This is a genomic window from Citrobacter amalonaticus (assembly GCF_018323885.1).
Taxonomy (GTDB): domain Bacteria; phylum Pseudomonadota; class Gammaproteobacteria; order Enterobacterales; family Enterobacteriaceae; genus Citrobacter_A; species Citrobacter_A amalonaticus.
Map to the genome: position 1 here is coordinate 4,203,261 of NZ_AP024585.1, position 57,671 is coordinate 4,260,931.

Sequence of the window (57,671 nt, forward strand, 5' to 3'; positions counted from 1 at the left end):
AATCATGATCCTGCTGTTTTCCAATGCTCTCGGTATCGTCACCTGGGGCATTGCAGCGGTGATGACCATGTCCTTTGGCACTGCGCTGTCGATCATGGGACTGTCTCTGGCGGTACGTTATGCCCGAAATCAGACACTCACATGGTTCGGTACAGGACATCCCGATCTGAAATGGCTTGCGCCTGCAGCGAAAATAGTCGGCGGTGTGGTGCTGATCCTGTTTGCCACAATTCTGTTCTTAACGGTGATCCCGATTAGCGCCAACGGCGATTATATTGCCGCAGGTTGCTGATCCGACCTGCGTAATAATGATCCGATAATGGGACACCTGCCCCAGTGAATTTCCCTGCCACCTTTGAATTACGCGTCCCAATAGGGATAATATCCACACGAACTGTGAACCCGGGACCACCATGAGACACTCCCTGCCTTGTCGCAAGCTACGTGAACGGCCGATGAAACTCGGTACGACGGTGATACTGATGGTCAGCGCCGTGTTGTTTTCTGTCTTGCTTGTCGTCCATCTGTTCTACTTCTCACAAATCAGCCACATGACGCGTGATGCGCTGGCAGACAAAGCGCTGGCCGTTGCCCGGACGCTGGCAGACTCGCCGGAGATCCGTGCGGGGTTGATGAAAAAACCCGAGGATAGCGGGATTCAGGCGATTGCCGAAGCGGTGCGCAAGCGAAACGATATGCTGTTCATTGTTGTCACCGACATGAAAAGCCTGCGTTATTCTCATCCGGAAGCCCAACGCATCGGGCAACCATTTAAGGGCGACGATATTTTGCTGGCGCTGGATGGCAAAGAGAATATCGCCATCAACCGGGGCTTTCTCGCCCAGGCGCTGCGCGTTTTCACCCCCATTTATGACGACAATCACCACCAGATTGGGGTGGTGGCGATCGGTCTGGAACTGAGTCGGGTGACCGAACAGATTAACGACAGTCGCGGCAGCATCCTCTGGTCCGTACTTTTTGGCGTGCTGGTTGGCCTGCTGGGAACATGGGTGCTGGTGAAAGTGCTCAAACGCATCCTGTTTGGCCTGGAACCGTATGAAATTTCTACCCTGTTTGAACAGCGCCAGGCGATGCTGCAATCAATCAAAGAGGGGGTCATCGCCGTTGACGACAAAGGCGAAGTGACGTTAATCAACGAGGCCGCCCAGGAGTTGCTGGATTACCGTAAGTCACAGGATGACCCCCAGTTTTCCACGCTCAGCCATGCATGGTCGCAGGTGGTGGATCTCAGCGAAGTGCTGCGCGACGGTACGTCGCACCGCGACGAAGAGATCAACATCAAAGATCGGTTGCTGCTCATTAATACCGTCCCGGTTCGCAGCGACGGCAAGATTATTGGCGCGATCTCCACCTTCAGGGACAAAACGGAAGTTCGCCAGTTGATGCAGCGACTGGATGGCATGGTGAACTATGCCGACTCACTCCGTGAACGATCCCACGAATTCATGAATAAATTACATGTGATTCTGGGATTGTTACATCTGAAGAGTTATAAGCAGCTTGAAGACTATATTATTAAGACGGCAAACAACTATCAGGAAGAGATCGGCTCACTGTTAGGCAAAATTAGATCGCCGGTCATTGCTGGCTTTTTACTTAGTAAGATTAATCGCACATCCGATTCAGGGCACAAACTGGTGATTAGCCATGACAGCCAGGTACCGGACAGCGGCAATGAAGATCAAATTGCGGTATTGATTACCGCGCTCGGAAATCTGATTGAAAACGCGATCGACGCGTTAGCACAGCAGTCAGGAGGTGAGATCAGCGTCTCCTTATACTATCGCAATGGTTGGCTACATTGTGAAGTCAGTGACGATGGTCCCGGCATTGAACCGCACCGCCTTGACGCTATTTTTGATAAAGGCGTCTCGTCTAAAGGAACTGAACGCGGCGTTGGTTTAGCGCTTGTTAAACAACAAGTTGAAAGTCTTGGTGGCAATATTTTTGTGGAATCCGAACCTGGCGTTTTCACACAATTTTTTGTACAAATACCCTGGGATGGGGAGAGGGCCAGCACATGATCAATGTCTTTATTATCGATGACGACGCCATGGTCGCGGAGTTAAACCGCCGCTATGTCGCACAGATCCCCGGTTTTCAGTGCTGCGGAACCGCCTCAACGCTGGAAAAAGCCAAAGAGGTTATTTTTAATAGCGATGTTCAGATTGACCTGATTCTGCTGGATATTTACATGCAGAAAGAGAACGGGCTGGACCTGCTACCGCTTCTGCATGCCGCTGGCTGCAAAAGCGATGTCATTGTCATCTCTTCTGCCGCCGATGCCATGACGATCAAGGATTCGTTGCACTACGGCGTTGTAGATTACTTAATCAAGCCGTTTCAGGCCTCACGCTTTGAGGAAGCCCTCACCAGCTGGCTGCAAAAGAAAAGGGACATGGATAAGCACCAGTATTATGAGCAGTCAGAGCTGGACCAACTGATTCACGGCAATGCGTCCAGTGAGCAGGACACCCGCCGCCTGCCGAAAGGGTTGACGCCGCAGACGCTGCGCACGCTGTGTCAGTGGATCGATGCACATCAGGATTATGAGTTTTCAACCGATGAACTGGCAAATGCGGTGAATATTTCTCGCGTCTCCTGCCGCAAATATCTTATCTGGCTGGTCAACTGTCATATTCTGGTTACCAGCATCCATTATGGCGTTACGGGCAGGCCGGTTTACCGTTACCGTATTCAGGCAGAACATTATTCTTTACTTAAGCAATATTGTCAGTAGAAGATAAATCTTAACCTTGCATTATTTCGTTATATATTGGTAACAATTATTACAATAATGAAAAAATAAAAAGGTTAAGGTTACTTCCTGCAAATTCAGAAATTGTGCCAGATCAAATATAATTGCATCATTCCACATTTTTCAATGCGTTATTATTATCCGACACGCCATTGTTTTTAATTTCAAAAACGCTAACAAAAGTTAATAAAGTATTATCCCCTGCGCAGAGTGTGTATTTTTAATCACAAAGGAGTAGTCTGGAAATAACCGGACGGATTAACAAAAACGATAAACGGTAGCAACGGAGCTCATGCTACATCTTAAGGATAAGCACACTCTGTGAGCAGATGATATGTTCATGTTTTTCATAAAGATACAAAAAATAGCCCGAACCTGCCTCTGCTCTTCTTTTTCAACACTGCCCATCGCCAGAGAGTCGTGCTCTCTGAAAACAGCCTGAAAAAAACGATAAGAGTTTTCCTGTCCTTAGGAATAACGTTATTCGATGTTTAAAAACTAATCGCACTTTCAGACGAAACGAATATTAGCCAGGCTCTGCGCCCATTACACAAAAAACAGAACATGGCTGTGATCCATTTATCAAAATTGACTGGTTTTATCGCGAGGGTAAATAAATGCTATTTAGTATACAACTTCTCATAATATTAATATGTTTGTTTTATGGTGCCAGAAAGGGCGGTATCGCGCTGGGTTTGTTAGGCGGTATCGGCCTGGTCATTCTGGTGTTCGTTTTCCACCTCCAGCCGGGTAAACCACCGGTTGACGTCATGCTGGTGATCATCGCCGTGGTCGCGGCCTCAGCAACGCTACAGGCCTCAGGCGGTCTGGATGTGATGTTGCAGATCGCAGAGAAACTGCTGCGCCGCAACCCGAAATATGTCTCTATCGTTGCCCCGTTTGTGACCTGTACCCTGACTATCCTGTGCGGTACCGGCCACGTGGTCTACACGATTCTGCCCATCATTTACGACGTGGCGATTAAAAATAACATCCGCCCGGAACGTCCGATGGCAGCCAGCTCCATCGGCGCACAAATGGGGATCATTGCAAGTCCGGTATCGGTGGCGGTGGTTTCTCTGGTTGCCATGCTGGGTAATGTGACGTTTGAAGGCAAACACCTCGAATTCCTCGACCTGCTGGCGATCACTATCCCGTCCACACTGATTGGTATTCTGGCTATCGGTATTTTCAGCTGGTTCCGTGGTAAAGATCTGGATAAAGATGAAGACTTCCAGAAATTCATCTCCGTACCGGAAAACCATCACTACGTGTATGGCGATACCGCTACGCTGCTGGACAAAAAACTGCCGAAAAGCAACTGGCTGGCGATGTGGATCTTCCTTGCCGCCATTGCTGTCGTCGCTATCCTGGGTGCCTTCTCTGAACTTCGCCCTTCATTCGGTGGCAAAGCGCTGTCGATGGTGCTGGTTATCCAGATGTTCATGCTGCTGACCGGCGCGTTGATTATTATTCTGACCAAAACCAATCCCGCTTCAATCTCTAAAAACGAAGTCTTCCGTTCAGGTATGATCGCGATTGTGGCGGTGTACGGTATCGCCTGGATGGCGGAAACCATGTTCGGCGCGCACATGACAGAAATCGAAGGTGTGCTGGGTAACATGGTGAAAGAGTATCCGTGGGCCTATGCGATTGTTCTGCTGCTGGTGTCAAAATTCGTTAACTCTCAGGCAGCGGCGCTGGCGGCTATCGTTCCGGTCGCGCTGGCGATTGGCGTTGACCCGGCCTACATCGTGGCGTCTGCCCCGGCGTGCTACGGCTACTACATTCTGCCGACCTATCCAAGCGATCTGGCCGCCATTCAGTTCGACCGTTCAGGAACCACCCGCATTGGTCGCTTCGTCATCAACCACAGCTTTATTCTCCCGGGTTTGATTGGCGTGAGCGTCTCCTGCGTCTTTGGCTGGATCTTTGCTGCCATGTACGGATTCCTGTAAAGGTCTCCCGCGTGCCGTCCGTCACCGGGCGGCACGTCACTTATGATATTAAAAGAAATCAATAGGCTGGAAGCACATGTCAAATAAAGCGTTCTTCTATCAGGCACCTTTCCCGATGGGGAAAGACGAAACAGAGTACTACCTGCTCACTTCCGATTATGTCAGCGTGAGTGAGTTTGAAGGTGAGTCCATACTGAAGGTTGAGCCGCAAGCCCTGACGCTGCTGGCGCAACAAGCCTTTCACGATGCCTCCTTCATGCTCCGCCCCGAACATCAGCAACAAGTCGCCTCCATTCTTCATGACCCCGAAGCCAGCGAAAACGATAAATACGTTGCCCTGCAATTCCTGAGAAACTCTGAAATCGCCGCCAAAGGCATTCTGCCGACCTGTCAGGATACCGGCACGGCCATTATCATGGGGAAAAAAGGCCAGCGTGTCTGGACTGGTGGCGGTGATGAAGCGGCGCTGTCAAAAGGGGTGTACAACACCTACATCGAAGACAATCTGCGCTATTCGCAAAACGCCGCGCTGGATATGTACAAAGAGGTGAATACCGGTACCAACCTGCCGGCACAGATCGACCTCTACACCGTCGATGGTGATGAGTATAAATTCCTGTGCGTAGCGAAAGGCGGCGGTTCCGCCAACAAAACTTACCTGTACCAGGAAACCAAAGCGCTGCTCACCCCGGGCAAGCTGAAAAACTTCCTCGTTGAGAAGATGCGGACGCTGGGAACAGCAGCCTGCCCGCCGTACCATATCGCCTTTGTGATTGGCGGTACTTCCGCAGAAAGCACGCTGAAAACCGTGAAGCTCGCCAGCACGCATTACTACGATGCGCTGCCGACCGAAGGCAACGAGCACGGTCAGGCGTTCCGTGATACACAACTGGAACAGGAACTGCTGGAAGAGGCACAAAAACTCGGTCTTGGCGCGCAGTTTGGCGGTAAATATTTCGCCCACGATATCCGCGTGATCCGCCTGCCACGTCACGGTGCCTCCTGTCCGGTCGGCATGGGCGTTTCCTGCTCGGCGGATCGTAACATCAAAGCCAAAATCAACCGCGAAGGGATTTGGATCGAAAAACTGGAGCACAACCCAGGCCAGTACATCCCGGAAGCGTTGCGTCAGGCCGGTGAAGGCGAAGTGGTGAAAGTTGACCTCAACCGCCCGATGAAAGAGATCCTGGCACAGCTTTCACAGTACCCGGTTTCCACCCGTCTGTCGCTGACCGGAACCATTATCGTCGGTCGTGATATTGCGCATGCGAAGCTGAAAGAACGTATCGACTCTGGCGAAGGGTTGCCGCAGTACATTAAAGATCACCCGATCTACTACGCCGGTCCGGCAAAAACACCGGCGGGCTATCCTTCAGGCTCATTAGGACCGACCACCGCAGGCCGCATGGACTCCTATGTTGATCTCCTGCAATCGCACGGCGGCAGCATGATCATGCTGGCAAAAGGCAATCGCAGCCAACAGGTGACCGATGCCTGCCATAAACACGGCGGCTTCTATCTGGGCAGCATTGGCGGCCCGGCAGCGGTCCTGGCGCAACAGAGTATCAAGCATCTGGAATGCGTTGAGTATCCGGAACTGGGTATGGAAGCGATCTGGAAAATTGAAGTGGAAGATTTCCCGGCGTTCATCCTGGTCGATGACAAAGGCAATGATTTCTTCCAGCAGATAGTGAACAAGCAGTGCGCTAACTGCACGAAATAACCTCTTCGGCCCGGCACCGGACTGCTCTCAACGTTTGAAGGCAGTCCGGTGATCCCCCCGGGCCACCTTTTCCCGTCATGGCTGGCATTGAATTTTCGACCACTTCGGTGAATAGTAGCCTTTTCCATCACTTGCGAAATCACCATGATCCGCACATTAAACCCCACCCTGCTGAATATCGGCGCACTGATCCTGACGCTTATCCTGATCTACACTGGCTTCTCGGCAGGTGAGAAAACCACCTGGCTGATGGAAGTTACGCCGGTCATTATTGTGATACCGCTGCTGCTGACAACCGCAAAGCGCTACCCGCTCACTCCTCTGCTTTATACCCTGATTTTTTTCCACGCCATCATCCTGATGGTGGGCGGTATGTACACCTATGCCAAAGTCCCTGTGGGCTTTGAAGTGCAGGAGTGGCTGGGCTTAAGCCGAAATCCGTATGATAAGCTCGGCCATTTCTTCCAGGGCCTGGTTCCGGCACTGGTGGCGCGCGAAATTCTGCTACGCACAAAGAGTGTTCGCAGCGGTAAGATGCTGGCATTTCTGGTTTGCTGCGTGGCGCTGGCGATTAGTGCCACCTATGAGTTAATTGAATGGTGGGCCGCGCTGGCGATGGGACAGGGCGCGGACGATTTCCTTGGCACGCAGGGCGACCCGTGGGATACCCAGTCAGACATGTTCTGCGCGTTGCTGGGTTCATTGACTACGGTAACGTTGCTGGCGGGAGTGCATAGCCGTCAGTTGCAGCGCTATGGATTAACGCCCCCCGACGCATAACGTATTTATCTGCCGGAGGCATACACAGGCTCCGGCGATATCACTATCAGCTCAAAAAATAATTCAGCTGTCGATAAACCATCGCCAAAAACGGCTGGCAAATCACTTTAATCCATTGTTTATAAACAATTATTGATGAATCCTCGTCGTTTCGCGCCCTCTTTACACCTTTTTTAGTCAGGATAATACTTGCCCGCATCACAGATTCCTCCACAACCGGGTAAGAGATGATGAAAGTATTAATTGTTGAAAGTGAATTTCTGCATCAGGACACCTGGGTTGGCAAGGCCGTGGAACGTCTGGCAGACGCCTTAAGTCGGCAAAATGTTGCCGTCATTAAGTCCACGTCTTTCGACGACGGCTACGCCATCCTGTCGGCAAACGAAGCCATTGATTGCCTGATGTTCAGCTATCAAATGGAACAGCCTGATGAACATCAAAATGTCAGAGAACTGATCGGTAAGCTTCATGAGCGCCAGCAAAATGTGCCGGTCTTTCTGTTAGGTGACAGAGAGAAAGCCACCGCCTCGCTGGACCGCGATATGCTGGAGCTTGTCGATGAGTTCGCCTGGATCCTCGAAGACACCGCTGACTTTATCGCGGGGCGCGCGGTCGCCGCCATGACCCGTTATCGTCAGCAACTGCTGCCGCCGCTGTTTAGTGCGCTGATGAAATATAGCGATATCCACGAATACTCCTGGGCTGCACCGGGCCACCAGGGCGGCGTTGGTTTTACCAAAACGCCTGCCGGCCGCTTCTATCATGATTATTACGGCGAAAACCTGTTCCGCAGCGACATGGGGATTGAACGTGCTTCGCTGGGTTCTCTGCTCGATCACACCGGGGCCTTTGGCGAAAGCGAAAAATATGCTGCACGGGTCTTTGGCGCAGACCGTTCCTGGTCCGTCGTGGTCGGGACATCCGGCTCCAACCGCACCATCATGCAGGCCTGTATGACCGATAACGATGTGGTGGTGCTGGACCGTAACTGCCATAAATCGATTGAACAGGGGTTGATCCTGACCGGGGCGAAACCGGTGTATATGGTGCCCAGCCGTAACCGCTACGGCATCATTGGCCCTATCTACCCACAGGAAATGCAGCCGGAAACCTTACAGAAAAAAATCAGCGAAAGCCCGCTGACCAAAGAGAAGACAGGACAAAAACCGTCTTATAGCGTGGTGACCAACTGTACCTACGACGGTGTCTGCTATAACGCGAAATCCGCACAGGCGTTACTGGCGCAAACTACCGACCGCATTCACTTCGACGAAGCCTGGTACGGCTACGCCCGCTTTAACCCGATTTACGCCGACCACTATGCGATGCGCGGTGAACCGAGCGATCACAGTGGTCCTACCGTTTTTGCCACCCACTCTACGCACAAACTGCTGAACGCCCTCTCTCAGGCGTCTTACATCCATGTGCGTGAAGGTCGCGGCGCGGTGAATTTTTCCCGCTTCAATCAGGCGTACATGATGCATGCCACCACCTCGCCGTTGTATGCCATCTGCGCATCCAACGATGTGGCGGTGTCCATGATGGACGGCAACAGCGGCCTGTCGCTGACTCAGGAAGTGATCGACGAAGCCATCGACTTCCGCCAGGCCATGGCGCGTCTGTATAAAGAGTTCAGCGCCGACGGCGACTGGTTCTTCAAGCCGTGGAACAAAGAAGTGGTCACCGATCCGCAGACCGGGAAAACATTCGATTTTGCTGACGCACCGGCGAAACTGCTGGCAACAGACCAGAACTGCTGGGTGATGCGTCCGGGCGAATCCTGGCACGGCTTTAAAGACTTACCCGATAACTGGAGCATGCTTGACCCGATCAAGGTCAGCATTCTCGCACCGGGGATGGGTGACGACGGCGAACTGGAAGAGACGGGGGTGCCTGCCGCGCTGGTCACCGCCTGGCTTGGACGTCACGGAATCGTGCCAACCCGCACCACCGATTTCCAGATCATGTTCCTGTTCTCGATGGGCATCACCCGTGGGAAATGGGGAACTCTGATCAACACCCTGTGCTCATTTAAACATCACTACGATGCCAACACCCCACTGGCGCAGGTCATGCCGGAACTGGTCGACGAACACCCTGAAACCTACGCCAATATGGGCATTCACGACCTGGGCGATCGGATGTTCGCCTGGCTGCGGGAAAACAACCCAGGCGCGAAACTCAACGCCGCCTATTCCGGCCTGCCGGTTGCCGCAATGACGCCGCGTGAAGCCTATAACGCTATCGTTAACGACAACATCGAAATGGTGGCCATTGATAAACTGCCGGGTCGCATTGCAGCAAACTCGGTGATCCCTTATCCGCCGGGAATTCCGATGCTGCTTTCCGGCGAGAACTTCGGTGATGAAAACAGTCCGCAGGTGGGCTATCTCCGCGCCCTGCAATCCTGGGATCACCACTTCCCTGGTTTCGAACATGAAACCGAAGGCACTGAAATCATTGATGGCGTCTATCACGTAATGTGCGTGAAAGCGTAAATCAATTCCGACGACTGCGTCATGACATGGCCACCCTGACGCAGCCTGGTTTAGGCCGTAGGGTTATGACGAGCGTTTCCTGAGTATTGCTGAGAAAAACTACCATTGTCATACCTTTTTGCGCGGGTGCTCCCCGCGCTTTTTTTTATCCCTTATGCATGGTTTCCACCGCGTAAAAGTTTCTGTACATAGCAATTATCTGTCGCCTATTGTATTTCCAGACAAAACCATTATTTTAATGCGGACTTCATTCGTCATACAAATCTAAATATCTGCTTTATCTCTCCCCTTTGGCGAGAAAGGATATTTTATGTTCATATTCGGGAGTTAGGGTATGAGAATTTTCAGCAATAATCCTTGCATTGTCGTGTTAACCGAAAAAGACGTTTGGCTACGAGTAAACGGTAAAGAGGCTATCAATTTAAAAGCGAATCATATGGCACTCATCGCCTGTGAAAACAATATCATCGATATCTCATCGATTAATAACGCACTGGTCGCACATATTAGCCGAGATATAATTAAAGATTATCTTCGCTTTTTAAATAAAGATCTTTCAAATATTCCACTCTGGCAACGGAGTTCCTCACCGGTATTAACCGCTGAATGTGTAACCCCCGATGTCTTCCGGGTGGCAGCACAACACAGCATTGCGCATACCGACAGCCCTGGCGAAGAAGAACGTACACGCTGCCTGTTGTTCGCCGTGTTATCCCGCTTTCTCGACAGTAAGAAGTTTTTGTCCCTGCTGATGTTTATGTTGCGAAACCGCGTCAGCGACAGCGTTTACCATATTATCGAGAGTGACATTCATAAAGCGTGGAATCTTAATCAGGTCGCCCGTTGTCTCTGTCTGAGTCCAAGTTTGCTAAAGAAGAAACTCAAAAGCGAAAATACTAGCTACAGTCAAATCATCACCACTTGCCGCATGCGCTACGCTGTTAATCAACTTCTGATGGATGGCAAGAATATATCCCAGGTCTCCGAACTGTGTGGTTATAACAGTACATCTTACTTTATCTCTGTGTTCAAAGAGTATTATGGCATGACCCCGCTACATTATGTCAGCCAGTTTAAAGACCGTACGGCAGCGTGATTTTTGAGCATTTTGTAATGAGCTACGATAATATCAGCATTAGCGATAACCCACGTCGCACATAATTCAACCGACACCTGAAGGCGTATTATGAGACATCATTTATTGTTCCCTTCAGGAGATTAATTATGTCCTCGGATGCTGATGCTCACAAAGTGGGCTTAATCCCCGTCACCTTAATGGTGTCGGGGAATATCATGGGTTCAGGGGTTTTCCTGCTCCCTGCGAACCTGGCCGCCACCGGCGGGATTGCAATCTACGGATGGTTAGTCACGATTATCGGCGCGCTGGCGCTGTCGATGGTCTACGCAAAAATGTCGTCCTTAGATCCCAGTCCCGGCGGTTCTTACGCGTATGCTCGTCGTTGCTTTGGGCCGTTCCTCGGTTACCAGACCAACGTGCTGTACTGGCTGGCCTGCTGGATCGGTAACATCGCGATGGTGGTTATCGGCGTCGGTTACCTGAGCTACTTCTTCCCCATTCTGAAAGATCCGCTGGTGCTGACCCTGACCTGCGTCGTGGTGCTGTGGATCTTCGTTCTGCTCAATATTGTCGGTCCGAAAATGATCACCCGCGTTCAGGCCGTCGCCACCGTGCTGGCGCTGGTCCCCATCGTCGGTATCGCGGTGTTTGGCTGGTTCTGGTTCCGTGGCGAAACCTACATGGCGGCCTGGAACGTGAGCGGCATGAACACCTTCGGCGCGATTCAGAGCACCCTTAACGTCACCCTGTGGTCATTCATCGGGGTCGAGAGCGCCTCGGTAGCGGCAGGGGTGGTCAAAAACCCGAAACGCAATGTGCCGATTGCCACCATTGGCGGGGTGCTGATCGCGGCTGTGTGCTACGTGCTCTCCACCACCGCCATCATGGGGATGATCCCTAACGCCGCGCTGCGCGTCTCCGCTTCACCGTTCGGTGATGCGGCACGTATGGCGCTGGGTAACACCGCCGGCGCGATTGTCTCCTTCTGCGCGGCAGCAGGCTGTTTAGGTTCGCTGGGCGGCTGGACGCTGCTGGCCGGACAGACTGCAAAAGCCGCCGCCGATGACGGTCTGTTCCCACCGATTTTTGCCCGTGTAAATAAGGCGGGCACACCGGTTGCCGGGCTGATTATTGTCGGGATTCTGATGACTATCTTCCAGTTCAGCAGTATGTCGCCGAACGCCGCGAAAGAGTTTGGTCTCGTCTCTTCAGTGTCCGTCATCTTTACGCTGGTGCCTTATTTGTACACCTGTGCCGCGCTGCTGCTGCTCGGTCACGGACACTTCGGCAAAGCGCGTCCGCTCTATCTGCTGGTAACCTTTGTGGCCTTTATTTACTGCATCTGGGCAGTGGTGGGGTCCGGCGCGAAAGAGGTGATGTGGTCATTCGTGACCCTGATGATCATCACCGCGCTGTACGCCCTGAACTACAACCGGATCCACAAAAACCCCTTCCCACTGGATGCGCCGGTTAACCGCAGTTAATCCCCTCTTTTACACGATGAAGCCAACCTTAAGTTCTTAAGGTTGGCTTAACTTTACTTTGCGAGGATCTGCGCTAATTAGTCTACGGAAGCTCCACCATGTTAAAGCGCATTGTCAAAAGACCTCTTCTCAGCCTGCTGGCCTGGTTACTACTGGTTTCATTCTATTTGTCTGTTTGTCTGAACATCGCGTTCTACAAACAGGTTGAGCAGGATCTGCCGCTGGATTCCCTGCGTAACGTGCTGGTCTTCTTGTCGATGCCGGTCGTGGCGTTCAGCGTCATGAATATTGTCCTGACGCTGGCCTCTTTCCTGTGGCTGAACCGCCTGCTGGCCTGCCTGTTTATTCTAATGTCCGCGTCGGCGCAGTATTTCATCATGACCTACGGCATCATCATTGACCGCTCAATGATTGCCAATATGGTGGATACGACGCCTGCCGAAACGTTCGCCCTGATGACGCCGCGAATGGTGCTCACGCTCGGTCTTAGCGGCATTGTGGCGGCCATCGTTGCCTGCTGGATTAAAATCAAACCGACCACGCCTGTCCTGCGCAGCGTGCTGTATCGCGCTGCCAACGTGCTGGTATCCGTGTTATTGATCGTGCTGGTGGCGGCCTTTTTCTATAAAGATTACGCCTCACTGTTTCGCAACAATAAAGAACTGGTCAAAGCTCTCAGCCCGTCTAACGGCATTGTCGCCAGCTGGTCATGGTACTCCCATCAGCGCCTCGCGCACCTGCCGCTGGTACGCATCGGGGAAGACGCCCATCGTAATCCGGTGATGCAGCAAGAGAAGCGCAAAAATCTGACTATCCTGATCGTCGGTGAAACCTCACGTGGCGAAAACTACTCGCTCGGCGGCTACTCCCGCGAAACCAATCCGCTATTGGCAAAAGATAATGTGGTTTACTTCCCGCGCACCACGTCGTGTGGTACCGCCACGGCGGTCTCTGTACCATGCATGTTCTCTAACATGCCGCGTAAGCATTACGACGAAGAGCTGGCGCAGCATCAGGAAGGGATGCTCGATATTATCCAGCGCGCGGGCGTTAACGTACTGTGGAACGACAACGATGGCGGCTGTAAAGGCGCCTGCGACCGCGTGCCGCATCAGAATATGACGGCGTTAAACCTGAAAGGGGAATGCATCGACGGCGAATGCTATGACGAGGTTCTGTTCCACGGTCTGGAAGAGTACATCAACAACCTGCAAGGTGACGGGGTGATTGTACTGCATACCATCGGCAGCCACGGCCCGACCTACTACAACCGCTACCCGCCGCAGTTCAGGAAATTTACCCCAACCTGCGATACCAATGAAATCCAGACCTGTTCACAGGAACAATTAGTGAACACGTACGATAATACCGTGCTGTATGTCGACTATATTGTTGATAAAACAATTAATCTTCTGAAAGCGCATCAGGATAAATTTACCACCAGCCTGGTGTATCTTTCCGACCACGGCGAGTCGCTGGGTGAAAACGGCGTTTATCTGCACGGCCTGCCGTATGCCATTGCGCCAGACTCCCAGAAGCATGTGCCGATGCTGCTGTGGCTGTCAGAGGATTATCAGCAGCGCTATCAGGTTGATGCCAGTTGCCTGCAAAAACAGGCGCGTACTCAGGATTACTCGCAGGACAATCTTTTCTCGACCATGCTGGGACTGACCGGCGTACAGACCACGCAATATCAGGCCGCAGATGATATTCTGCAGCCCTGCAGGAGAACCACGCAATGAAAATACTGATTGTTGAAGACGATACGCTGCTTTTGCAGGGCCTGATTCTGGCGGCACAAACCGAAGGGTACGCCTGCGATGGCGTGTCGACCGCCCGTGCGGCTGAGCAATGTCTGGAAACCGGTCATTACAGTCTGGTGGTGCTGGACCTCGGCCTGCCTGACGAAGATGGCCTGCATTTCCTTGCTCGCATCCGGCAGAAAAAATATACCCTGCCGGTGCTGATCCTTACTGCGCGGGACACGCTCGGCGATAAGATTTCCGGGCTGGACGTCGGGGCCGACGATTATCTGGTGAAACCTTTCGCGCTGGAAGAGCTGCACGCCCGAATCCGCGCGCTGCTGCGTCGTCACAATAACCAGGGCGAGAGTGAACTGGTCGTCGGCAACCTGACGCTGAACATGGGCCGTCGACAGGTGTGGAAAGAGGGAGAGGAGTTAATTCTTACCCCTAAAGAGTACGCGTTGCTGTCGCGTCTGATGCTGAAATCGGGAAGCCCGGTGCACCGGGAAATTCTCTATAACGACATCTATAACTGGGATAACGAACCGTCCACCAATACCCTGGAAGTGCATATCCATAACCTGCGCGATAAAGTGGGCAAATCCCGTATTCGTACCGTGCGCGGCTTTGGCTACATGCTGGTGGCGACCGCGACTGAGGAAAGCTAATTGAATCTGAAGCGTTTTCTACGCCAGCCCATGACCCTGCGTCGGCGGCTGATGATCACCATCGGCATGATTTTGCTGGTTTTCCAGCTCATTAGCACCTTCTGGCTCTGGCATGAAAGCACTGAGCAGATCCAGCTGTTTGAACAGGCGCTGCGGGATAACCGCAATAACGATCGCCACATCATGCATGAAATCCGCGAGGCGGTCGCCAGTCTGATCGTCCCCAGCCTGTTTATGGTGGGGTTAACGCTGTTCATCTGCTATCAGGCCGTTCGCCGCATTACCCGTCCGCTCGCCAACCTGCAACACGAATTAGAAACCCGCACGGCGGATAATCTCTCCCCTATCGACATTCACAGCTCAACGGTCGAAATTGAAGCGGTCGTTTCGGCGCTCAACCAGTTGGTCAATCGACTGACCACGACCATCGAAAACGAGCGTCTGTTTACCGCCGACGTGGCGCACGAACTGCGAACACCGCTATCGGGCGTCCGTTTGCATCTGGAACTGCTGTCAAAAGCGCATCACGTGGATGTCGCGCCGCTGCTGGGTCGTCTTGATCAAATGATGGACAGCGTCTCGCAGCTTTTACAACTCGCCCGCGTGGGTCAGTCTTTTTCATCGGGAAATTATCAGCATGTCAGATTGCTGGAAGATGTGATCCTGCCGTCTTACGATGAGCTGAGCACGATGCTGGAACAGCGCGAACAGACACTCCTGCTGCCTGACAGTCAGGACGATGCGGCTGTTCAGGGCGACGCGACGCTGCTGCGGATGCTGCTGCGTAATCTGGTCGAAAATGCCCATCGCTACAGTCCGGAAGGCACCACCATCGCCATTACGCTGAACGTTGATGACGAAGCAACAATGACAATGGCGGTAGAAGATGAAGGACCGGGGATCGATGAAAGCAAGTGCGGCGAACTCAGCAAAGCCTTCGTCCGCATGGACAGCCGTTACGGTGGAATCGGTCTGGGGTTAAGCATCGTCAGCCGCATTACGCAGCTGCACCACGGGCAGTTTTTCCTGCAAAATCGCAGTGGAACCACCGGAACCCGCGCCTCGGTGCTGTTGAAGAAGGTTTAGTAGGTTGAGACCCAAATGTACAGGAAGCTACTGACAATCAGTACGCTGAATACGGTCGTTACACTTTCATAAATACGCTGTTTCATCACACTCTCCTCCAGGGTATGGAAGAGAGTGTGCCAGTCAGAGATTAAGCAAACCTTAATTTACTCGTCAATTCGCGGATGCTGCTGCACCAGGCGCGTACGCTTCGCCTGCAGGTCCGCAATCTCCTGATCGATATCCTCAATTTTCTGCTCGATATTATCGTAGTGTTCACCGAGAATTTCTTTCGCTTCCTGAATATCCGAGGCGGCGGGCGTTGCCCCTTTCAGCGGCTGATTCGCGGTCTCTTTCATGGTGATACCGGTAATGAAACCAATCACCGCAATCACCATCAGGTAGTAAGCAGGCATCATCAGATTCTGCGAGCTTTCCACCAGCCAGGCCGCCAGCGTTGGCGTCAGACCGGCAATCAGTACCGAAATATTAAATGCCGCCGCCAGCGCACTGTAACGAATATGTGTCGGGAACATGGCTGGCAATGAAGACGCCATGACCCCGGTGAAGCAGTTGAGGATCACCGCCAGCATCAGCAGACCGGCAAAAATCAGGCCGATAATATTACTGTTAATCAGAATAAAGGCCGGGATTGCCAGCGCAAACAGCGCGATGCTACCCATGATCACGAATGGACGACGACCAAAACGGTCACTCAGTAGTCCCATCACCGGCTGGACAAACAGCATCCCGATCATAATGGCGATGATAATCAGCACGCCGTGATCTTCAGAGTAATGCAGGTTATGCGACAGATAGCTCGGCATATAGGTCAACAGCATGTAGTAGGTGACGTTGGTAGCAATCACCAGGCCAATACAGGCCAACAGGCTGCGCCAGTGCTTAGTGGCGATCTCTTTAAAGGACACTTTTGGTCCGTCCTGCAAGCCTTCCCGGTCGCCCTGTTCCAGCTTATCGACGTGCTGCTGGAACGCCGGGGTCTCTTCCAGCGCATGACGCAGATAGAGTCCGATAATCCCTAACGGCAGGGCGATAAAGAACGGAATACGCCAGCCCCATTCAAGGAAGTTCTCTTCTCCGACCACCGTCGAGATCAGGACGACCACACCCGCCCCCAGCACGAACCCGGCAATGGAGCCGAAGTCCAGCCAGCTTCCCATAAAGCCGCGTTTACGGTCCGGGGAATATTCGGCCACAAAAATAGACGCGCCGGTGTACTCACCGCCGACGGAGAAGCCCTGCGCCATCTTACACAGCAGCAGCAGGATGGGTGCCCAAATGCCTATCGAGGCGTAGGACGGTATCAGACCGATACAGAAGGTACTGATCGACATAATCACGATGGTGATGGCAAGAATCTTCTGGCGACCATATTTATCGCCGAGCATACCGAAGAACAAACCACCGAGCGGACGAATCAGAAAGGGAACAGAGAAAGTAGCAAGGGCGGCAATCATCTGCACGCTGGGGTCAGCCCCCGGGAAGAACACTTTACCTAATGCGTAAGCAACAAAACCATAAACCCCAAAATCAAACCACTCCATCGCATTACCCAACGAAGCAGCGGTAATCGCCTTTCGCAATTTACCGTCATCGATAATCGTGACATCACGAAGCGTAATCGGTTTTACTTTTTTCCTTTTCAGCATAGCTGTCCTCGTAGACTAAGCCCTGTCTCGCGGCATATCGACTGCACTGGCGCACTGGGCGCAACGTCACCGTCGAGCGCGGGGTTGCTCAGACGCAACTCCTGTAACAAGCGTAGCAGGTTTACTTACACGGACTGGTTAAGGTCTGTACAACCGAACCTGTTGACGCCTGATTTGGGCGGTTAATGAGCTATCTACCCTACCAGTGTTTAAAATTGTGATCAACTTCACATATATGTTTAGGTTTCGTCAACGGAGGTAAATAAGGTGATCCTGAGTCTCTTTTTTTAAAGCACAGAGTTGTTCTTTTTTACGTTTTCGACCTCTATTTTGTTGTGCTTGCTTCATAAAAAGTCACTGCAGTTATTATTATTCTGCCAGGCAATTCCCTCTCATTTTTCACAACTTCTTTACGGTAATTTTAAATATTCAGATCGCGCGGGAATGTTTACATTGATTATGTGACAAAGATAACTAAAACATCGTTTCGTTTTGATTGAATCAACATTCCAATGAATGCAAGATAATAGTCGTTGCAATACCACCGGGAAGCGAAAAACGCCGATACACGGTGCAATCGCTACGTAGAACATAAAGAGAATGTAGGTTTCCCTGCCTTCTTTTCAGATACAACCTTCTGAATTTTAATATTTTTTTGCCACCTTACCCGTATGTTCCACGGGCAAGAAGTGAGGACATTTATGAGAATTAAAGCCACCATTGAACGCATCCCTGGTGGGATGATGTTGATTCCATTGCTGCTGGGTGCGGTTGTAAATACCCTGGCACCGAATACCGGTGCTTATTTTGGTTCCTTTACAAAAGGCATGATTACCGGCACGGTACCGATTCTTGCTGTGTGGTTCTTCTGTATTGGTGCATCAATTGATTTACGCGCAACCGGTACGGTTCTGCGTAAATCCGGCACGCTGGTCATTACCAAAATTGCCGTAGCGTGGGTAGTGGCAATGATTGCCGCCTCGTTTATTCCGGATACCGGTATTCAGACCGGTTTCTTTGCCGGTCTTTCCGTACTGGCGATTGTTTCCGCGATGGATATGACCAACGGCGGTCTGTATGCCAGCCTGATGAACCAGTACGGTACGAAAGAAGAGTCCGGCGCGTTCGTTCTGATGTCGCTGGAATCCGGTCCGCTGATGACAATGGTGATTCTGGGCGCTGCGGGTCTGGGCTCCTTTGAACCGCATCACTTTATCGGCGCAGTACTGCCGTTCCTGATCGGCTTCACGCTGGGCAACCTTGACCACGATCTGCGTGCGTTCTTCAGCAAAGCAACGCCGGTACTGATTCCGTTCTTCGGTTTTGCGCTGGGTAACACCATTAACCTGGGTGTGATTGTTGATACCGGTCTGTTGGGCATCCTGCTGGGTGTGGCGGTCATTGTCATCACCGGTATTCCACTGATTATTGCGGACCGTGTGATCGGTGGTGGTAATGGTACTGCAGGTGTCGCGGCGTCCTCTGCGGCAGGTGCCGCCGTTGCCAACCCGGTGATCATCGCGCAAATCAACCCGGCGTTTGAACCGGTTGCCGCCTCCGCGACGGCGCTGGTCGCTGCCAGCGTAGTGGTCACGGCGATTCTGGTGCCGATTATTACCGCGCTCTACGCCAAACGCTTCGCCAGGCTACCGGCTCCTGCTGGTGTGGAAGAAACGACAGCGGAATCCGCACACCACTAATCATCAGCCCTCTCCTCTCAAAACCTGAGGGGAGAGGGTGGAAACACCTCTTCAACCATCGCATCCACCAGTCGCTTTGCCGAACAGAGTCGCGGCATACCCAACGCAACCGGCTGCCAGCGCTGCGTCACAGACCAGCACACCGGATGTTTATCCGCCTCACACCAATCTCCCAACCAGCTCAGCATGTCGCTGTACTCACCTGAACCGGCGGTCGCGGTGGTACTCAACCACTGATGATAATAGTGACGCGTCGTCGGTGCGGCATTGATACTGTGGGCCAGATAGTTTGTCGCCATCGCCCGGAGATTATCTTTCAGCATCGCTGCCACGTCAGGATTCGCCAGACGACAGGCATCGCCAAACGGTCCCCAACGCAACTCTTCGAGCGCAATAAAACACCGCCCCGGCAGCGACCATCCTTCATACGCCCCCGCCAGCCATCGGGTAAATACCTGTTCACTGTGTTCCCCGGCCTGAACCGTGAGACCACGCTGGCTCAGCGCCTTCTCCTTCCAGGCACTGCGCTGGCGAAACCACTCGCTGAGGGTGGTAAGTTGCTGAACCAGTCCTGGGACGGACGGTCCGCGAGAGAGATCCGTCTGTTGAAGGACCTGAAGTCGCGCAGCGATCCGCGTCAGCGCCAGATGCCCCGGATCGAGCATACCCGCCAGCTTTTCCACCAGCTTCAGGCGCATCATCAGATGCTCGCTGAACATCCCGGCCATCGCCCACGCCCGCAACTGCGTCTGGGACAGAATCTCCTGCGTCAGGCGCTCGCGAAACTGCTGCTGTTGCAATGTGCCGTCAGCCCGTTTCGGTTCTTCTCCCTGAACCAGATCGACCATAAACTTCGGGTGGATACACTCCAGCGTCCGTCCGGGGCCTTCCAGTAACGCGTTTGTCATGTGTGTTCGGCCACAAAAAGGGTTTGAATGTCGTCACGGAGCAGGCGAGAGTCTTCATAAATCCAGGCGGTGGTGGCAATACTGTGCTGCAACTGCTGACTCAGACTCTGAACAGCCGATTCATTCTGCTGACGAACCAGCAAACTCTCGCGCAGGCTCTCCTGTAATCCCGCCAGGCACAATGAGAAATCGGCAAAAAACGTTGCCATACCTGCCGTAACTGAAACATCGACCTGCGCGGCTAAAGCTTTACGAATTTGTTGGCAGAAGTGGCTGACGTACTCTGCCAGACTCTGGTGCAGCGCATTAATATCAATCAGATAGCGTGTCTTCGCTTCGACATAATCATTCCAGCCCCAGTTCGGCTGATTCAGCCAACGAGAGAAGGTTTCACGCACCCCACTCACGCGAGGTTCGTCACTTTCGACGCGGTCCTGCTGGGCAATCGCCTCGCTGAATAACTGGCGCGTCGTGAAGTTAAACATGGAGGCGTGAAAGGCCGGAAAGCTGATTCGGGGGCGAAATCCCGCATGACTCAACTCCTCTTTCACCCGCATTTCGATAGGGCGCATCGCCTCATTCAGTGACCGGCTGAGCGTGGCTTCCAGTTGTTCAAAACGCATCGCCAGGTCGCGGCTGATGTTTTCCTGCGCCGCCAGCAGGACGCCCTCACAGGTGGAACGTAGTTTACTGAGGATCACCTGCGCCTGCGCTTCGTCATGCAGCACCAACACCTCTCCGTCAAGCTCCGCCTGCGGCAGCGGCGACCAGCTATCGCCACACGACAATTTCAGGATCTGTTCACGGCTGAAAAAAGTCCCGATGTTGCGCAAGATCGTGGCCTGCTGCTGGTTGAGAAAGTCGTTGGCCGACGTCAGCGCCAGCCCGACCTCATGGCGGATCTCGTCGCTGACGCTGTCCTGGCTCACTTTCAGTTGCTGCATGTCCGCTTCCAGACGCATGATATTTTGCTGCAGCGTGTCAAAGGCCACCGTCAGACAGTGATAGCGGAAATCCAGATATTCGCGGGCGCTGTGGGCGTAATTCAGCAATTTATGCGAGGCGGAACGCAGCGCATACAGCGACGCATTGGCATAGGCGGCATGAATTAAGGTCTGAATCGGCTGTTCAAACAACGAATCTTCCCACAGCAAATCCGCCGCATGACGCAGGTGTTCGATATCATCCAGATCGGCGCTTCGCCAGCGCCGACCGAGCGCGGCTTCAGCAAAGTCCTGTACCCAGCGCTGCTCTTCGTGATCCGGGAGATGACCGTGGTTTGCCAGCTCATGGCGTGCCCGATTGGCCAGATAACCCCACATCGAGGAGACCGGATAAATCTGCGCCGGGTTAATACAACCCTTCATCAGGGTACCGGAAATCAACGCCCTCACCTGTTCTTCATCATCGCTGTTGCGATCTTTCTGGTCGAATTTATTCACCAACGCATACAACGGCACCGATTTTCCTACTGCGGCAATGGCCTGACGCACCTCTTCATCGGAAATCGATTTCAACTGCGTATAGTCCATCACCGCCAGAACGGCGGAGGCGCGAGCCAGTTGCTCATTGAGCATTTTTTGCAGATGCGGCTGCCCGGCTTCATTTGGCCCGGGTGTGTCCAGTAACGTCAGTTGACCCGGATAGTTCTCCAGCCCCGCCAGGTGCACAAACTCCACCTCAATCACCGGAATATGTTCAATCGCCGCATAGGCAGAAAAGGGAAAATCGACCTCCAGCGCTTTCGACAGGCGCACCAAATCGTTAAGGCTTTTCAGGCAGTGAAAGATCGGCTGTGCACCAAGATAATGGCGCTCAAACGCTTCCCCTCTTTCGATGCGCTGCATGAGGCCGTTCATGTCTTTATCAATTTCCAGCACCTGCGTCAGATTCTGCCGATCGCAGGCGCGCATGCTCTCTTGCAGGGTCTTCATCAGCGCATCGATGGGCGCAACGTGGGAAAAATGCAGCACCGGTTCTTTCTGACCAGGCGTATGGCGAATGAGTGTCGGCAGCGCGGTCATTGGACGGTTGCGATTGGGCAGCACCTCCGTGCCGACAATCGCATTGATCGTCGTCGATTTTCCCGCTTTCATGGTGCCGACGATCGCCAGCACCATTTCCAGTCGCGAGATTTTTCGCAACTCATTGTTCAGCGTGGCCTGCTGGGCCTCGACACCCCGGATACTGAAATGCATGGGCTGAACGTTGAGATCGTCCTCACTTTTTAATGATGAAGTGCTCTCCAGAGTGGCCGTTGGCATTTTTTTTACGGTCTTAAGATGCTCTAAAGAGAGCATCAGCAAGCGTTCCGCTTCCTGGCTCAATTCATATATTGTCTGTGTGTACATAAAAAATGTTTCCTTAACGCAAATTTTTATTTCTTTTATTTAGCCGTTTCGTTTATTAGTGAATTCTCGGCTTTAATAATTACGTATGGAAAAAAGAACTTATTAATTAATCTATTGATATCAATGAATTTATTATTTTAATTGCTTTTTTTTGAATAACACTCAGTGGCATAAGAAAGTAAAAAATCGTAGTTCAGATTTATAAAAACCCAGGCCAATTTTGGTTAATTTTACCTACCAGAAATAAGGGGCAAGGTGAGGTAAACGAACCCTAAGTAAAACTCGCTGAGCCAATTAGTTAGAATATTTCTCGTCACCTTATCTCAAATAACAAACGGTAGCAATTTCCCTTAAAAATAATAGCGCTTTTTTTCTGTCTGGCAGACAGGTTAGGTCACAGTACGGTATTTACCTTAAAAACAGAGTAGTCCCGACAACGTTAAGGATTTTGTGTATAATTGCGTCCTTTTTCGGCAATCTGCCATTTTTTGGGCGCTTTTGCCCTTGCTGACTTTTGAGGAAATCGACATGTCATTACCCCACTGCCCACAATGCAACTCCGAATACACTTACGAAGATAACGGCATGTACATCTGCCCGGAATGCGCCCATGAATGGAACGATGCAGAACCAGCGCATGACAGCGACGAACTGATCGTTAAAGATGCCAACGGCAATCTGCTGGCTGACGGCGACAGCGTCACCGTCGTGAAAGATCTGAAAGTCAAAGGCAGCTCTTCAATGCTGAAAATCGGCACGAAAGTAAAAAACATTCGTCTGGTGGAAGGCGACCACAACATCGATTGCAAAATTGATGGCTTTGGTCCGATGAAGCTGAAATCAGAATTCGTGAAAAAGAACTGATGTAAATTGCCCGGTGGCGCTTCGCTTACCGGGCCTGCGATAACTACACTTAACTGGCTTCTCTTACCTGAGGTAAAGATTATGTCGTTAAGTCCCTACATCTCTTTTGCCGGAAACTGTGCCGACGCCATCGCGTACTATCAAAAGACGCTGGGTGCAGAACTCCTTTATAAAATCAGCTTCGGTGAAATGCCCAAACCGGCGCAGGACAGCGAAGACGGATGCCCGTCCGGAATGACATTCCCCGATACCGCTATCGCTCATGCCAACGTGCGCATTGCCAATAGCGACATCATGATGAGCGATAGCATTCCCACAGGAAACGCTCACTATTCAGGTTTCACGCTGGTCCTCGACACGCAAAATGTCAACGAAGGGAAGCAATGGTTTGACAATCTCGCCGCAGAGGGTCAAATCGAAATGGACTGGCAGGAAACCTTCTGGGCGCATGGCTTTGGCAAAGTCAGCGATCGCTACGGCGTACCGTGGATGATCAACGTCGTCAAACAACCCCAGCCAACCGAGTAACCTCACGGGAGGCATGCCTCCCGTCCTGTCATCAAACTCACCTTAACTCTTCATCGGCAGGTAACGTCCCCTTAACCCAAACGTCATATTGATCCGCCACGATAGGGCCACTTTTTTTAGAGAGGCCGCATCATGGAAACGATCATTCGCGTCGAAAAACTCTCCAAAACGTTCAATCAGCATCAGGCGCTGCATGCGGTTGATCTGAACATCTGTGCCGGTGAAATGGTCGCTCTGCTGGGGCCGTCGGGTTCCGGCAAATCCACCCTTTTACGTCATCTGAGCGGTTTGATTACCGGCGATAAATCAGCAGGTAGCCGCGTCGAACTCCTCGGTCGCACCGTTCAACACGAAGGTCGACTGGCGCGCGATATCCGCAAAAGCCGCGCGCATACCGGTTACATCTTCCAACAGTTCAATCTGGTGAATCGCCTGACAGTGCTGGAGAACGTGCTGATTGGCGCACTCGGCAGCACGCCGTTCTGGCGCACCTGTTTTAGCTGGTTTAGCGCAGCGCAGAAACAGCGCGCGCTCCAGGCACTGACTCGCGTCGGGATGGCGCACTTTGCGTACCAGCGCGTCTCTACGCTCTCCGGTGGTCAGCAGCAGCGCGTGGCCATTGCCCGGGCGCTGATGCAACAGGCCAAAGTGATCCTCGCCGACGAGCCGATTGCCTCACTGGACCCGGAATCCGCGCGCATCGTGATGGACACCCTGCGCGACATCAACCAGACCGACGGTATTACCGTCGTCGTCACGCTGCATCAGGTGGATTACGCCCTGCGCTACTGCGAACGGATTGTCGCGTTGCGTCAGGGACACGTTTTCTACGACGGCAGCAGCCAGCTCTTTGATAACGAAAGATTTGACCATCTCTACCGCAGCATGAACCGCGTCGAACAGAACGCGCAGGCTGCTTAATTCAAAAAGACCAGGCGTTATTGACGCAGACAGACTGGAGGCGGCCAGCGCGGAAAAACGGAGCGTACACATAGTACGTGAGGATGTTGAGCACTGCCCGAACTCAGGCTGGCAAGTGAAATAGCCTGGAACAACGTGAGGATAAAACATGAATTACAAGGCCGTTGCCGCGCTGGCGTTTACCAGCATGTTCAGCGTCAGTACTCTGCTCAGTCCCGCCTTTGCCGAAGAGCAGGAAAAAGCGCTGAACTTTGGCATTATTTCGACCGAATCACAGCAAAACCTGAAACCTCAATGGGATCCGTTCCTGAAGGATATGGAGAAGAAACTGGGCGTGAAAGTGAACGCTTTCTTCGCGCCGGACTACGCCGGGATCATCCAGGGTATGCGCTTTAATAAAGTCGACATCGCCTGGTACGGTAACCTGTCAGCAATGGAAGCCGTGGATCGCGCCAACGGCCAGGTCTTTGCCCAGACCGTCGCCGCCGATGGATCGCCGGGTTACTGGAGCGTGCTGATCGTCAACAAGGACAGCCCGATCAACAACCTCGACGATCTGATCGCCAAACGCAAAGATCTCACCTTTGGTAATGGCGATCCTAACTCTACCTCCGGCTATCTCGTCCCTGGCTATTACGTCTTCGCGAAAAACAATATCGCCGCCAGCGACTTCAAACGCACCGTCAACGCCGGTCATGAAACTAACGCCCTTGCGGTCGCCAACAAGCAGGTGGATGTCGCCACCAACAACACCGAGAACCTCGATAAGCTGAAAACGTCCGCGCCGGACAAGCTGAAAGCGCTGAAGGTTATCTGGAAGTCGCCGCTGATCCCAGGCGATCCGATTGTCTGGCGTAAGAACCTCTCTGAAGCCACCAAGGACAAGGTGTACGACTTCTTCATGAACTACGGCAAAACGCCGGAAGAAAAAACCGTACTGGAACGCCTGGGTTGGGCGCCGTTCCGCGCCTCCAGCGACCTGCAACTGGTGCCGATTCGCCAGCTCGCCCTGTTTAAAGAGATGCAGGGCGTGAAGGACAACAAAGGACTGAACGCTGAAGAGAAGACCAGCAAATCGTCTGCGATTAAAGCGCAACTGGACGATCTTGACCGTCTGACTGCGGCGCTGAGCGCCATGACCAGCGTCACCAAAGCGGTGCAGTAAACCTGACGCCCGCTGGCGCTTCACTTACCGGGCCTACAAACGTAGGCCGGATAAGGCGGAGCCGCCTTCCGCCAATAACGTACGCACGGAGCTAAACATGCAAACCATCACCGTTGCCCCGCCAAAGCGCAGTTGGTTCTCGCTCGTCAGTTGGGCCATTCTGCTCGCCGTGCTGGTCGTGTCGTGGAAAGGCGCCGAAATGGCCCCGCTCACGCTGATTCAGGATTCCGCCAACATGGCGACGTTTGCCGCCGACTTCTTTCCGCCGGACTTTAGCCAGTGGCAGGACTACCTCGGCGAAATGGCGGTGACCCTGCAAATCGCCATCTGGGGAACCGCGCTGGCCGTGATCCTCTCCATTCCTTTCGGCCTGATGTGCGCCGACAACCTCGTGCCCTGGTGGATCTACCAGCCGATGCGCCGTCTGATGGATGCCTGCCGCGCCATTAACGAAATGGTGTTTGCGATGCTATTTGTGGTCGCTGTCGGCCTCGGTCCGTTTGCGGGCGTCATGGCGCTGTTTATCCATACCACCGGCGTGCTCTCCAAGCTGCTGTCCGAAGCGGTGGAAGCCATTGAACCCGGTCCGGTTGAAGGCATTCGCGCCACTGGCGCTAACAAAATTGAAGAAATTCTTTACGGTGTACTGCCCCAGGTGATGCCGCTGCTGATCTCCTATTCGCTGTACCGCTTTGAATCCAACGTCCGCTCAGCAACCGTCGTCGGGATGGTGGGCGCAGGCGGCATTGGCGTCACGTTGTGGGAGGCAATTCGCGGTTTCCAGTTCCAGCAAACCTGCGCCCTGATGGTGTTAATCATTGTGACCGTCAGCCTGCTGGATTTTCTCTCCCAGCGTTTACGTAAGCACTTTATCTGATTAGCGAGGCATTGATTGCTATGCACTTGTCTACACATCCGACCAGTTATCCGACGCGTTATCAGGAGATTGCCGCGAGACTTGAGCAGGAGCTACGTCAACATTACCGCTGCGGCGACTATCTGCCCGCCGAGCATCAGCTTGCCGCGCGTTATGAGGTTAATCGCCACACCCTGCGCCGCGCCATCGATCAGTTGGTGGAACGCGGCTGGGTCCAGCGTCGTCAGGGCGTCGGCGTACTGGTGCTGATGCGCCCGTTCGATTATCCGCTTAACGCCCAGGCACGCTTCAGTCAGAACCTGTTGGATCAGGGAAGTCATCCCACCAGCGAAAAACGGCTGGCGGTACTGCGCCCGGCCTCCCGTCACGTTGCCGATGCGCTCAGCGTGCAGGAAGGCGATAACGTCATCCACTTGCGCACCTTGCGGCGGGTAAACGGCATCGCCCTGTGTCTGATTGACCATTACTTTTCCGACCTGACCCTCTGGCCGCTGCTGCAGGGTTTTAACCACGGCTCGCTGCACGACTATTTGCGCGAACAGTCCGGCCTGACGCTCAAGCGCACCCAGACGCGCATCAGCGCCCGGCGTGCGCAGGCGAAAGAGAGCAAGGTGCTGGAAATCCCCAACATGGCGCCGCTGCTCTGCGTGCGCACCCTGAACCACCGTGAAGGCGAGGAACGTGCGATGGAGTATTCCGTCAGCCTGACCCGCGCCGACATGATCGAATTCACTATGGAGCACTGAATGCATTTCGATACCGCCACCCGCCAGCGCTGGATGCGCGCGCTGGCTTACAGCAAGGCCGATGCCCTGAATGCGCGACTCCAGGCGTTAAAGCTGGCACCGGAATATGAACTGATTCGCCCCCCGGAATGCGGACTGATGCAAATTCAGGCGCGCATGGGCGGCACCGGCAACCGTTTCTTTGCCGGAGACACCACGCTGACCCGCGCGGTGGTTCGCCTGAAAAGCGGCACGCTGGGTTACAGCTACCTGCTGGGACGCAACAAACGCCACGCCGAGCAGTGCGCCGTTATCGACGCTTTACTGCAGGAACAGACACATTTCCAGAACCTGATGGAAACCTTAATTAGCCCGCTGGAAGCAGAACGCGATGCGGAAATCACCGCCCGTCGCGCCGAGGTCAACGCCAGCCGGGTCGACTTCTTTACGCTGGTGCGCGGAGATAACGAATGACCCTACAGACCGCCTTTACCCTGCCCGTCCAGGACGCCCAACAAAGCTTTCGCCGTCTGCTGAAAGCGATGAGCGAACCGGGGGTGATTGTTGCCTTACATCAATTGAAACACGGCTGGCAGCCGTTGAATCTGGCGACCACCAGCGTCCTGCTGACGTTAGTCGACGGCGATACGCCGGTGTGGCTGTCGCCTGCGATGAATAACGACATCGCCAGCCAGAACCTGCGTTTTCACACCAATGCTCCGATGGTCGAACAACCCCAACTGGCGGCCTATGCCGTAGCAGACGAGCGCATCAGCAGCGAACAGCTTAATGCGCTTTCTGCCGGTTCTGCGGTCGCGCCAGAAAACAGCGCCACGCTCATCGTGCAGGTTTCCAGTCTGAGCGGTGGGCGGATGTTACGCCTGACCGGGGCTGGTATCGCCGAAGAGCGAATGATCGCACCACAGTTACCAGACTGCCTGATCCACGAACTCACCGAACGTCCGCATCCGTTCCCGCTGGGCGTTGACCTCATCCTCACCTGCGGCGAACGGCTGCTGGCTATCCCGAGAACCACCCATGTGGAGGTGTGCTGATGTACGTAGCCGTCAAAGGGGGCGAGAAGGCGATAGCCAACGCCCATGCGTTACAGGAGCAGCGACGCCGGGGCGACGATACCGTTGCCGAACTGAGCGTGGCGCAGATCGAACAACAGATGAATCTGGCTGTTGATCGCGTCATGACCGAAGGCGGTATTGCCGATCGCGAACTGGCGGCGCTGGCGCTCAAGCAGGCCAGCGGCGATAACGTCGAAGCCATCTTTCTGCTGCGTGCTTACCGCACCACGCTGGCAAAGCTGGCGGTAAGCGAACCGCTGAACAGTGGGGAAATGCGCCTGGAACGCCGTATCTCAGCAGTCTATAAGGATATTCCGGGCGGACAGCTGTTAGGACCAACCTACGACTACACCCATCGTCTGCTCGATTTTACGCTGCTGGCGAATGGCGAAACGCCGCCGCTGCGGACTACAGAAAGTACACAGGACGCCGCCCCGCACGTCTTTTCGCTGCTGGCGAATCAAGGGCTGGCGAAGCCCGAAGAAGATAACGGCGCCACGCCGGATGACATCACCCGCACGCCGCCGGTTTACCCCTGCTCCCGTGCATCACGCCTGCAACAGCTGATGCGCGGCGATGAGGGCTATCTGCTGGCGCTGGCCTACTCCACCCAACGCGGCTACGGGCGCAATCACCCCTTCGCAGCCGAAATCCGTAGTGGGTACGTTGCGCTGGAAACGGTACCGGAAGAGCTGGGATTTGCGGTCAACGTCGGCGAAGTGCTGATGACCGAATGTGAAATGGTCAACGGCTTTGTCGCCCCGGACAACGATGCGCCTCACTTTACCCGCGGCTACGGACTGGTGTTCGGCATGAGCGAACGCAAAGCGATGGCAATGGCGCTGGTGGACAGAGCCCTACAGGCACCCGACTACGATGAAACGGTCACAGGACCGGCGCAGGACGAAGAGTTCGTGCTGGCGCACGCGGATAACGTCGAGGCGGCGGGTTTTGTTTCGCACCTCAAGCTCCCCCACTACGTCGATTTCCAGGCCGAGCTGGAACTGCTCAAACGCCTGCAACAGGAGGCCGCCCGTGACCACTAACCTCTTCGGCTACAACTTTGCTTATCTGGATGAGCAAACCAAACGCATGATCCGTCGCGCGATCCTCAAAGCGGTGGCGATCCCCGGCTATCAGGTGCCATTCGGTGGCCGCGAAATGCCGATGCCTTACGGCTGGGGAACCGGTGGGATCCAGATTACCGCCAGCGTGATTGGTGAACCGGACGTGCTGAAGGTTATCGATCAGGGCGCAGATGACACCACCAACGCGGTATCGATCCGCAACTTCTTCAAACGCATCACCGGGGTCAATACCACCGAGCGCACGGAAGACGCCACGTTAATCCAGACCCGTCACCGGATCCCGGAAACGCCGCTGACGGAAGATCAGATCCTGATCTTCCAGGTGCCGATCCCTGAACCGCTGCGTTTTATCGAACCTCGCGAAACGGAAACCCGCACTATGCATGCGCTGGAGGAGTACGGGATCATGCAGGTGAAGCTGTATGAAGATATCGCCCGCTTTGGCCATATCGCCACCACTTACGCCTACCCAGTGAAAGTCAACGGACGGTATGTGATGGACCCGTCGCCGATCCCGAAATTCGACAACCCGAAGATGGACATGATGCCCGCCCTTCAGTTATTTGGCGCGGGACGCGAAAAACGCATCTATGCCGTACCGCCGTATACCCGCGTGGAAAGTCTCGATTTCGACGATCATCCGTTCACCGTACAGACCTGGGATGAGCCCTGCGCCATCTGCGGTTCAACGCACAGTTATCTTGATGAAGTGGTGCTCGATGACACCGGCAAACGCATGTTTGTCTGCTCCGACACCGACTACTGCCGCCAACAGAGCGAGGCACTCAGCCAATGACGCAACCGTTGCTTTCGGTTAATAACCTGACCCATCTCTACGCGCCGGGCAAAGGCTTCAGCGATGTCTCCTTTGACCTGTGGCCTGGCGAAGTGCTGGGCATTGTCGGGGAGTCCGGTTCCGGCAAAACCACCCTGCTGAAATCCCTCTCCTCGCGCCTGACGCCGCAGTCGGGCGAGATTCAGTACCAGAACCGTTCACTGTACGCCATGAGCGAAGCCGACCGCCGCCGCCTGTTGCGCACTGAATGGGGCGTGGTACATCAGCACCCGTTGGATGGCCTGCGTCGTCAGGTCTCGGCGGGCGGTAATATCGGCGAACGCCTGATGGCGACCGGCGCACGCCACTACGGCGAGATCCGCGCCACCGCCCAGCGCTGGCTGGAGGAGGTCGAAATTCCGGCCTCTCGTATCGACGATCTGCCGACCACCTTTTCCGGCGGTATGCAGCAGCGTCTGCAGATCGCCCGCAACCTCGTCACCCACCCGAAGCTGGTATTTATGGATGAGCCGACCGGCGGTCTCGACGTCTCCGTCCAGGCGAAACTGTTGGATCTGCTGCGCGGGCTGGTGGTGGAACTGGATCTGGCGGTGGTGATTGTCACTCACGATTTAGGCGTGGCGCGCCTGTTGGCAGACCGTCTGCTGGTGATGAAACAGGGTCAGGTGGTGGAAAGTGGATTAACCGACCGCGTGCTCGACGATCCACATCATCCGTATACCCAGTTGCTGGTGTCGTCCGTATTGCAGAACTGATTTTTTGTTTTGCCGGATGGCGGCTGCGCCTTATCCGGCAATCGAATGCACCAATGCTTAAAGAGGCTAAAAATGAACGCGATCCGCGTTGAAAACGTCAGTAAAACCTTTGTGCTCCACCAGCAAAACGGCGTGCGCCTGCCGGTGCTGCAAAATGCCTCGCTGGAAGTCAAAAACGGTGAATGCGTCGTTCTATATGGCCATTCCGGCAGCGGAAAATCGACGCTGCTGCGTTCGCTGTATGCCAATTATCTGCCCGATGAGGGGCATATTCACATTCGCCATCACAACGAATGGGTGGATCTGGTGCACGCTCCGGCGCGCAAAGTGCGGGAAGTCCGCCGCGCCACGATAGGTTGGGTGAGCCAGTTTCTGCGGGTGATCCCACGGATCTCCGCGCTGGACGTAGTAATGCAGCCGCTGCTGGATCTCGGCGTACCGCGCGAGGCGTGCGCCGCCAAAGCCGCAAGCCTGTTGACCCGTCTGAACGTGCCGGAACGCTTGTGGCACCTCGCCCCATCAACCTTTTCCGGCGGTGAACAACAGCGCGTGAACATCGCGCGCGGATTTATCGTCGATTATCCGATTCTGTTACTCGACGAACCGACCGCGTCGTTGGATGCCAGAAACAGTGCCGCCGTGGTGGCGCTGATTGAAGAGGCGAAAGCGCGGGGTGCGGCCATTGTCGGCATTTTTCACGATCAAACTGTGCGCGACCGCGTAGCGGATCGTTTGCACCTGATGGGAACAACACCATGATTATCAATAATGTAAAGCTGGTGCTGGAAGATGAAGTGGTGCAGGGATCGCTGGAAATGCAGGATGGCGTGATTCGCGCGTTTGCGCAAAGTCAGAGCCGTCTTCCGCAAGCGCTGGACGGAGAAGGCGGCTGGCTGCTACCGGGGCTGATTGAGTTGCACACCGATAATCTCGACAAATTCTTTACCCCACGGCCGAAAGTGGACTGGCCCGCCCATTCCGCAATGAGCAGCCACGACGCGCTGATGGTCGCCAGCGGTATCACCACCGTGCTGGACGCGGTGGCGATTGGCGATGTCCGCGACGGCGGCGATCGTCTGGAAAACCTGGAGAAAATGATTAACGCCGTAGAGGAGACGCAAAAGCGTGGGGTGAACCGCGCCGAGCATCGCCTGCATCTGCGCTGCGAACTGCCGCACCACGCCACGCTGCCGCTGTTCGAGAAGCTGATCAGCCGCGAACCGGTCACGCTGGTTTCGCTGATGGATCACTCGCCGGGCCAGCGTCAGTTCGCCAACCGCGAGAAGTATCGTGAATATTATCAGGGTAAATATTCGCTGACCGATGAACAGATGACGCGTTACGAAGAGGAACAACTGGCCCTGGCGGCTCGCTGGTCGCAGCCCAACCGGACTGCCATCGCGCAACTGTGCCGCGAGCGCAACATTGCACTGGCAAGCCATGATGACGCCACCTCCGGGCATGTGCAGGAATCCCACCAGCTTGGCAGCGTGATCGCCGAATTTCCCACCACGTTCGAAGCCGCAGAAGCCTCGCGCCAGCACGGCATGAACGTACTGATGGGCGCACCGAACATTGTGCGCGGTGGCTCTCATTCCGGCAACGTCGCGGCGCACACGCTGGCAGAATTGGGGTTGCTGGATATCCTCTCGTCAGATTACTACCCCGCCAGCCTGCTGGATGCCGCGTTTCGCGTCGCAGACGACGCGGCTAACCGTTTCACCCTGCCGCAGGCGATCCGCCTGGTGACCGCCAACCCGGCGCGGGCGCTCAGTCTCCGCGATCGCGGCGTGATCGCCGAAGGTAAGCGCGCCGATCTGGTACTGGCGCACCGTAAAGGCGATCACATCCACATCGACCACGTCTGGCGCCAGGGAAAGAGGGTGTTCTGAGTATGGGAAAACTGATCTGGCTGATGGGGCCGTCCGGCTCCGGGAAGGACAGTTTGCTGACCGCACTCCGTCAGCAAGAACATGCGCAACTCCTGGTGGCGCACCGTTATATCACTCGCGCGGCGAATGCCGGGAACGAAAATCATGTCGCCCTGAGCGAGCAAGAGTTTTTCACCCGCGCCGGGCATAACCTGCTGGCGCTAAGCTGGCATGCTAACGGCTTTTATTATGGCGTCGGCGTGGAGATCGATCTCTGGCTTAACGGCGGCTTCGACGTGGTGGTCAACGGCTCACGCGCGCATCTGCCCCAGGCGCAGGCGCGCTACGGCACGGCGCTGCTGCCGGTCTGCTTGCAGGTCTCCCCTACGATTTTGCGCCAGCGCTTACAGGCGCGCGGGAGGGAAAGCGAACCCGAGATTGCCGCGCGTCTCGAACGCGCCGCCCGCTACGCCCCGTTTGGCTGCCATACGCTCAATAACGACGGCAGTTTGCACCAGTCCGTCGATTCGCTGTTAACGTTAATGGGACGCAAGGAGCCACGCCATGTCTGCCTGTGAACTTCGTCGCGCCACCGGACAAGACGCCGGGGCCGTGTACGCGCTCATCTGCGAACTGAAGCAAGCCCAGTTTGATTACCCGACCTTTTGCGCCGGATTCACCGCCAATTTGCAGGATGACCGACTGCGTTATCAGTTGGCGCTGCTTGAGGGCCAGGCGGTTGGACTCATTGGCCTGCATCTGCAGTATCATTTACACCACGCCAACTGGATTGGCGAGATTCAGGAACTGGTGGTGATGCCGCAGGCTCGGGGTCTGAAAATCGGTAGCCAGTTACTGGCATGGGCAGAACAGGAAGCCCGCGAGGCAGGCGCAGAGATGACAGAGCTGTCCACCAGCGTGAAGCGTCATGACGCCCACCGTTTTTATCGGCGCGAAGGCTACGAACAAAGTCATTTTCGCTTCACAAAAGCATTGTGAGGTACGTAGGCCGGATAAGCCGCTCGCGTCGCCATCCGGCACGATACGACAAGGGGAATCACGATGAGTCTGAGCATCACGCTAAGCGGCACCGGCGGTGCGCAAGGGGTACCCGCGTTTGGCTGCGATTGTGCAGCCTGTCGCCGCGCACGCCTGCAGGAACCGTATCGCCGACGCCCGTGTAGCGGCGTGGTCAAATTCAACGATACGGTGACGCTGCTGGATGCGGGCATACCGCACCTGATGGACGACTGGCCGGCGGGCAGCTTTCGACAGTTTTTACTCACCCATTATCATATGGATCACGTACAGGGATTGTTTCCGCTACGCTGGGGCGTCGGGGCGTCTATCCCGGTGTACGGCCCGCCGGACGAACAGGGGTGCGACGATCTGTTTAAGCATCCCGGCATTCTCGACTTTAGCCACACCGTCGAGCCGTTTGTGGTGTTTGAGTTACAAGGATTGCAGGTCACACCGCTACCGCTGAATCACTCAAAGCTGACGTTGGGTTATCTTCTGGAGACAGCGCACAGCCGCGTGGCATGGCTGTCTGACACCGCCGGACTGCCCGATAAAACGCTCACCTTTCTGCTCAACAATCAGCCACAAGTTATCGTCATCGACTGTAGCCATCCGCCACGTCCCCAACCGCCGCGCAATCACTGTGATTTAAATACGGTCATTGCGCTTAATGAAGTGATTCGCTGCCCGCAGGTGATCCTCACGCATATCAGCCACGCGTTCGATGTCTGGCTGATGGATAACCCGCTCCCGGACGGATTTGAAGCAGGCTATGACGGGATGCAGATTATGGTCGATTAACGCCCGTAATCCTCTTCCATTCGGCTTTCTTCATCTTCCAGTTGGCGGCGTTCACGATCGAGCTGGCGCTGACGTTCATCAAGCTGCCGTCTGCGATCCTCAAACTGACGCCGGCGATCATCATATTGTCTGCGGCGATCGTCGCTCATTTCGTTCTGCCACCTGTCGTCGCGCGAATCCTCGTAATCCCGCCCGCTATCGCTGTCAGGCTTATAAGCATCGTTGATCGCCTGCTGAATGTTGCCGATAGCATCATCAATGATATCGGCCTGTGCCGGCACGGTAGCCAGCGACAGCAGGCTGAATAAAAAGAGTGTCAGGGTGCGTTTCATAGAACCAGCCTCAAAAGGGGACGGTTTCTACGTTAGTTATCGCCCTGTGCGACGAGTAGCGGAGGAATCTCAATTTCGTATCGGGTTCCGCTACAGCTTGCGTCGGCACAACGCCAAATCGTCACGTCAAATATGACGACAGCCTGTTTTTCGTCAGGGTTTTGTCCAAAAATTATCCGTAATATCAGGGAAAGCCCCCAATTAAAATGTGGCATAAAAGATGCATACTCAGGTCGACAAGCGTGTATGCGCGATTTGATTAACTGGAGCGAGACCGATGAAAAAAGTCGTCACGGTTTGCCCGTATTGCGCATCAGGTTGCAAGATAAACCTGGTGGTCAATAACGGCAAAATCGTCCGGGCTGAGGCGGCGCAGGGGAAAACCAATCAGGGTACTCTGTGTCTGAAGGGCTATTACGGCTGGGATTTTATTAACGATACCCAGATCCTGACCCCGCGCCTGAAAACGCCTATGATTCGTCGCCAGCGTGGCGGCAAACTGGAATCAGTTTCCTGGGATGAAGCGCTGAATTACGTCGCCGAACGCCTGAGCGCCATCAAAGCGAAATACGGCCCTGATGCCATCCAGACGACCGGCTCGTCGCGCGGCACCGGGAATGAAACCAACTACATCATGCAAAAATTTGCGCGCGCCGTTATTGGTACCAATAACGTTGACTGCTGCGCTCGCGTCTGACACGGCCCATCGGTTGCAGGTCTGCACCAGTCGGTCGGTAACGGCGCAATGAGCAATGCCATTAACGAAATTGATAACACCGATTTAGTGTTTATCTTCGGTTACAACCCGGCGGATTCCCACCCGATTGTGGCGAATCACGTGATTAACGCAAAACGTAACGGGGCGAAAATTATCGTCTGCGATCCGCGCAAAATTGAAACCGCGCGCATTGCCGACATGCACATCGCTCTGCGAAACGGCTCGAATATCGCACTGTTGAACGCGATAGGACATGTCATTATTGAAGAAAATCTGTACGACCAGGCGTTTGTCGCCTCCCGTACGGAAGGTTTTGAAGAGTACCGCAAGATTGTCGAAGGCTATACGCCGGAGTCCGTCGAGGAGATAACCGGCGTTAGCGCGAGTGAAATTCGTCAGGCGGCGCGGATGTATGCCGGTGCGAAAAGCGCGACCATCCTGTGGGGCATGGGCGTCACCCAGTTCTATCAGGGTGTAGAAACCGTGCGTTCACTGACCAGCCTCGCGATGCTGACCGGCAACCTCGGTAAGCCCAGCGTGGGCGTTAACCCGGTACGTGGCCAGAACAACGTTCAGGGCGCGTGCGATATGGGTGCGCTGCCGGATACCTATCCGGGCTATCAGTATGTGAAAGATCCGGCTAACCGCGAGAAATTCGCCAAAGCCTGGGGCGTGGACAGCCTGCCTGCGCACACTGGCTATCGCATCAGCGAGTTGCCGCACCGTGCGGCGCATGGCGAAGTGCGTGCGGCGTACATTATGGGCGAAGATCCGTTGCAAACGGATGCGGAACTCTCCGCAGTGCGCAAAGGCTTTGAGGATCTGGAACTGGTCATCGTGCAGGACATCTTTATGACCAAAACCGCATCGGCGGCAGATGTCATTTTACCGTCGACGTCGTGGGGCGAGCATGAAGGGGTCTTTACCGCTGCTGACCGTGGTTTCCAGCGCTTCTTTAAAGCCGTTGAGCCGAAGTGGGATCTGAAAACCGACTGGCAAATCATCAGTGAGATCGCCACCCGGATGGGGTATCCGATGCACTACAACAACACCCAGGAGATCTGGGATGAGTTGCGTCATCTGTGCCCGGATTTCTACGGGGCGACTTACGAGAAGATGGGCGAACTGGGCTACATCCAGTGGCCTTGCCGCGACACGTCAGACGCCGATCAGGGGACCTCATACCTCTTTAAAGAGAAGTTTGATACCCCGAACGGCATGGCACAGTTCTTCACCTGCGACTGGGTTGCGCCGATCGATAAACTCACCGACGAGTACCCGATGGTACTGTCGACGGTGCGTGAAGTCGGCCACTACTCCTGTCGTTCGATGACCGGTAACTGTGCGGCCCTGGCCGCGCTGGCGGACGAACCAGGCTATGCGCAAATCAACGCGGCCGATGCGGCGCGTCTGGGCATTGAAGATGAAGCACTGGTGTGGGTTCACTCACGTAAAGGCAAAATTATCACCCGCGCGCAGGTCAGCGAGCGCCCGAACAAAGGGGCTATCTATATGACCTACCAGTGGTGGATTGGTGCCTGTAACGAGCTGGTGACCGAGAACTTAAGCCCGATTACCAAAACGCCAGAGTACAAGTATTGCGCCGTGCGCGTGGAGCCGATTGCCAATCAGTCCGCCGCCGAGCAGTACGTGATTGATGAATACAACAAGCTGAAGGCTCGCCTGCGCGAAACCGCAATGGGCTAACCACAACGTTGATGCATCTCAACAGCCTCCACCCTGGAGGCTGTTTTTTTATCCATACGATCTCTTTATACTGTCCATTCCGTACCCTAATTAAAACTTAATAATGAAACCACTTCTTGCATTGATGTTATTGATGACATTCTTTGCCCGTGCTGCCGATCCTGAGCCTGGAAGCCAGTATTTGCAGGCCGCAGAGGCAGGTGACAAACGCGCGCAATATTACCTTGCTGACAGCTGGTTTAGCTTCGGCGATTTAAGCAAAGCCGAATACTGGGCACAGAAATCCGCCGACAATGGCGATGCGGACGCCTGTGCGCTGCTGGCGCAGATTAAAATCACTAATCCGGTCAGTCTGGATTACCCTGAAGCAAAAATGCTGGCGGAGAAGGCCGCCCGGGCGGGCAGTAAAGCGGGCGAAATTACGCTGGCACGCATTCTGGTGAATACGCAGGCCGGTAAAACCGATTACCCCAAAGCCATCTCCCTGCTGCAAAACGCCTCTGAAAATCTGGAGAGTGATGTGGCCGTAGATGCGCAGATGCTGCTCGGTTTGATTTACGCCAACGGTGTCGGGATTCAGGCTGATGATGATAAAGCGACCTGGTACTTCAAACGCAGTTCCGCCATCTCTCGCACCGGGTATTCCGAATACTGGGCGGGAATGATGTTTCTGAACGGCGAACAGGGCTTTATTGAGAAGAATAAACAGAAGGCGCTGCACTGGTTGAATCTGAGCTGTACCGAAGGATTCGATACCGGCTGCGAAGAGTTTGACCGATTAACGAACGGCTGACTCAGATTACCTGATGGCGCTTTGCTTATCAGGCCTACAAGCGATGTCGACTCGTAGGCCGGATAAGGCGCAGCGCCATCCGGCAGACCGTTTACCGTTACTGGGCAGTCTTATCGAATTTACCCAGTACTTCGCGCTCATACGCCAGCGCTTTTTTGCGATCAAACTTGTGTTCCCATTTGGCGATAACCAGTACCGCCAGCGCATTCCCCACCACGTTCAGCGCCGTACGCGCCATGTCGAGAATACGGTCGACCCCGGCGATAAAGGCCAGGCCTTCCAGCGGGATGCCCACGCTACCAAGCGTTGCCAGCAGTACCACGAAGGAGACGCCCGGCACACCAGCAATCCCTTTCGATGTCACCATCAGCGTCAGCACCAGCACGATTTCCTGCCACAGCGACAGGTCGATACCGTACAACTGCGCGATGAAGATCGCCGCAATACTCTGATACAGGGTCGAGCCATCGAGGTTAAACGAGTAGCCGGTCGGCACCACAAAACTGGTGATCGAGGCTGGCGCGCCGTAGGCTTCCATCTTCTCGATAATTCGCGGCAGCACGCTTTCAGAGCTGGCGGTGGAGTACGCCAGAATCAATTCATCCTTCAGAATGCGGATCAGGATCCAGATACTCAGTCCGCAAATACGCGCGACGATACCCAGCACCACCAGCGCGAAGAACAGGATCGCGAAGTGAACCAACAGCACCAGCTTCGCCAACGGCCACAGCGAGGCAAAACCGAAGTTCGCCACGGTCACGGCGATCAGCGCGAATACCCCGACGGGTGCATAGCGCATGACCATGTGCGTCACTTTAAACATGGTTTCGGAAATGGAGCGGAACACCGTCACCAGCGGCTCACGATGCGTTGCCGGTAGCGAGGAAAGCCCCAGACCAAACAGCACCGAGAAGAAGATGATTGGCAGCATGTCGCCTTTCGCCATCGAAGCAACGATGTTTGTCGGGACCAGCGACAGAATGGTGCCCATCAGGCCATGCGCGTGGCTCTGCACCTCTGCCGTCGTGTTCTGGTATTTCGAAATGTCCACGGTCGCCAGTTGCGACATATCAATGCCGGAACCCGGCTGGAAGACGTTCGCCAGCGTAATCCCGAGGATAATGGCAATCGTCGTGATCACTTCGAAATAGAGAATGGTTTTCGCGCCGATACGTCCCAGTTGTTTCGCATCGCCGACACCGGCAATCCCGACAATCAGCGTGGAGATCACAATCGGCACGACGATCATTTTAATCAGATGGATAAAGATATCCCCTGCCGGAGAGAGCAGGTTTGCAATCAGCCACTCGCGGCTGTCGCTGTGATAATGCAGATAACTGCCGAGTAAAATGCCCAGCACCATGGCAATCAGGATCTGCCAGGCCAGACTGAGTTTAAAACTTTTCATAACGACGAACTTCCTCAATGGAACGCCACTCCTGTTCATCGCGCAGGAATGGATACATACTGAAAGGGTATGAATTGTGTTGCGTTGGTTAGTAGAGTTTTTTAACGCTATACCCTAAATAGTCCGAGTTGCAGGAAGCCAACACACCTGCAGCTTGAAGTATGACGGGTGTATAATCAGTACCATTTGCAGGGCATCTTGCGCAACCCTTTAAGAACAGGGCTTTTCGCTGAAATAATGCATAATAACGCGAATTTATCGGGTTTATATTGCATAACTATTTGTTATGGAAAGATTTTTAAATCTGCGTTTTTGAATTATAACTGTCGTGAATTATTTTGGCGGCGAGGTTCATTTGCCTGTTTTTTAAACAGATAAATCGCGCAAAAACACAAATCTATTTCTGTCTGTTCTGTAACAACTTTGCCATATTTATCGAGTCTATCAGCTGCGCACGATTCACCCGCGGCGAATTCAAATCCAGGACTTTTTGCCACTGCAAAATCGCCTGTTTGTAATCCGCCTGCATAAATGCATCCGACGCCAGTAGCATCAGCGCAGTCACTTCCCCGGCATCCAGCGCCAGCGCTTTATCAATCATCTCGCGGGTCGCCAGCGTCATGTGCTGCCCGGCCTGGTAGTAGAGCACGGTCGCCAGCGCCGAATAGATCTCCGCATTCTCTCCACGGCTACGCAGCGCCTGACCATAAGCCAGCAGCGCATTATCGTAATCATTGCGCCACAGATAATACTCGCCGAGGAGCGCCCACTTTTCGCTGTCCTGTGGGTTGGCGCGAATCTGTTTTTGCAGGGCTATCAGTTTGGCCTCCGGCGTCGCGGTTTCTGCGAATTCATGCAGCGGATCGGCCAGTCGTCGTTGTTCGTCTCGCACGGCCTGCCATTTCGGCGACAGCAGATAGCCGCACAGACAGACGATGACCATCAGCACTGCCGCCAGAGTCAGTCGTCTGACAGGCATCGGGCGTGACGGTTCAGGTTGTCTCATCGTTGCCCCCTTTTCGCCTGCTGACGCGCCACAAAATCCCTCCAACCAGCAGCAACAGCAGGCACGGCAATGCCCACAGCAGCAGCGTCTGCCCGGTGAGCGGCGGGTTATAGCGGACAAAATCACCGTACCGCGCAGTCATCCAGGCGGTGATTTCAGCTTCATCTTTCCCTTCTGCCACCATCGTATAGACCTGGTGGCGCATGCTGACCGCAACCGGCGCATTGGATTCCAGCAAGTTTTGATTCTGGCACTGCGGACAGCGAAGCTGGCTGGCAATCGACAACGCCTTTTCCTGCTGCTGTGGGTTCTCAAAAGCCCAGGTATCAACCACCTGAGCGTGAGCGGAAAAGGAGATAACCAGCAGTAAGATAAACGCAATGATGGTGCCTGATGACGCTGCGCTTATCAGGCCTGCGCCGTGCTTAAACCATGCGCCGCCATCCGGCAATCCCCCCGACAAAAACCGCGGTTCATTACGCATCGCGCTTTCTCCCACGCCAGCCGCTGAGCAGCGCCCCGGCAATCATCAACAGCCCCCCGCCCCAAATCCAGCGCACGCCGCTTTGCACATACAGGCGCAGGGCATACCGCTCCTCGCCCGTTTTTTCACCCATCACCGCATACCAGTCATGAAGCAGATCCCAGTGAATGCCAGGTTCCATCATTTGCTGGCGACGGGCGGAATAAAAGCGCCGCTCGGGCGTCAGGCTACCTATTCGTTTCTCGCCCTGCCACAGCGTAATAAGCGCCTTTTCGGTGGTGTAGTTCCCTTTCGCGGCCAGATCCAGCCGTTCAAAGCGGAAGGTGTAACCCGCCAGTTCAACCTGCTGACCTGGGCTCAGGTTAAGGCTTACCTCCTGACGACTGCCGCTGGAGAAGAGGATCCCCGCGGCAAAAACCAGCACACCTGCGTGCGCCAGCAGCGCCGGAAGCTGGCGGTGTACGGCCCTCTTCCGGCTTCTGACCATCGCTGTCACGATCACCACCAACATCAGCAAGCCAAACGGTAAGGTGGCGCGGTTAAAATAGGGCGCGCCAACGGAGAGTCGTCCCCAGCCCAGCAGGCCATAAATCATCGGGTAGAGCGTTCCAATCAGTACGATCAGCAGCACCGCGCAAAAGAGCAGCAGCGCTGCCAGAATCAGCATTTCGCGTGACCAGCCGCTCAGACGAACGGCCTGTTGGTTAGCCCGCGCGCGCCAGCCGTACAAGCCGAGCGCGGCCAGACTCAGAATGGCAAAGAGGGCAAACAGCGGCACGGCGCGCACATTATCCAGCGCAAAAGCGTGTACAGAAACGAGAATACCGGAACGGACAATCAGCGTGCCCAGCAAAGAGAGGATAAGCGTAACAATGGCCAGCAGTAGCGACCAGTGGCGAAAAATGCCGCGTTCACGCGACACATACAGGCTGTGCAGCAGCGCACTGGCAGAAAGCCAGGGTAATAAAGACGCGTTTTCCACCGGGTCCCAGAACCACCAGCCGCCCCACCCCAGTTCGCAATAGGCCCACCATGAACCGAGAATGATGCCAAGCGTCAGCGCACACCAACCGGGCAGCGCCCAGCGCCAGCACACCCAGGCGGTCAACGTCGTGAAATCACCGCGCAGCAACGACGCCAGCGCCACTCCGGCAGCGACCATCAGGCCGCCGTACCCCAGATACAGCAATGGCGGATGCAGGATCAGCCCCAGATGTTGCAGCATCGGGTTGAGATCGCGCCCTTCTATCGCTGGCGGAAAGATACGGACAAACGGATCGGACCAGAACACCACAAACAGCAGCAGCAATGCGGTGATCGTCGAGAGTACGCCGAGTGTGAACGGAAACAGAGGATCAGATTCGCGGCGATAGCGCCAGGCAAACAGCGCGCTCCAGCCGGACAGAAATAACACCCACAGCAGCAGAGATCCTTCGTGGCCGCCCCACACCGCCGCCAGCTTGAGTCCCCACGACAACAGGCTGTGACTATGTTGGGCCACATAGATAACGGAGAAATCGCTGGTCAGAAAGCAAAACACCAGAATCAAGAAGGCGAGCAGCAGGCACGCAAATTGCGCCCAGACGCCCACGCTCGCCAGACGCATTACGCTCTGCCAGCGCTGGCGTTCACCTGCCAGTACGGCAAGCGGGGTCAACACGTTGACCCCGAGGCTGAATAATAGTGCCAGAAAACCGGCTTCAGGAAGGAGTACGTCCAGAAATCACCTTTCCCTCACAGCCATGCTTATGCAACCGTGAGCTGTCCAGCATAAAGAATGAAAAAGCGCAGTAACAGCACGCCCGTCAGGCTGGCACCACAGACCGCCAGCACACCATGAAACGTCGAACCGCGGTTGGCCCAGGGTTTCAGTAACATTGGAACGATCAGTCCCAGCCCCGCGACGCCGAGCCAGAACCACCAGGTCCAGAAGCCACCACCCAGTGCCGCCGACAGCGCGCGCATTTTGCCGTCATCGCCCAGAGCCAGCCCCACAAAGAAGGCGGCCAGCAGGAAGATCTCCAGCCACACCACCGGGGTTTCCACACGGTGAATAAAATGCGCCTCGGTACTGTGCGGATTACCACGCTGACGTAATGCCATCGCAATCAGCGCCACCGCCGCACCGGAGGAGATCCCGGAAAACAGGAACAGCACCGGCAGGATCGGGTTATTCAGGAACGGATACGATTTCAGCACCGAAAGCAGGAAACCGGTGTAGGCACCCAGCAGCACCGCCAGTACCAACATTAGCGTTTCGAGTCCACGGTTGAACGGCGTTAACAGCGTCAACACTTTCTGCACCAGTCCCAGACGGGGGAACCAACGCTGTTGCAGAGCCATCACCTCTTTTTGAAAGATGATGGCCAGCCACAGAATCAGCACCACCATATAAAGCTGGAATAGCAGAACCCCCATCGACATCACCGACGTAAAGCTATAGTGGAACATCAGTTTCCAGAAGGTCCAGGGACGCGTCAGGTGGAAGATCAGAATCAGCAGGCCGAGAATAATCGCCCCCGGCCCCACGACCAGCGTGGTACGCAGCAGCGTACTGTCCGCTCCACCCGCCTCCGGATGGTAACGGCGCAGCAGGATTGACAGCGTCACCAGTCCGGCAGAGATGCCGATCAGAAACAGATAGATGGCGATGGGCCAGTCCCACACCAGCGATTCAAAGTGGAAAGCAGATGCGTTTGTCATTGGCTCACCTCCCCATATTTAAAGGGAACGCGGTAGACCTTCGGTTTGGTACCCAGCGCCAGCTTGTAGCGATAGGTGGTTTTCTGCCGCAGCAGCCGGGAAATATCGCTGTCAGGATCGTCCAGATTACCAAACGTCAGCGCCTTCGTCGGGCAAGACTCGACGCAGGCAGGCAGTTTGCCCGCTTTCAGATTGGTTTTACGGCAAAAATCGCATTTATCCGCTGTTTTCGTGACCGGATGGATAAAGCGCACGCGGTACGGACACGCGGCGATGCAGTACTGACAGCCGACGCAGAGATCCGGGTTCACATCCACGATGCCATTCGCGGCATCGCGATACGACGCCCCGGTCGGGCAGACGTCAACGCACGGCGCGTGATCGCAGTGCTGGCACGAATGGCGGAAGAAGCGGTACTTCACATCCGGAAACGTGCCCAGCGGTTCGCTGCGAATGATGGTCAGTCGCGACACGCCTTCCGGCACGTTGTTGACTTCCCGACAGGCATCCATACAGGCGGTACAGCCGATGCATAATGATTCATCATGCACCATGCCGTATCGCACGCCGTTGATATTCAACGTTTTCGCCACCACGCGTCCTGCAGTACCGCTGACGGCCACCAGCGCGCCGACGCCGGTGATGAACTGGCGACGAGAGCAACTCATGGATGCTCCTTAAGCAAGGGCACAGACGCCGGATTAAAGTTCGGGTTGTTACGCTGATCGCTGTGGCAATCGACGCAAATCTTAACTCGTCCTTTATCGCTTAACGTCTGCATCGTGTCTTGCTTCGGATGCAGCGAATGACAACTGGCGCAGGCCACTTTAGTCACGTGGACATCGTGCGGCCAGAACGCTTTTTGCAACTGTTCAGGCAAGTGGCAGGACAGACAAACGCTGTTCTGCTGCTCCACGTTATACATCGGCTCGTTAAAGCGCATCACATCCTTCGCCCCTTCACGGTGCTGAGGCGATGGCTTGCCATGACAGTTAGTACAGGTGACCGGCAGTTTATTGTTCGGATTGGTTACGGACGCATGCTTACCATGCATCCCTTCGGTATCCGGCTTGTGACAGTCCAGACACGCGGCATCCGGGCTACGCTGTGGCGTCACCTCCCAGCGTTCCGATTCCTGCGGCGTTGGCGTGGCGGTTATTCCACTCAGGCTCCATAACAGACCTGACGCCAGCACCCCAGCAGTTAATAACGAACGTAATACGCTCATATTCACTCCGTTGAGTTATCCGCCCCTTGCGAGGCGGAATGGGGTTATTGGCTTAACAAACCGTTTTTACGCGCCTGTTCTTCCCACTGCGGGATCACCGTTTTGATAAAGTCCTGTTTATCGGCGTTAATCTGCTGCATGTTCAGACCAATGGCCGCCTGGGCTTTCTCTTTGGTGGAGATATCCGGAATTGCGATTTCATGGGTGATGCCTTTGGTTGCCAACAGACGCGCCAGCTTAGTCCGCGCATCGGCGGCTTTGTCCATCGCGATACCTAACATCCGCAGACCTTCCTCCGGGGCGTGCATATGGATACCGTGAGAGGCAATGGCCAGATCCCAGCGCCACTGCGCGTGACGGATATCGCTCAGAATCGGCTTCATTTCCGCTTCCGTTGCGCCCGCATCCCAGGCCGCTTTCGCTTCGAAGTGCGCACGAACCAGTTGATCTTCAACTTTGATTTTCAGCCCATTGATTGCCTTCTTACGCTCAGCGACCACGTTTTGCAGAGAGGCTTTGTCCTGGGTATGGCAGTTCGCACAGGTTTGCGGGAAGTTGTCGAACGGATTGCCAATCTTATGATCGGTATAGAGTTTTCCTTCGGCGTTCTGCACTTTCGGCATATGACAGTCAATACAGGTCACATTGTTTTTGCCGTGAATACCCACGCTCCAGGTTTCATATTCCGGATGCTGTGCTTTCAGCATCGGCGCTTTTGACAGCGAGTTGGTCCAGTCAGAGAAGGTAATGGCGTCATAGTATTTCTCCATGTCTTCGACTTTCATGCCGTCATCCCACGGGAACTTCACGGCTTTGTCTTTGCCGTCAAAATAATATTCAACGTGGCATTGCCCGCAAACCATCGACTGCTGGTCGAAACGACCGGCTTTATCGAACGGCTTACCGATGGTCTCCATCGCACGTTCCGCATACGGACGAGACAACGTCAGCTCAGGTTTACCTTTCGCAAAGTCAGGTGACGCCGTGTTATGGCAGTCGCCGCAGCCCAGGTTATTCACGATTTCCGGGCCGCCGCGCGCCCATTTACCGTGGAAGTAGCCGTCTTCACCGTCTTTCTGGATCAAACGCGCCACGTCCGGGCTTTTACAGCTCCAGCAGGCCATCGGCAATGGACCGTCTTCAGCGTTTTTTGGGGCACCGGTACGTAAGGTTTCACGCACGTCGGTCACCGCATAGGCGTGCCCACGCGGTTTGTTGTAATCACGGGAGAACGGATATCCCGCCCACAAGATCACCAGACGGGGATCTTCCGCTAACGCGTCTTCACGTTTTGATTGCTCTGAAGTCGCTTTCCATGAGAGGTATTGATCGGGATGCTGAGGGGCGAAGACTTCATTCTTCGCTTCAACGGTAACTGATTTTGCGGGTTCGGGCGTTTGCTCAGCATAAACCGCAGAAATGAAAAACAGCGGTACGATCAGGCTGAAGAAACGACGTGCGCGTAGTGTAATCCTTGCCATAGAGGTCTCATCCAGATTGCGCCATTGCGTTCAATGACGGTTCTTTTTTATTCTATCCATGACGATAACCACACACACCGCCATGACATTGCCCTAATCTAGATGTAACAAAAAACCACACTCAAAATGTTGTCTTTAATCAATTGTAAGTGTATGTAAAATACCACTTTAGAGTTAGTCAAGCCGTTTTTTCTCTACTCCTTTCCTCTTTTTCGACCTCGATCACCGTTCGTGAATAATTAACATAACCCTCTGTAACGGAAAGATTTTACCAACTTTTGTTGGTTTCCTTCAAAAAACGTATTGCCGTTAATTTGCACAATTCCTGTATTGCGTGATCTGTCGCGCAAAAGCTAAACAAAACTGTCAAAGCCCCTACATTTAACGTTTGTGAGACATATTATTAACATCTTACAAGGAGAACAAAAGCCATGAGCCAAATTCACAAACACGCTATTCCCGCAAACATTGCGGATCGTTGCCTGATAAATCCGGAGCAGTACGAAGCGAAGTATCAACAATCTATTAACGAGCCAGATACCTTCTGGGGCGAGCAGGGAAAAATTCTCGACTGGATCACGCCGTACCAGAAAGTGAAGAACACCTCTTTCGCACCGGGCAATGTCTCCATTAAATGGTATGAGGACGGCACGCTGAACCTGGCGGCCAACTGTCTCGACCGCCACCTGCAGGAAAATGGCGAACGCACCGCCATCATCTGGGAAGGCGATGACGCCTCGCAGAGCAAACATATTAGCTATCGCGAACTGCATCGCGATGTCTGCCGTTTCGCCAATACGCTGCAGGATCTGGGGATTAAAAAAGGCGATGTGGTGGCGATCTATATGCCAATGGTGCCAGAGGCCGCCGTCGCGATGCTGGCCTGCGCCCGCATTGGTGCCATACATTCGGTGATCTTCGGCGGTTTCTCGCCGGAAGCGGTCGCCGGTCGCATCATTGATTCCAGTTCGAAGCTGGTGATTACCGCTGATGAAGGCGTGCGCGCTGGTCGCAGCATTCCTCTGAAGAAAAACGTCGACGATGCGCTGAAAAACCCGAACGTGAAAACCATCGAGCATGTGGTTGTACTCAAGCGCACCGGCGGCAACATCGAGTGGCAGGAAGGTCGCGACCTGTGGTGGAGCGATCTGATTGAAAAAGCCAGCCCTGAGCATCAACCCGCAGAGATGAACGCCGAAGATCCGCTGTTCATCCTCTATACCTCGGGCTCCACCGGTAAACCGAAGGGCGTGTTGCACACCACCGGCGGCTATCTGGTATATGCCGCAACGACCTTTAAATATGTGTTTGATTACCATCCGGGCGATATCTACTGGTGCACCGCCGATGTGGGTTGGGTTACCGGACATAGCTACCTGCTGTATGGGCCGTTGGCCTGCGGCGCTACCACGCTGATGTTTGAAGGCGTGCCGAACTGGCCGACGCCGGCGCGCATGAGCCAGGTGGTGGATAAGCATAAGGTCAATATTCTCTACACCGCGCCGACGGCGATCCGCGCCCTGATGGCGGAAGGCGATAAGGCGATTGAGGGCACTGACCGCTCATCGCTGCGCATTCTGGGATCGGTTGGCGAGCCGATCAACCCGGAAGCGTGGGAGTGGTACTGGAAAAAGATCGGTAACGAAAAATGCCCGGTGGTGGATACCTGGTGGCAGACCGAAACCGGTGGCTTCATGATCACCCCGCTGCCGGGCGCAACCGAACTTAAAGCGGGTTCCGCTACCCGCCCGTTCTTCGGCGTGCAGCCGGCGCTGGTGGATAACGAAGGCCATCCGCAGGAAGGGGCCACCGAAGGCAACCTGGTGATCACCGACTCCTGGCCTGGACAGGCGCGTACGCTGTTCGGCGATCACGATCGCTTTGAGCAAACCTACTTCTCAACCTTTAAAAACATGTACTTCAGCGGCGATGGCGCGCGTCGTGACGAAGACGGTTACTACTGGATCACCGGGCGCGTTGACGACGTGCTGAACGTCTCCGGTCACCGTCTGGGCACGGCGGAAATTGAATCCGCGCTGGTGGCGCATCCCAAGATTGCCGAAGCGGCGGTGGTCGGCATTCCGCATAACATCAAGGGCCAGGCGATTTATGCCTATGTGACGCTGAATCACGGCGAAGAGCCGTCGCCTGAACTGTACGCCGACGTGCGCAACTGGGTACGTAAAGAGATTGGCCCGCTGGCGACGCCAGACGTGCTGCACTGGACCGACTCACTGCCAAAAACCCGTTCCGGCAAAATCATGCGCCGTATTTTGCGCAAGATCGCGGCGGGCGATACCAGCAATCTGGGCGATACCTCGACGCTCGCCGATCCTGGCGTGGTAGAGAAGCTGCTCGAAGAGAAGCAGGCCATCGCGATGCCATCATAATAAAAAGATGCCGGATGGCGTTGCGCTGATCCGGCCTACGCCCCTACAAGTTCTGACCCTACCCTCTCTTCATTGGGAGGGGAAATATAAAAACCTCCCCAAAGGATTTCGTGTCACAGGAAGGCGGCAAGCGAGCTCATCCCCGGTCACATCGTTCACTATGTGACTGGGGTGGGCAAGTGCGGCCAACGCATCTGTGGCGTGAAAGACTCAGGGGGCCTCTGGAGACTCTGTGATGAATGACACCATTTATCAGCGGATAGAAGACAGTGCGCGTTTCAGGGAATTAGTTGAAAAAAGGCAACGGTTTGCCACGATACTGTCGATCATCATGCTGGTGGTCTATATCAGCTTTATTCTACTGATTGCTTTTGCGCCTGGCTGGCTGGGAACCCCGCTTCATGAGGGAACCAGCGTCACCCGGGGTATTCCGATTGGCGTGGGGGTGATTCTGATCTCTTTCGTTCTGACCGGCATCTACATCTGGCGAGCGAACGGCGAATTTGACCGTCTGAACAAGGCAGTACTGCACGAGGTTAACGCATTATGAAGAGAGTCCTGACGGCGCTTGCCGCCACACTACCCTTCGCGGCCAACGCGGCGGATACCATTAGCGGTGCAGTACAACGCCAGCCAACCAACTGGCAGGCGATTGTCATGTTTCTGATTTTCGTTGTGTTTACGCTGGGTATTACGTACTGGGCCTCTAAACGCGTGCGTTCACGCAGCGACTACTATACGGCGGGCGGAAATATCACCGGCTTCCAGAACGGACTGGCGATTGCGGGCGATTACATGTCGGCGGCGTCGTTCCTCGGGATCTCCGCACTGGTGTTTACCTCCGGCTATGACGGGTTGATCTACTCGCTGGGCTTCCTCGTCGGCTGGCCGATCATCCTGTTCCTGATCGCCGAGCGTCTGCGTAACCTCGGTCGCTATACCTTTGCCGATGTGGCCTCTTATCGCCTGAAGCAAGGCCCGATCCGTATTCTGTCGGCCTGCGGTTCGCTGGTGGTGGTTGCCCTTTATCTGATTGCACAGATGGTCGGTGCGGGCAAACTGATTGAACTGCTGTTCGGCCTGAACTACCACATTGCGGTGGTGCTGGTCGGCGTGCTGATGATGATGTACGTGCTGTTCGGCGGCATGCTGGCAACCACGTGGGTGCAGATCATCAAAGCCGTGCTGCTACTGTTCGGCGCCAGCTTTATGGCCTTTATGGTGATGAAGCACGTCGGCTTTAGCTTCAATAACCTGTTCACCGAAGCGATGGCGGTTCACCCGAAAGGCTCTGCGATTATGAGCCCAGGCGGGTTGGTGAAAGACCCAATCTCCGCGCTCTCACTGGGGCTCGGCCTGATGTTTGGTACGGCAGGCCTGCCGCACATCCTGATGCGTTTCTTCACGGTCAGCGATGCCCGCGAAGCGCGTAAGAGCGTGTTCTATGCCACCGGTTTTATGGGTTATTTCTACATCCTGACCTTCATCATCGGCTTTGGCGCCATCATGCTGGTCGGTGCCAATCCGGCGTATAAAGACGCGGCGGGCGCATTGATTGGCGGGAACAACATGGCGGCGGTACATCTGGCGAATGCGGTGGGCGGTAACCTGTTCCTCGGCTTTATTTCCGCCGTGGCGTTCGCCACCATTCTGGCGGTCGTCGCTGGTCTGACGCTGGCGGGTGCATCTGCGGTTTCTCACGATCTGTATGCGAACGTGTTCCGTAAAGGGGCGACCGAACGTGAAGAGTTGCGGGTGTCGAAAATCACCGTGCTGGTGCTGGGCGTGATTGCGATTATTCTCGGCGTGCTGTTCGAGAATCAAAACATCGCTTTCATGGTGGGTCTGGCGTTTGCTATCGCCGCGAGCTGCAACTTCCCGATCATCCTGCTTTCCATGTACTGGTCGAAGCTGACCACGCGTGGCGCGATGATGGGCGGCTGGTTGGGTCTGCTGACGGCCGTCGTGCTGATGGTTCTTGGCCCCACCATTTGGGTACAAATCCTCGGCCACGAAAAAGCTATCTTCCCGTATGAATACCCGGCGCTGTTCTCCATTACCGTGGCATTCCTGGGGATCTGGTTCTTCTCTGCCACTGATAACTCGACAGAAGGGAATCGCGAGCGTGAGCAGTTCCGTGCTCAGTTTATCCGTTCCCAGACGGGCTTCGGCGTCGAACAAGGCCGTGCCCACTAATCGACATGCTTTTCCCCGGTCACGCTGACCGGGGATCCATTATCAGAACATCAGCCTTGCCACCAGCGGGGCGACCAGCACCATCACCACACCAGAAAGCATCATCACCAGGCTGGCAACCACGCCCTCCTGCTGACCAAGCTCATACGAGCGCGCCGTTCCCGCACCGTGCGACGCCGCGCCAAATCCTGCGCCTTTCGCCATCCCTTCACGAATCGACAGACGTAAAAACAGCGCATCCCCGACCGCCATGCCAAAGACGCCGGTCACCACCACAAACAGCGCCACTAAATCCGGCTGCCCACCCAATGGTTCAGCCGCCGCAAGGGCAAACGGCGTGGTCACCGAACGCACCGCCAGGCTGCGCTGAATTTCGTCCGGCAGGGTAAATAAGCGCGCCAGCCAGACGGAACTGGTCACCGCGACCACCGTTGCCGTCACCACGCCTGCGGTCAGTGACATCCAGTGACGTTTGATGATGGCGAAATTGTCGTAAACCGGCACGGCAAAAGCGATCGTTGCCGGGCCAAGCAACCACAGCAACCAGTGGGATTCACCGATATAGCTTTGCCAGGAGATATGCCCCAACACCAGCATCAACACCAGCAGCGCGGGCGTGAGGACCAGCGGCATCAACGGCAGCTTACGAAAACGACGGTACAGACGTTTATTGGCGAAATAGATAACCAGCGTAATCGCCAGGCAGAGCACGCTGAGCTGGAGATTAGTCACGGTTTAACCTGCTTATCTCATAGCGATAGACTTTATCCACCACCCATGCCGTGGCACCGAGCACCATTAGCGTACTGATCGCAATGACCGAAAAAATCCGCCAGCCGTCCACCAGCAGCAGATGGGCATAGTTCACCACCGCCACGACCGCCGGAACAAAAAACAGCAGCATCTCCGCCAGTAGCCAGCGCGCCCCGGCGCGAACCCAGCTCAGCGGCAGGATGCGACAGACAATCAGCGCCAGCATCAACACCATCCCCACCAGATTGGCCGGTAACGGCAGATGCAGCCAGGAGACAAGATATTGCGCAACGATAAACAAACCTGCATACAGCAGTACCTGAACCGGAACCTGAAGTCGTTGCAAAACGGCAGGCGTAACGCGGCTTATCGCCACAGCCATGAGGGAACATCCTGAAAAATAATAGGGAACGCCAGTATAGAGAGACCCCGCCGATGACTGAAATGAATTAAAATCATTACAGGCATAGTCGGAAGGAATACTCATGGATATCAGAACGCTGCGTTATTTTGTTGAAGTGGTGCGCCAACAGAGCTTCACCCGCGCAGCAGAGAAGCTCTTTGTCACCCAACCGACCATCAGCAAAATGTTGAAAAATCTGGAAGATGAACTGAACTGTACGCTTCTGATCCGCGACGGCCGCAAGCTATTGCTCACCGATACCGGTCGCGTGGTGTTTGAACGCGGGCTGGCGATTCTGGCCGAGTTTCGTCAACTGGAAGCCGAACTGGGCGACATCAACCATCTCAACAAAGGGCTGCTGCGCCTTGGCATTCCGCCGATGGTCGGCATGCTGATGGCCGGACCGATCGGCCTGTTTCGCCAGCGTTACCCCGGCGTAGAGCTCAAGGTTTCCGAGTTTGGCGGGTTAACGGTGCAGCAGGCGGTGATGAATGGTGAACTGGACGTTGCGATGACCGCGCTACCCGTGGAAGAAGAAAGTGGTCTGGCGACGTTACCCGTATTCAGCCACCCCCTGTGCGTACTGGTGCCACGTTCCGGTCAGTGGACCACCTGCCAGTCCGTATCGCCAGAAGCGCTGGCCGAGCATCCGCTGTTAATCTACAACGAAGATTTCGCCCTGAGCCGCCAGTTAATGCAGTTGTTCAGTGAGCATGACGTCAAGCCGCGTATCGCGGTACGCAGCGGACAGTGGGACTTTCTTGCGGCGATGGTGCAGGCGGGCGTGGGGATTGCCATTCTGCCGGAGCCCATCTGCGAACGGCTGGACAAAAATACGCTGCGCTGGATCCCGCTGGAAAGCGAGTTGCGCTGGCAGTTGGGGATGATTTGGCGCGAAGGGGTGTATCTCTCACACAGCGCCAAAGCGTGGTTATCGTGCTGCGAAGGTTTTTGGGCGGAGCAAGTGCCCTCAGTTGCCCGTTAAGCATCCCGCCATCGGTGGCCTGTGCGATATCGATTTGCGCAGAAGTGATGGTTTACCGCCATGCGGTGACAGGTCTGAATGTTCAGGGAATGAAAACCCATGCGCGCAAGATCGGTCTGATGAGGTATATTCCGGCCTGACGCAGGTAAGATCCGCCTGCTATTCGCTGAAAGTACAAAAAACCGCCTTAAAATGCCGAAATGACCATCCTCTCGTAGTGCCGGTTTGTCTGCTGGCGTACCAATAAAACAATGGTCAAATTTCAACCACCACATTCCAGGGCTGAAAAAATTCAATTTCCTTTATGTGAACAGTAGGCCGGGCATGACGTTAGCCGCTGCCCGGCAAACAGGCGAGACAAAAAGCCCCTTATCTAATCCAGATTGTCAGCAAAATAATGATGAATGCGATAATCACCACCCGGATAAAGACTTTATCCAGCGATCCTCTGCGCATCGCGCCCCCCTTTCAGAACAAGATTTGCCAGATTGCTAACAGCAGCACCAGCAGCCCCATCAGGAAAAATATCAGCGCGACGATAGTGTCCGGAGAACGGTTCATCTCAGCGCCTCCTTATCATCAGAACCACTGACCGAAACGTTTGATATAGAAACGCTTCATGCCCTGCGCCACCAGGCAATAGCTGAGCAGCGTCGCGACCAGCCACGGGAAGTAGCTTAGCGGCAGCGGCTCCAGCCCGACCATCGCTCCCACTGGCGAGAACGGAACGTAGATCCCGATCGCCATAATCACCGCGGTAGTGAGTAGCACCGGCAACGTCGCCCGACTCTGAATAAACGGAATTTTCTGCGTTCTCAGCATATGCACGACCAGCGTTTGCGACAGCAGCCCTTCAATAAACCACCCGGACTGGAACAGCGCCTGGGCTTCGACGTTATTCGCCGCAAACACGTACCACATCAGCGCGAAGGTGGTGATATCAAAAATAGACGACGTCGGTCCAATCCACAGCATAAAACGGCCGATGTTCTTCGCATCCCACTTGCGCGGTTTGCGCAAAAATTCGTTGTCCATTTTGTCCCACGGCAGCGAGAGCTGAGAGAGATCGTACATCAGGTTCTGTATCAGCAGATGAATCGCCAGCATCGGCAGGAACGGAATAAACGCGCTGGCCACCAGTACCGAAAAGACGTTGCCGAAGTTAGAACTGGCGGTCATATTCAGATATTTAATGATGTTGCCGAAGGTCTCACGGCCTTTGATCACCCCTTCTTCCAGCACCATCAGATCCTTTTCCAGCAGGATGATATCCGATGCCTCTTTGGCGATATCTGCCGCGCTGTCGACCGAAATGCCTACATCCGCATCGCGCAGGGCCGGCGCATCATTGATGCCGTCGCCGAGAAAACCGACGGTGTGCCCGTTTTTCTGCAGCATTTTCAGGATGCGCGACTTCTGCAGCGGCGTCAGTTTGGCGAATACCGCGCGCTTTTCTACTTCGCGCTCCAGTTCATTATCCGTCATCGCTTCAATCTGGGCCCCGGTCAGGATGCCGTGGGCATCAATGCCCACTTCCAGGCAAATACGCGCCGTAACCACCGGATTATCGCCGGTCAGGACTTTCACCGCCACGCCGTTGTCGCGCAGCGCGGCAATGGCTTTTCCCGCGCTCTCTTTCGGCGGATCGAGGAAAGTCAACATCCCTTCAACCGTCAGTCCCTGCTCATCGGCGGTGCACAGCGGCGTGGTCAGAGCGGAGTCATCCAGCTTGCGAGTTGCGACCAGCAGCACGCGGAAGCCCTGGGCGTTATAATCCTTCGTTTTGGCTAACAGCAGATCGCGTCGGGTTTCATCCAGCGCCACAACGTTATCGCCTTCACGAAGATGCGTGGCGACCATCAGCATCTCTTCGACAGCGCCTTTGCAGATCAGACTTTTGTCACCGTGGCGAACATCTTCCACCGAAACCGATACCCGACGGCGTACAAAATCAAACGGCAGTTCATCCAGTTTGACAAAATGCTCTTTGGTCGCTGACGCAATCCTGCCCTCGCCAAAGCGCAGCACCGCCCGGTCCATCAGGTTGCGCGCCCCGCTCTGGCTACTGCTATTCAGCCAGGCCAGCGTCAGCACCCGGTCGCTCTCATGACCGCTGACATCAAGGTGATGCTCAAGAATGATATTGTCCTGAGTCAGCGTGCCGGTTTTATCGGTACACAGCACGTCCATCGCGCCAAAGTTCTGAATGGCATTCAGCCGCTTGACGATCACTTTGCGCCGCGACATGGCGATAGCGCCTTTCGCCAGGTTAGAGCTGACGATCATCGGCAGCATTTCCGGCGTCAGGCCAACCGCTACCGCCAGGGCAAACAGCGAGGCCTCAACCCAGTCACCTTTGCTGAAGCCGTTAATCAGCAGCACAATCGGTACCATCACCAGCATAAATCGAATCAACAGCCAGCTGACGCTGTTTACCCCGCGATCGAACGCCGTCTGGGTACGCGTGCCAACGATGGATTTCGCCAGCGAGCCAAACCAGGTACGGTTTCCGGTGGCCACCACCACCGCCTGCGCCCTGCCGCTGGTCACGTTAGTGCCCATCAGACAGATGTTGCCCATCTCCAGCAGGCTTTTATTTTTGTTCGGCTCAGGAAGCCTGTCACACCCTTTGCCGGAAACGCTGGCCAGAACATCATACTTCTCAACCGGCAGCGACTCGCCGCTGAGTATCGACTGACTAACAAACAGGTCCCGGGACTCCAGCAAACGGACGTCCGCCGGAACCAGATCCCCTGCTGCCAGGAAGATGATGTCACCGGGCACCAGCTCCTCAATGGCAATCTCCTCCTGCACCGACCCCAGATTCCCGGGACCGCGACGCAGCACGGTAGCCGTGGTGCGGACCATGGATTTCAGCGCCTGCGCCGCTTTGTTGGTACGAAACTCCTGCCAGAAACGCAATAACCCGCTCAGGCTAACCATCGTGACGATAATGATGATCCCGGTCAGGTCGGTCTCTTCGCCGTTACGCAGCGGTAGCCAGTAATCGGTCACGAAGCTGACGGCGGCCAGCGCCATCAGGACATAGATAAACGGGTTATTGAATGCCTGCAAAAGCTGGATTAATGCTGGCGGCGCCTGCTCATGCGCCACTTCATTGCGGCCATATTCATCCAGTCGTTCAAGGGCATCTTCGTTGGTGAGCCCGTGGCGACTGCTGTTTAACCGCGCCAGCGTATGATCCGGGCTGTTAAATGCCTCGGTTTCAATGGCGAAGCTTTTTTTATGCTGCTTATCATTTTCTGACGCAGACCGGTTTATTTTCCGGTTTACTATTTTCATGTCAGTCATGATTAATCCTCAAATTTAAGACGTCGTTATCCCTGCATAAATGATTTATGCATAATTCATTTTTACGTTATTAAACGCTTATTACTTTAATTGCCTGGGAATATTCATCATTCCCTCCTTAGACAAATGATTGTCGGTGTAGAATAGCCGCGAGGTTAACTCCCCTCGACACACCAGCGGACTGACGTAATGTTTTCGTCCCCGCCAACTCTTGACATAATAAGGTCTCGCGCTTTGCGGCAGTCAGTATTACCCACCAGTTCGATGCGAATTTCTTTATGCCCTTGTTCTTTTGCTGCTGTTGACACCAGTCCCTGAAGGCTGAGCGTCATCTCTTTACTGATATTAAGCAATAGCTGACGAATCGCGTTTTCATATTCGCTTTGACAGACAATATTCAGAACGTAGCATTTCTCTTCTTCTGTCGCGCCGGGGATCTGATTAATTCTCTGCGCCGCTTCGCGCAGTAGAATATTGGCGCAGAGGATTATCAGCGTTGCCGCCGCCGCTTGCCAGAACTGGCCCAGTCCACACAGCACGCCAATCGCCGCAGAGCACCACGAGGTTGCAGCGGTATTCAGGCCGCGCACGTTCATGCCTTCACGCATGATGACGCCGGCACCGAGAAAACCAATTCCGGAAACCACCTGCGCGGCAATACGTCCAGGGCTGTCCGGAGAGGTTGAAATGGAGCTCAGAATAAAAACCGCCGCGCCGGTGGCGACCAGCGCGTTAGTGCGCAGGCCGGCCATACGCTGACGCCACTGTCTTTCAGCGCCAATCAGCGCGCCCAATAGCATCGCAGCGAGTAAATTTGCGATATAAGGAAACATCAACATAGCTTCCTCCATTTATGTTGGAAGAATTAACTACGTGCT

At 54.7% G+C, this 57,671-nt stretch carries 53 protein-coding genes and 1 pseudogene (1 of these 54 only partly in view); 35 read left to right on the forward strand and 19 right to left on the reverse strand.

The window, feature by feature from the left end; genetic code table 11:
* The 12 genes from KI228_RS19925 to pmrB all read left to right on the forward strand — a co-directional run.
* Nucleotides 1-292: the end of a nickel/cobalt transporter gene (locus KI228_RS19925; RefSeq protein WP_061069542.1), read on the forward strand. The gene continues 659 nt to the left of window position 1, outside the view; the window shows 292 of its 951 coding nt (coding positions 660-951); the start codon falls outside the window, past its left edge; the stop codon is at nucleotides 290-292.
* A 121-nt stretch (nucleotides 293-413) separates the two neighbouring features.
* On the forward strand, nucleotides 414-2,045 hold the full coding sequence (locus KI228_RS19930) for a sensor histidine kinase (RefSeq protein WP_044264069.1): 1,632 nt from the start codon (nucleotides 414-416) through the stop codon (nucleotides 2,043-2,045).
* Nucleotides 2,042-2,761 (forward strand): two-component system response regulator DcuR, encoded by a 720-nt coding sequence (dcuR, locus tag KI228_RS19935; protein WP_042999101.1) that lies wholly within the window; start codon nucleotides 2,042-2,044, stop codon nucleotides 2,759-2,761. The genes KI228_RS19930 and dcuR overlap by 4 nt, the downstream gene beginning before the upstream one ends.
* A gap of 635 nt (nucleotides 2,762-3,396) precedes the next feature.
* Nucleotides 3,397-4,737 carry an anaerobic C4-dicarboxylate transporter DcuB gene (dcuB, locus tag KI228_RS19940; protein ID WP_042999100.1) on the forward strand — a complete coding sequence of 447 codons (1,341 nt, stop codon included), beginning with the start codon at nucleotides 3,397-3,399 and terminating at the stop codon, nucleotides 4,735-4,737.
* Between the two features lie 76 nt (nucleotides 4,738-4,813).
* The gene (gene fumB / locus KI228_RS19945; protein WP_042999099.1) at nucleotides 4,814-6,460 is read left to right on the forward strand and encodes a class I fumarate hydratase; all 1,647 of its coding nucleotides are present in this window, start codon (nucleotides 4,814-4,816) and stop codon (nucleotides 6,458-6,460) included.
* A gap of 144 nt (nucleotides 6,461-6,604) precedes the next feature.
* A complete protein-coding gene (locus KI228_RS19950) occupies nucleotides 6,605-7,240 on the forward strand; it encodes a DUF2238 domain-containing protein (protein WP_042999098.1) in 636 nt (211 codons plus the stop codon).
* Between the two features lie 230 nt (nucleotides 7,241-7,470).
* A complete protein-coding gene (gene adiA, locus KI228_RS19955) occupies nucleotides 7,471-9,738 on the forward strand; it encodes an arginine decarboxylase (protein ID WP_104010342.1) in 2,268 nt (755 codons plus the stop codon).
* A gap of 334 nt (nucleotides 9,739-10,072) precedes the next feature.
* Nucleotides 10,073-10,834 carry an AraC family transcriptional regulator gene (locus KI228_RS19960; RefSeq protein ID WP_042999096.1) on the forward strand — a complete coding sequence of 254 codons (762 nt, stop codon included), beginning with the start codon at nucleotides 10,073-10,075 and terminating at the stop codon, nucleotides 10,832-10,834.
* A 128-nt stretch (nucleotides 10,835-10,962) separates the two neighbouring features.
* Entirely contained in the window at nucleotides 10,963-12,300 is a 1,338-nt protein-coding gene (adiC, locus tag KI228_RS19965) for an arginine/agmatine antiporter (RefSeq protein WP_042999095.1), read from the forward strand.
* A gap of 98 nt (nucleotides 12,301-12,398) precedes the next feature.
* Complete coding sequence (gene eptA, locus KI228_RS19970) at nucleotides 12,399-14,042, forward strand: phosphoethanolamine transferase EptA (RefSeq protein WP_141227664.1); 1,644 nt, start codon at nucleotides 12,399-12,401, stop codon at nucleotides 14,040-14,042.
* The gene (gene basR, locus KI228_RS19975) at nucleotides 14,039-14,713 is read left to right on the forward strand and encodes a two-component system response regulator BasR (protein WP_042999093.1); all 675 of its coding nucleotides are present in this window, start codon (nucleotides 14,039-14,041) and stop codon (nucleotides 14,711-14,713) included. The genes eptA and basR overlap by 4 nt, the downstream gene beginning before the upstream one ends.
* Entirely contained in the window at nucleotides 14,714-15,799 is a 1,086-nt protein-coding gene (gene pmrB, locus KI228_RS19980; RefSeq protein WP_042999092.1) for a two-component system sensor histidine kinase PmrB, read from the forward strand.
* Here pmrB and pmrR read toward each other — a convergent pair.
* Together pmrR and proP are read right to left on the reverse strand one after the other, a co-directional pair.
* Entirely contained in the window at nucleotides 15,796-15,885 is a 90-nt protein-coding gene (gene pmrR / locus KI228_RS19985) for an LpxT activity modulator PmrR (protein WP_042999091.1), read from the reverse strand. The genes pmrB and pmrR overlap by 4 nt on opposite strands.
* Nucleotides 15,886-15,945: 60 nt before the next feature.
* Nucleotides 15,946-17,448 carry a glycine betaine/L-proline transporter ProP gene (gene proP, locus KI228_RS19990; RefSeq protein WP_042321219.1) on the reverse strand — a complete coding sequence of 501 codons (1,503 nt, stop codon included), beginning with the start codon at nucleotides 17,446-17,448 and terminating at the stop codon, nucleotides 15,946-15,948.
* 701 nt (nucleotides 17,449-18,149) lie between these two features.
* On the opposite strand from proP, the gene kdgT reads away from it, so the two are divergent.
* A complete protein-coding gene (gene kdgT / locus KI228_RS19995) occupies nucleotides 18,150-19,148 on the forward strand; it encodes a 2-keto-3-deoxygluconate transporter (protein ID WP_042999090.1) in 999 nt (332 codons plus the stop codon).
* Nucleotides 19,149-19,165: 17 nt separating this feature from the next.
* Here the strand turns inward: kdgT and KI228_RS20000 are convergent, their stop codons facing one another.
* On the reverse strand, nucleotides 19,166-20,056 hold the full coding sequence (locus KI228_RS20000; RefSeq protein WP_061069537.1) for a diguanylate cyclase regulator RdcB family protein: 891 nt from the start codon (nucleotides 20,054-20,056) through the stop codon (nucleotides 19,166-19,168).
* Complete coding sequence (crfC, locus tag KI228_RS20005; RefSeq protein WP_141227665.1) at nucleotides 20,053-22,407, reverse strand: clamp-binding protein CrfC; 2,355 nt, start codon at nucleotides 22,405-22,407, stop codon at nucleotides 20,053-20,055. The genes KI228_RS20000 and crfC overlap by 4 nt, the downstream gene beginning before the upstream one ends.
* 528 nt (nucleotides 22,408-22,935) lie before the next feature.
* Between crfC and KI228_RS20010 the strand changes: the two genes are divergently transcribed.
* The 16 genes from KI228_RS20010 to phnP all read left to right on the forward strand — a co-directional run bounded on the left by KI228_RS20010 (nucleotide 22,936) and on the right by phnP (nucleotide 34,894).
* On the forward strand, nucleotides 22,936-23,271 hold the full coding sequence (locus KI228_RS20010; RefSeq protein ID WP_042999087.1) for a zinc ribbon domain-containing protein YjdM: 336 nt from the start codon (nucleotides 22,936-22,938) through the stop codon (nucleotides 23,269-23,271).
* Between the two features lie 81 nt (nucleotides 23,272-23,352).
* Nucleotides 23,353-23,799, forward strand: a complete 447-nt coding sequence (gene yjdN, locus KI228_RS20015; RefSeq protein ID WP_044257322.1) for a VOC family metalloprotein YjdN — start codon at nucleotides 23,353-23,355, stop codon at nucleotides 23,797-23,799.
* 132 nt (nucleotides 23,800-23,931) lie between these two features.
* A complete protein-coding gene (gene phnC / locus KI228_RS20020) occupies nucleotides 23,932-24,720 on the forward strand; it encodes a phosphonate ABC transporter ATP-binding protein (RefSeq protein ID WP_044264080.1) in 789 nt (262 codons plus the stop codon).
* Nucleotides 24,721-24,868: 148 nt separating this feature from the next.
* Nucleotides 24,869-25,885, forward strand: a complete 1,017-nt coding sequence (gene phnD, locus KI228_RS20025) for a phosphonate ABC transporter substrate-binding protein (RefSeq protein ID WP_042999084.1) — start codon at nucleotides 24,869-24,871, stop codon at nucleotides 25,883-25,885.
* A 97-nt stretch (nucleotides 25,886-25,982) separates the two neighbouring features.
* Nucleotides 25,983-26,762 carry a phosphonate ABC transporter, permease protein PhnE gene (phnE, locus tag KI228_RS20030; protein WP_061069536.1) on the forward strand — a complete coding sequence of 260 codons (780 nt, stop codon included), beginning with the start codon at nucleotides 25,983-25,985 and terminating at the stop codon, nucleotides 26,760-26,762.
* A 20-nt stretch (nucleotides 26,763-26,782) separates the two neighbouring features.
* Nucleotides 26,783-27,508 carry a phosphonate metabolism transcriptional regulator PhnF gene (gene phnF, locus KI228_RS20035; RefSeq protein ID WP_044257327.1) on the forward strand — a complete coding sequence of 242 codons (726 nt, stop codon included), beginning with the start codon at nucleotides 26,783-26,785 and terminating at the stop codon, nucleotides 27,506-27,508.
* Nucleotides 27,509-27,961, forward strand: a complete 453-nt coding sequence (phnG, locus tag KI228_RS20040; protein ID WP_061069535.1) for a phosphonate C-P lyase system protein PhnG — start codon at nucleotides 27,509-27,511, stop codon at nucleotides 27,959-27,961.
* Entirely contained in the window at nucleotides 27,958-28,542 is a 585-nt protein-coding gene (phnH, locus tag KI228_RS20045; protein WP_042999080.1) for a phosphonate C-P lyase system protein PhnH, read from the forward strand. Before phnG ends, phnH begins: the two co-directional genes overlap by 4 nt.
* Nucleotides 28,542-29,609, forward strand: coding sequence for a carbon-phosphorus lyase complex subunit (locus KI228_RS20050; protein ID WP_044257330.1), 1,068 nt, complete (start codon nucleotides 28,542-28,544; stop codon nucleotides 29,607-29,609). The genes phnH and KI228_RS20050 overlap by 1 nt, the downstream gene beginning before the upstream one ends.
* 46 nt (nucleotides 29,610-29,655) lie before the next feature.
* The gene (gene phnJ / locus KI228_RS20055; protein ID WP_235188474.1) at nucleotides 29,656-30,447 is read left to right on the forward strand and encodes an alpha-D-ribose 1-methylphosphonate 5-phosphate C-P-lyase PhnJ; all 792 of its coding nucleotides are present in this window, start codon (nucleotides 29,656-29,658) and stop codon (nucleotides 30,445-30,447) included.
* Nucleotides 30,444-31,202 carry a phosphonate C-P lyase system protein PhnK gene (phnK, locus tag KI228_RS20060; protein WP_061069534.1) on the forward strand — a complete coding sequence of 253 codons (759 nt, stop codon included), beginning with the start codon at nucleotides 30,444-30,446 and terminating at the stop codon, nucleotides 31,200-31,202. The genes phnJ and phnK overlap by 4 nt, the downstream gene beginning before the upstream one ends.
* Nucleotides 31,203-31,274: 72 nt before the next feature.
* Nucleotides 31,275-31,961: a phosphonate C-P lyase system protein PhnL gene (gene phnL, locus KI228_RS20065; protein WP_090050333.1), complete on the forward strand. Its 687-nt coding sequence runs from the start codon at nucleotides 31,275-31,277 to the stop codon at nucleotides 31,959-31,961.
* Entirely contained in the window at nucleotides 31,958-33,094 is a 1,137-nt protein-coding gene (gene phnM / locus KI228_RS20070) for an alpha-D-ribose 1-methylphosphonate 5-triphosphate diphosphatase (protein WP_042999075.1), read from the forward strand. Before phnL ends, phnM begins: the two co-directional genes overlap by 4 nt.
* Before the next feature lie 2 nt (nucleotides 33,095-33,096).
* Nucleotides 33,097-33,651 carry a ribose 1,5-bisphosphokinase gene (gene phnN, locus KI228_RS20075; RefSeq protein WP_042999074.1) on the forward strand — a complete coding sequence of 185 codons (555 nt, stop codon included), beginning with the start codon at nucleotides 33,097-33,099 and terminating at the stop codon, nucleotides 33,649-33,651.
* Entirely contained in the window at nucleotides 33,638-34,072 is a 435-nt protein-coding gene (gene phnO, locus KI228_RS20080; protein ID WP_044257341.1) for an aminoalkylphosphonate N-acetyltransferase, read from the forward strand. Before phnN ends, phnO begins: the two co-directional genes overlap by 14 nt.
* Before the next feature lie 63 nt (nucleotides 34,073-34,135).
* Nucleotides 34,136-34,894, forward strand: coding sequence for a phosphonate metabolism protein PhnP (gene phnP, locus KI228_RS20085; RefSeq protein WP_044257343.1), 759 nt, complete (start codon nucleotides 34,136-34,138; stop codon nucleotides 34,892-34,894).
* On the opposite strand, the gene yjdP is transcribed toward phnP, so the two are convergent.
* The gene (gene yjdP, locus KI228_RS20090; protein WP_042999071.1) at nucleotides 34,891-35,226 is read right to left on the reverse strand and encodes a DDRRRQL repeat protein YjdP; all 336 of its coding nucleotides are present in this window, start codon (nucleotides 35,224-35,226) and stop codon (nucleotides 34,891-34,893) included. The genes phnP and yjdP overlap by 4 nt on opposite strands.
* A 277-nt stretch (nucleotides 35,227-35,503) precedes the next feature.
* On the opposite strand from yjdP, the gene fdhF reads away from it, so the two are divergent.
* Complete coding sequence (fdhF, locus tag KI228_RS20095; protein WP_081097218.1) at nucleotides 35,504-37,651, forward strand: formate dehydrogenase subunit alpha; 2,148 nt, start codon at nucleotides 35,504-35,506, stop codon at nucleotides 37,649-37,651.
* 103 nt (nucleotides 37,652-37,754) lie between these two features.
* Entirely contained in the window at nucleotides 37,755-38,444 is a 690-nt protein-coding gene (gene yjcO / locus KI228_RS20100; protein ID WP_042999069.1) for a Sel1 family TPR-like repeat protein YjcO, read from the forward strand.
* 97 nt (nucleotides 38,445-38,541) lie between these two features.
* Here yjcO and gltP read toward each other — a convergent pair whose 3' ends face one another.
* The 8 genes and pseudogenes from gltP to nrfA all read right to left on the reverse strand — a co-directional run bounded on the left by gltP (nucleotide 38,542) and on the right by nrfA (nucleotide 46,754).
* Nucleotides 38,542-39,852 (reverse strand): glutamate/aspartate:proton symporter GltP, encoded by a 1,311-nt coding sequence (gltP, locus tag KI228_RS20105; RefSeq protein WP_042999068.1) that lies wholly within the window; start codon nucleotides 39,850-39,852, stop codon nucleotides 38,542-38,544.
* A gap of 397 nt (nucleotides 39,853-40,249) precedes the next feature.
* Entirely contained in the window at nucleotides 40,250-40,858 is a 609-nt protein-coding gene (nrfG, locus tag KI228_RS20110) for a heme lyase NrfEFG subunit NrfG (RefSeq protein WP_042999067.1), read from the reverse strand.
* On the reverse strand, nucleotides 40,845-41,309 hold the full coding sequence (gene nrfF / locus KI228_RS24650; RefSeq protein ID WP_369700154.1) for a heme lyase NrfEFG subunit NrfF: 465 nt from the start codon (nucleotides 41,307-41,309) through the stop codon (nucleotides 40,845-40,847). Before nrfF ends, nrfG begins: the two co-directional genes overlap by 14 nt.
* Nucleotides 41,291-43,062 (reverse strand): annotated as a pseudogene (locus KI228_RS20120) (heme lyase CcmF/NrfE family subunit); the annotation flags it as partial. The pseudogene KI228_RS20120 and the gene nrfF, both read right to left, overlap by 19 nt.
* A gap of 26 nt (nucleotides 43,063-43,088) precedes the next feature.
* Nucleotides 43,089-44,045 carry a cytochrome c nitrite reductase subunit NrfD gene (nrfD, locus tag KI228_RS20125; RefSeq protein WP_042999064.1) on the reverse strand — a complete coding sequence of 319 codons (957 nt, stop codon included), beginning with the start codon at nucleotides 44,043-44,045 and terminating at the stop codon, nucleotides 43,089-43,091.
* Nucleotides 44,042-44,713, reverse strand: coding sequence for a cytochrome c nitrite reductase Fe-S protein (gene nrfC, locus KI228_RS20130; protein WP_042999063.1), 672 nt, complete (start codon nucleotides 44,711-44,713; stop codon nucleotides 44,042-44,044). The genes nrfD and nrfC overlap by 4 nt, the downstream gene beginning before the upstream one ends.
* Entirely contained in the window at nucleotides 44,710-45,273 is a 564-nt protein-coding gene (gene nrfB / locus KI228_RS20135) for a cytochrome c nitrite reductase pentaheme subunit (RefSeq protein WP_042999062.1), read from the reverse strand. The genes nrfC and nrfB overlap by 4 nt, the downstream gene beginning before the upstream one ends.
* Nucleotides 45,274-45,317: 44 nt before the next feature.
* A complete protein-coding gene (nrfA, locus tag KI228_RS20140; protein WP_042999061.1) occupies nucleotides 45,318-46,754 on the reverse strand; it encodes an ammonia-forming nitrite reductase cytochrome c552 subunit in 1,437 nt (478 codons plus the stop codon).
* Between the two features lie 431 nt (nucleotides 46,755-47,185).
* Here nrfA and acs point away from each other — a divergent pair, with 431 nt between their 5' ends.
* The 3 genes from acs (at nucleotide 47,186) to actP (ending at nucleotide 51,340) form a co-directional block, all read left to right on the forward strand.
* A complete protein-coding gene (gene acs, locus KI228_RS20145; RefSeq protein WP_061069531.1) occupies nucleotides 47,186-49,144 on the forward strand; it encodes an acetate--CoA ligase in 1,959 nt (652 codons plus the stop codon).
* 235 nt (nucleotides 49,145-49,379) lie between these two features.
* On the forward strand, nucleotides 49,380-49,694 hold the full coding sequence (locus tag KI228_RS20150) for a DUF485 domain-containing protein (protein ID WP_042999058.1): 315 nt from the start codon (nucleotides 49,380-49,382) through the stop codon (nucleotides 49,692-49,694).
* Entirely contained in the window at nucleotides 49,691-51,340 is a 1,650-nt protein-coding gene (actP, locus tag KI228_RS20155; protein WP_061069530.1) for a cation/acetate symporter ActP, read from the forward strand. Before KI228_RS20150 ends, actP begins: the two co-directional genes overlap by 4 nt.
* 42 nt (nucleotides 51,341-51,382) lie before the next feature.
* Here actP and KI228_RS20160 read toward each other — a convergent pair whose 3' ends face one another.
* Nucleotides 51,383-52,072, reverse strand: a complete 690-nt coding sequence (locus tag KI228_RS20160) for an LrgB family protein (protein ID WP_044257358.1) — start codon at nucleotides 52,070-52,072, stop codon at nucleotides 51,383-51,385.
* Nucleotides 52,065-52,475 carry a CidA/LrgA family protein gene (locus tag KI228_RS20165; RefSeq protein WP_042999055.1) on the reverse strand — a complete coding sequence of 137 codons (411 nt, stop codon included), beginning with the start codon at nucleotides 52,473-52,475 and terminating at the stop codon, nucleotides 52,065-52,067. The genes KI228_RS20160 and KI228_RS20165 overlap by 8 nt, the downstream gene beginning before the upstream one ends.
* Before the next feature lie 103 nt (nucleotides 52,476-52,578).
* On the opposite strand from KI228_RS20165, the gene KI228_RS20170 reads away from it, so the two are divergent.
* The gene (locus tag KI228_RS20170; RefSeq protein ID WP_042999054.1) at nucleotides 52,579-53,481 is read left to right on the forward strand and encodes a LysR family transcriptional regulator; all 903 of its coding nucleotides are present in this window, start codon (nucleotides 52,579-52,581) and stop codon (nucleotides 53,479-53,481) included.
* A 369-nt stretch (nucleotides 53,482-53,850) separates the two neighbouring features.
* On the opposite strand, the gene mgtU is transcribed toward KI228_RS20170, so the two are convergent.
* The 4 genes from mgtU to KI228_RS20185 form a co-directional block, all read right to left on the reverse strand.
* Nucleotides 53,851-53,937, reverse strand: a complete 87-nt coding sequence (gene mgtU / locus KI228_RS24490; RefSeq protein WP_252997361.1) for a magnesium transporter protection protein MgtU — start codon at nucleotides 53,935-53,937, stop codon at nucleotides 53,851-53,853.
* Nucleotides 53,938-53,949: 12 nt separating this feature from the next.
* Complete coding sequence (mgtR, locus tag KI228_RS20175; RefSeq protein WP_094030729.1) at nucleotides 53,950-54,042, reverse strand: protein MgtR; 93 nt, start codon at nucleotides 54,040-54,042, stop codon at nucleotides 53,950-53,952.
* A gap of 18 nt (nucleotides 54,043-54,060) precedes the next feature.
* Complete coding sequence (mgtA, locus tag KI228_RS20180) at nucleotides 54,061-56,793, reverse strand: magnesium-translocating P-type ATPase (protein WP_061069529.1); 2,733 nt, start codon at nucleotides 56,791-56,793, stop codon at nucleotides 54,061-54,063.
* A gap of 155 nt (nucleotides 56,794-56,948) precedes the next feature.
* A complete protein-coding gene (locus KI228_RS20185; RefSeq protein WP_141227667.1) occupies nucleotides 56,949-57,644 on the reverse strand; it encodes an MgtC family protein in 696 nt (231 codons plus the stop codon).
* Nucleotides 57,645-57,671 lie beyond the last annotated feature (27 nt).

Excerpts from the sequence above, each read along its gene's own strand:
- actP (WP_061069530.1), top strand. The coding sequence starts at position 49,691 with ATGAAGAGAGTCCTGACGGCGCTTGCCGCCACACTACCCTTCGCGGCC.
- phnG (WP_061069535.1), top strand. The coding sequence starts at position 27,509 with ATGCATTTCGATACCGCCACCCGCCAGCGCTGGATGCGCGCGCTGGCT.
- nrfA (WP_042999061.1), bottom strand. The coding sequence starts at position 46,754 with ATGGCAAGGATTACACTACGCGCACGTCGTTTCTTCAGCCTGATCGTA.
- proP (WP_042321219.1), bottom strand. The coding sequence starts at position 17,448 with ATGCTGAAAAGGAAAAAAGTAAAACCGATTACGCTTCGTGATGTCACG.
- fumB (WP_042999099.1), top strand. The coding sequence starts at position 4,814 with ATGTCAAATAAAGCGTTCTTCTATCAGGCACCTTTCCCGATGGGGAAA.
- dcuR (WP_042999101.1), top strand. The coding sequence starts at position 2,042 with ATGATCAATGTCTTTATTATCGATGACGACGCCATGGTCGCGGAGTTA.
- phnH (WP_042999080.1), top strand. The coding sequence starts at position 27,958 with ATGACCCTACAGACCGCCTTTACCCTGCCCGTCCAGGACGCCCAACAA.
- nrfC (WP_042999063.1), bottom strand. The coding sequence starts at position 44,713 with ATGAGTTGCTCTCGTCGCCAGTTCATCACCGGCGTCGGCGCGCTGGTG.
- mgtA (WP_061069529.1), bottom strand. The coding sequence starts at position 56,793 with ATGACTGACATGAAAATAGTAAACCGGAAAATAAACCGGTCTGCGTCA.
- phnL (WP_090050333.1), top strand. The coding sequence starts at position 31,275 with ATGAACGCGATCCGCGTTGAAAACGTCAGTAAAACCTTTGTGCTCCAC.
- KI228_RS19960 (WP_042999096.1), top strand. The coding sequence starts at position 10,073 with ATGAGAATTTTCAGCAATAATCCTTGCATTGTCGTGTTAACCGAAAAA.
- phnD (WP_042999084.1), top strand. The coding sequence starts at position 24,869 with ATGAATTACAAGGCCGTTGCCGCGCTGGCGTTTACCAGCATGTTCAGC.
- yjcO (WP_042999069.1), top strand. The coding sequence starts at position 37,755 with ATGAAACCACTTCTTGCATTGATGTTATTGATGACATTCTTTGCCCGT.
- KI228_RS20150 (WP_042999058.1), top strand. The coding sequence starts at position 49,380 with ATGAATGACACCATTTATCAGCGGATAGAAGACAGTGCGCGTTTCAGG.
- phnJ (WP_235188474.1), top strand. The coding sequence starts at position 29,656 with ATGATCCGTCGCGCGATCCTCAAAGCGGTGGCGATCCCCGGCTATCAG.
- KI228_RS20185 (WP_141227667.1), bottom strand. The coding sequence starts at position 57,644 with ATGGAGGAAGCTATGTTGATGTTTCCTTATATCGCAAATTTACTCGCT.
- kdgT (WP_042999090.1), top strand. The coding sequence starts at position 18,150 with ATGAGAATTAAAGCCACCATTGAACGCATCCCTGGTGGGATGATGTTG.
- adiC (WP_042999095.1), top strand. The coding sequence starts at position 10,963 with ATGTCCTCGGATGCTGATGCTCACAAAGTGGGCTTAATCCCCGTCACC.
- mgtR (WP_094030729.1), bottom strand. The coding sequence starts at position 54,042 with ATGAACCGTTCTCCGGACACTATCGTCGCGCTGATATTTTTCCTGATG.
- KI228_RS20010 (WP_042999087.1), top strand. The coding sequence starts at position 22,936 with ATGTCATTACCCCACTGCCCACAATGCAACTCCGAATACACTTACGAA.
- KI228_RS20050 (WP_044257330.1), top strand. The coding sequence starts at position 28,542 with ATGTACGTAGCCGTCAAAGGGGGCGAGAAGGCGATAGCCAACGCCCAT.
- phnE (WP_061069536.1), top strand. The coding sequence starts at position 25,983 with ATGCAAACCATCACCGTTGCCCCGCCAAAGCGCAGTTGGTTCTCGCTC.
- phnN (WP_042999074.1), top strand. The coding sequence starts at position 33,097 with ATGGGAAAACTGATCTGGCTGATGGGGCCGTCCGGCTCCGGGAAGGAC.
- KI228_RS20000 (WP_061069537.1), bottom strand. The coding sequence starts at position 20,056 with ATGACAAACGCGTTACTGGAAGGCCCCGGACGGACGCTGGAGTGTATC.
- crfC (WP_141227665.1), bottom strand. The coding sequence starts at position 22,407 with ATGTACACACAGACAATATATGAATTGAGCCAGGAAGCGGAACGCTTG.
- nrfD (WP_042999064.1), bottom strand. The coding sequence starts at position 44,045 with ATGACAAACGCATCTGCTTTCCACTTTGAATCGCTGGTGTGGGACTGG.
- mgtU (WP_252997361.1), bottom strand. The coding sequence starts at position 53,937 with ATGCGCAGAGGATCGCTGGATAAAGTCTTTATCCGGGTGGTGATTATC.
- phnK (WP_061069534.1), top strand. The coding sequence starts at position 30,444 with ATGACGCAACCGTTGCTTTCGGTTAATAACCTGACCCATCTCTACGCG.
- basR (WP_042999093.1), top strand. The coding sequence starts at position 14,039 with ATGAAAATACTGATTGTTGAAGACGATACGCTGCTTTTGCAGGGCCTG.
- phnP (WP_044257343.1), top strand. The coding sequence starts at position 34,136 with ATGAGTCTGAGCATCACGCTAAGCGGCACCGGCGGTGCGCAAGGGGTA.
- KI228_RS19930 (WP_044264069.1), top strand. The coding sequence starts at position 414 with ATGAGACACTCCCTGCCTTGTCGCAAGCTACGTGAACGGCCGATGAAA.
- yjdN (WP_044257322.1), top strand. The coding sequence starts at position 23,353 with ATGTCGTTAAGTCCCTACATCTCTTTTGCCGGAAACTGTGCCGACGCC.
- gltP (WP_042999068.1), bottom strand. The coding sequence starts at position 39,852 with ATGAAAAGTTTTAAACTCAGTCTGGCCTGGCAGATCCTGATTGCCATG.
- phnM (WP_042999075.1), top strand. The coding sequence starts at position 31,958 with ATGATTATCAATAATGTAAAGCTGGTGCTGGAAGATGAAGTGGTGCAG.
- nrfG (WP_042999067.1), bottom strand. The coding sequence starts at position 40,858 with ATGAGACAACCTGAACCGTCACGCCCGATGCCTGTCAGACGACTGACT.
- KI228_RS19950 (WP_042999098.1), top strand. The coding sequence starts at position 6,605 with ATGATCCGCACATTAAACCCCACCCTGCTGAATATCGGCGCACTGATC.
- KI228_RS20165 (WP_042999055.1), bottom strand. The coding sequence starts at position 52,475 with ATGGCTGTGGCGATAAGCCGCGTTACGCCTGCCGTTTTGCAACGACTT.
- pmrR (WP_042999091.1), bottom strand. The coding sequence starts at position 15,885 with ATGAAACAGCGTATTTATGAAAGTGTAACGACCGTATTCAGCGTACTG.
- nrfB (WP_042999062.1), bottom strand. The coding sequence starts at position 45,273 with ATGAGCGTATTACGTTCGTTATTAACTGCTGGGGTGCTGGCGTCAGGT.
- phnF (WP_044257327.1), top strand. The coding sequence starts at position 26,783 with ATGCACTTGTCTACACATCCGACCAGTTATCCGACGCGTTATCAGGAG.
- phnC (WP_044264080.1), top strand. The coding sequence starts at position 23,932 with ATGGAAACGATCATTCGCGTCGAAAAACTCTCCAAAACGTTCAATCAG.
- phnO (WP_044257341.1), top strand. The coding sequence starts at position 33,638 with ATGTCTGCCTGTGAACTTCGTCGCGCCACCGGACAAGACGCCGGGGCC.
- KI228_RS20170 (WP_042999054.1), top strand. The coding sequence starts at position 52,579 with ATGGATATCAGAACGCTGCGTTATTTTGTTGAAGTGGTGCGCCAACAG.
- yjdP (WP_042999071.1), bottom strand. The coding sequence starts at position 35,226 with ATGAAACGCACCCTGACACTCTTTTTATTCAGCCTGCTGTCGCTGGCT.
- adiA (WP_104010342.1), top strand. The coding sequence starts at position 7,471 with ATGAAAGTATTAATTGTTGAAAGTGAATTTCTGCATCAGGACACCTGG.
- dcuB (WP_042999100.1), top strand. The coding sequence starts at position 3,397 with ATGCTATTTAGTATACAACTTCTCATAATATTAATATGTTTGTTTTAT.
- eptA (WP_141227664.1), top strand. The coding sequence starts at position 12,399 with ATGTTAAAGCGCATTGTCAAAAGACCTCTTCTCAGCCTGCTGGCCTGG.
- acs (WP_061069531.1), top strand. The coding sequence starts at position 47,186 with ATGAGCCAAATTCACAAACACGCTATTCCCGCAAACATTGCGGATCGT.